Below are 48,578 nucleotides of genomic sequence, written 5' to 3'. Positions count from 1 at the left end.
CGCCGCCGGGGCGGCGGGCCCGGACCCGGCCGTCTCGGCGGAGCTGGAACGCACCGCGGGCCGGGCCCGCCGGCGCGGCGGCCACGCGGCGGCGGCCGAGGCCCTGCGCCACGCCGCCGAACTGGCGCCACGGCGTGCGGACAGCGCCCGGCTCCTGGTCGAGGCCGCCGGCGCGGCCGTGTTCACCGGGGATCTGCCCTGGGTCGAGGAACTGACCGCGGCGGCACGCGCGCGTACCGACGACAGCGCGCTGCTGGCCCGTGCCACCGCGCAGGCCGGCCGGCTGGCGGCGCTGACCGTACGGCACTCCGCGGTCTTCCCCCGGCTGGCCGACGCGGCCGAGGCGATGGCCGCCGCCCGGCCCGGCGCCGCGCTGGACCTGCTGGCCGACGCCGCGGTGGTCCGCTACTACTCCGGCCGGGACGACCACCGCCGACGTGTCCAGGACATCCTGCGGCGCCTGTCGGAAGCACCCGGAAACGACGGGAACGCGGGACCGCCCGCCTGGATACGCACCGTGGCGGACCCCTTCGACGGCCGGGACGCGCTGGTCGCCCTGCTGCCCGCGCTGACGACGTGGGCGGCGGCCGCGCCGGAGCGGCTCACCATGGTCGGGATCATGGCCTGGCTGCTGGACGAGACCCCGCGGGCGGTGCGCGCCTTCGACGAGGCATTCGACCGCTGGGAGGCGCAGGGCGCGCTGCCGGAGGGGCTGGGCGGCGCGATCGCCTGGGCCTACGTGGAGCGCGGGAGGTGGGACCAGGCGCTCGCGGCCTGCGCCCGTACCACCGCGGTCGGCCGGGCGGCCGGTCTGGACCACGCTGTGGCCTGTGCGGCGGCCGTGTCGGCCACCGTGCTGGCCTTCCAAGGGCAGGTCGCGGCGGCCCGCGCCCGGGCCGGTGCGGCGCTCGCCGCGATCGATCCGCTGGAGAGCCGCTCGGTCGCCGTCTTCGCGCGCCGCGCGCTCGGTGCGGCGGCGGCCGCGGAAGGGGCGTACGAGACGGCGTACGAGCAGTTCCGCATGGTGTTCGACGCGGACGGCGCGCCGGTGCACTACCACGCGTCCTACCCGGCTGTCGCGGAGCTGGCCGCCGCCGCGGTGCGCTGCGGTCGGCGCGCGGAAGCTGTCCAGGTCGTGCAGCGGACCGCGCGCGCCCTCGGCGACGACGCCTCGCCCCGGCTGCGGGCGCTGCTCGGCCGGGCCCGTGGCCTGCTGGCCGACCCCGGGGACCCGGCGGGCGCCGAGCCGCACTTCCGGGCCGCCCTGGCGGACCCGGTGCTGGCGCACTGGCCCTTCGAGCGGGCGCAGACGCTGCTCGAACTGGCCGAGTGGCTGCGGCGGCGCCGACGGATCGCCGAGGCGCGCGGGCCGCTCGCCGAGGCCCTGGAGGTCTTCCGCCGGCTCGGCGCCGAGCCGTGGGCAGCGCGGGCCCGGGCCGAGGCGCGCGCCGCCGGTCTCGACACCACGGACGCGACCTCGGGCACGGGCGCGGGCGGGGACCCGGCCACGGGCACCGCCGCCGACGCGCTCGCCGGGCTCTCCCCGCAGCAGCGGGAGATCGTCGAGCTGGCCGCGCGCGGGCTGACCAACCGCGAGATCGGCGAGAAACTGTTCCTCTCCCCGCGTACGGTCGGCTCGCACCTCTACCGCAGCTTTCCCAAGCTGGGCGTCACCGCCCGGTCCCAGCTGCGCGACCTCCTGGAGGGCCCGCTCCGGGACCGGGGCTAGCGCCGCCGCAGCTCGTGGCGGAGATCGTCCAGTTCGTTGCCGCCGGCCATCTGCCGGGTCAGCTCGTCCAGGGTGATCTCGTCGCGGGTGTGGTTGCCGACCATGGTGCCGCGCTTCAGGAGCACGAAACGGTCGCCCACCAGGTACGCGTGGTGCGGGTTGTGGGTGATGAAGACGACGGCCAGGCCCTCGTCCCGGGCGGCGGCCACGTACTTCAGTACGACCCCGGACTGCTTGACGCCCAGCGCCGCGGTCGGCTCGTCCAGGACCAGCACCTTGGCGCCGAAGTACACCGCGCGGGCGATCGCCACGCACTGGCGCTCGCCGCCGGAGAGGGTGCCGATGGGCTGGTCTACGTCGCGCAGGTCGATGCCCATGCGGAGCAGCTCCGCGCGGGTGGTGCGGCGCATGAGGTCGACGTCCATCCGCTTGAAGGGGGCGACGCCCTTGCGCGGTTCGGAGCCGAGGAAGAAGTTGCGCCACACCGGCATCAGCGGGACGACGGCCAGGTCCTGGTAGACGGTGGCGATGCCGCGGTCCAGGGCGTCGCGCGGCGAGGAGAGCCGGGTCTCCTCGCCGTCCAGGGTCAGGGTGCCGCCGTCGTGCTGGTGAAGGCCCGCGATGATCTTGATGAGGGTGGACTTGCCGGCCCCGTTGTCGCCGAGCACACAGGTGATCTCACCGGCGTGCGCCGCCAGGGACACCCCTTCCAGGGCCCGGACATTGCCGTACTGCTTGCTGACGCCGGACAGCTCCACCAGCGCGGTACGGGTATCGGTGGGCTGAGTCGTCACTTGGTGGCCTCCGCGCGCTTGCGGACCCAGGCGTTGAGCAGGGTCGCGAGGAGCAGCATCGCTCCGAGGAAGAACTTGAACCAGTCGGGGTTCCACTCGGCGAAGACGATGCCCTTGCTGGTCATGCCGAAGATCAGGGCGCCGACCGCCGAGCCGACCGCGCTGCCGTAGCCGCCGGTGATCAGACAGCCGCCGATGACGGCCGCGATGATGTAGATCAGCTCGTTGCCGACGCCCTCGCCGGACTGCACGACGTCGTACGAGAAGAGCAGGTGCTGGCCGGAGATCCAGGCGCCGAGGGCGACCCCCATGTAGAGGCCGATCTTGGTCTTCGTCACCGGGACGCCCACCGCGCGGGCGGCGTCCTGGTTGCCGCCGACCGCGAAGATCCAGTTGCCGGCGCGGGTGCGCAGCAGGATCCAGCTCGCCAACGCGACCAGCGCGAGCCACCACAGGATGGTCACCTTGAAGCCGACACCGCCGATGGTGATCGTCGAGGCGAAGACGTCCTTGGCGGAGGCGAAGCCGTCCATGTCGGCGATGGACTTGGTGGAGACGGTCTCGTCGATCAGCTTGGTGAAGCCGAGGTTCATGCCGATCAGCATCAGATAGGTGCCCAGCGTGATGATGAAGCTGGGCAGCCTGGTGCGGCTGAGCATGAAGCCGTTGAAGGCGCCGATGGCGAGGGTGACCAGCAGGGACACGCCGACGCCGACCCAGACGTTGGCGGTCATCTGGTAGCTGAACATCGACGACAGCAGGGCGGAGGAGGTCACCATGACGCCCGCCGACAGGTCGAACTCGCCGCCGATCATCAGCAGCGCGACCGGTACGGCCATGATGCCGATGGTGGAGGAGGCGTACAGGACCGTGCTGAGGCTGGCGGCGTGCAGGAAGCTGTCGGCGACCAGGGCGAAGAAGACGAAGACGGCGATCGCGCCGACGACCGAGCCCAGCTCGGGACGGCCGAGGAGGTTCCGCAGCGGAGAGGTCCGCAGAATCCTTTCGTCGGCGACCGGGGCGTCGGCGGCGCTCATCGGGTGCCCCGCTCCGTGTAGTCGGCCAGCGCGTCGGCGTCGTCCTTGGTGATGATCTGCGGGCCGGTGAGCACCGGCTGCCCGCCGCCGAGGACGTCGGCGTTGTACCGGTAGAGCCACAGCAGGTCGACCGCCTCGTAGCCCTGGAGGTAGGGCTGCTGATCGACGGCGAAGCCGAGGGTGCCGTCCTTCAGGCCGGCCGCCACCTTGGCGTTCAGGTCGAAGGTGTCGATCTCGGCCTTGCTGTCCGCGCCCTGCTTGGCCTTGACGGCGGTGTCCGCGTACGGGGCGCCGAGGGTGACCACGGTGTCCACGCTCTTGTCGGTCTGGAGCTTGGCCTCGAGGGCGGACTGCACGTCCGGCATGCTGGTGCCGGTGACGTAGAGCCGCTGGAGCTTGCCGTCGAAGGTCTTCGCCACGCCGTCGCAGCGCTGCTCGTGGCCGACGTTGCCCTGCTCGTGCAGGACGCAGACGGCGCTCTTGCGGCCCCGCTCGTTCAGTTCCTCGCCGACCGCCTCGCCGGCGATCGTCTCGTCCTGCCCGATGTGGGTGAGCGCGCCGAACTCCTTGGACTCGGCCGAGCCCGAGTTCACGGTGACCACCGGGATGCCGGCCTGCACCGCGCGGGCGACGGCGGCCTTCATCGCGTCCGGCTTGGCCAGCGTGACGATGATCCCGTCGACCTTCTTGTCCACGGCGGCGTCCACCAGCTGCGCCTGCTGCTGGGCCTCGTCGTCGTGGGAGTACAGGAAGTTGATGTTGTCCTTGACGGCGGCCTGCTTCGCGCCGCTCTGGACGATGTCCCAGAAGGTGTCGCCGTCGCCCGAGTGAGTGATCATCGCGACGGTCCAGCGGGGGGTGTTCACCGCCGCCTTCCCCTGGGCCGCGGCGGCCTTGCGGGCGTCCTCGGCGCGCTTGCCGCCGGTGCTGCTGCATGCGACGAGGGAGAGTGACAATGCCCCTGCCAGCGCGATGCCTGTCCAGGTCCGAAACCGTGCCACGAGGCGGTGCCCTTCTTGCTCTGTGCTGTCTTGCGGTGTGCGGTGTTGCTGCGTGCGTGCGGTCTTGCCGCGTGCGGTCGTGGTTCTGTCGTGGTTCTGTCCTACGCGAGGGCCGGTGCGCCCACCAACCCAAACGCCCTATTGTCGGGCATGGGTGTCGGGCGCGACACGCCGGGGGCATATGCCCGACCCCAGGACCGACCCCAGGACCGACCTCAGGACCGCACCAGGAGCTGGAACTCGAACGAGTAGCGGGACGGCCGGTAGGTGTGGGTGCCGTACTCGACCGCGCGGCCGGTGTCGTCGTACGTGGCGCGCCGCATGGTGAGCAGCGGGGCGCCCTCGGTCTCGTCGAGCCGCGCGGCCTCGGCGGCGGTGGCGGCGCGGGCGCCGATGGACTGGCGGGCGCTGTGCAGGGTGATGCCGGCGCCGCGCATCAGGCGGTACAGGCCGGTGCTCTCCAGGTGGCCGGTGTCCAGGTCGAGGAGGCCGGGCGGGAGGTAGTTGCACAGGTACGCCATCGGTTCGCCGTGGGTCAGGCGCAGCCGCTCGATGTGGTGCACGTCGCCGCCCTCGGCCACCCCGAGCGCGGCGGCGACCTCGGCGGTCGCCGGGACGACGTCGTTGACCAGGACCTGCGTGCCGGGGCGCTGTCCCGCCGCCGCCAGATCGTCGTAGAGGCTGCTCAGCTCCAGGGGGCGCTTGACCTGGCTGTGGACGACCTGGGTGCCGACGCCTCGGCGGCGCACCAGGAGGCCCTTGTCGACCAGTGACTGGATGGCCTGGCGGACCGTGGGCCGGGACAGGCCGAGCCGGGCGGCCAGTTCGATCTCGTTGCCCAGCAGACTGCCCGGCGTGAGGACGCCTTGCTCGATGGCCGCCTCCAGCTGCTGCGACAGCTGGAAGTACAGCGGCACCGGACTGGTCCGGTCCACGCCGAGGTCTGGCGTCGCGGGCGGGTCGACTTCTGGTTTCGGCACGTGGCGAGCGTAGCTCCGCGCGTTGTTGACGGGAAGTTGCGCAGTCCGGTTGTCCGGACATGGCGGCGGGTTGTCCGGACATGGCGGCGGCCCAAAGGTCTCGCCCCGCGGCCGGTGTGGGTGGGGGGTCCGCGGGGCGAGGGTCTGTGGGCGTGCGGCAGTCGCCGGAACTACTGGGTTTCAGCAGGCGTAGTCGACCAGGTCGAAGGAGACGTAGTGGTCGGCGGTGTAGTAGTCCTCCTGGTAGTCCTCACCGGTGACGATGCGGCGGGCGCCGCGGGTGGAGGAGCCGGGGGTGATCACCGTGTACTCGTGGTAGTAACCGCTGGACTGGCTGGGCAGGATGCCCTCGCGGTTCTGGAAGACGGTCCCGTCCTGGTCGTACGGGTAGGGGCCGCCCTGCTCGATCAGGTCGAGGGTGTCGTGCGCCTGGGAGGGCAGGTCGCTGTAGCAGATGCTGCCGACCGCCGCGGGGGCGGCGGTGGCGGTGGTCGCGGAGACGGTGCCGCCCACGAGCAGGGCGGTCAGGGCTGCGGCGGCCGCGCCGATGCGGGCGGCGTGTGGGGGGAATCGCATGTCCCTATGATGACGCGCGTAGATGATGGCATGTCAATGACAAGGGGGAAGATTTCTCCCGTCCCGTCCGATGAGTTTTCACGCGGTTAACCCACGGCTCTCCGACCCGCCCGGTGTGTCGGCGGCGTAGCCCGGCTCCCCGAACGACACCGGTGTCAGCCGTTCTCCGGCAGTTCGTACGTGCCGTACTCGGGGCGTCCGGCCGGCTCGTACGACTGGATGCTCACGCCCTTCGCGGTGACCCGGCCGCCGGTGTGCCGGAAGGCGGTCGGCACGGAGCCCTCCGCGAACAGCCGGCGGCCGGCGCCCAGGACCACCGGGTAGGTCAGCAGGTGGACGGTGTCGACGAGGCCGAGCGCGAGCAGGGAGCGGGCCAGGACGCCGCTGCCGTGCGTCAGGAGCTCACCGTCGGTGCGTTCCTTGGCGGCGGTGACCTCCTTGGCGAGGTCGGCGCCGAGCACGGTGGTGCCGGTCCAGCCGGGGTCGGTGAGGGTGGTGGAGGCGACGTACCTCGGCAGGGTGTTCAGCTTCGAGGCGACCGGGTCGGCGGGGTCGGTGACCTTCGGCCAGTACCCGGCGAAGATGTCGTACGTACGGCGGCCCAGCAGGAAGGCGCCGACTCGGTCGTAGAGGCCGAGGATGAAGCGGCCGGAGTCCTCGTCGTCGTAGGGGACGGTCCAGCCGCCGTGGGTGAAGCCGTCGCGGGTGTCCTCCCCGGGGCCGCCAGGCCCCTGGTAGACGCCGTCGAGGGTGACGAAGGTGGTGAGGACGAGCTTGCCCATGGCGGGTGCCTGCCTTTCGTGCGCGTCCCGCGCGTGCGGCGCGGAGAGTCCGCTGTCATCAGGGCAGACCCCACCGGCACCCGGAACTCATCGCGGCACGGCCGGCGACTGGAGACGATGACCCGGCCGTCGCCCTCCAGGGACAGGGTGACGGCTGTCCGCCGAACCGGCCGGACAGCCGGGTCGCCTCCCGGGTCAGCCGCCCAGTTCCTGGTGGCGGGCGGCCAGCCGGGCCGCGCCGTCCCCGGTGAGGGCGCCGAACAGGCGCAGCCGGGAGATGCCGCCGTCCGGATAGATGTCCACGCGCGCGTGCGTGCCTACGGACTCCTCGGGGAGGACGAAGCGGTGGTTGGTGTCGGGCTGGAGGCGGGTGCGGGGCAGGATCTCGCGCCACTCGCCGGCCTCGCCGTCCTTGACCGACACCGAGGCCCAGCCGGCCGAGTTGCCCTTCAGGTACGCCGTGTCGATCTCCACCGCGCGGACGCCGGAGCGTTCGGCCAGCCGGTACGAGATCCAGTCGTGGCCCCGGTCGCGGCGGCGCCGGGTCTCCCAGCCGTCGTCCATCTTGCGGGAGCGGCCCGGCTGGATGGTGTTGGTGGCCGGCGAGTAGAAGAGGTCCGAGGCGTCCTCGACCCGGCCGCCGTTCTCCAGGGCGACCACGTCGAAGGTGCCGAGCGCGGCGAGCCACGCCGGGTCCGGGACCACCTCGCCGTGCACCCGCAGCCGGGCGATGCCCCCGTCGGGGTGCTGCTTGACCCGCAGGTGGGTGAAGCACTGCTCGACGTCGACCGCGAAGCCGTTGGCCGCATGGCCGCCGACCTCGGTACGGGGGACGAGGGTCGTCCACTTCACGTCGTCGGCGAGGAGTTCCTCGGGGGACGGGGAGCCGGGCAGCGAGGTGCCCTCCACCGACACCGCCTGCGGGTAGTTGCCGCGGAAGTGCGCGGTGTCGACGACGATGCCGCGGATCACGCCGGGGGCGCCGAGCCGGACCAGCGCCCAGTCGTGGTCGTCGGCGGTCGGCCAGGGGTGGTCCGCGGCGGCACCGCGGCGGCGGCGGGTCTCCCAGCCGTCCATGATCTTGCCCTTGTGGCCGAAGCGCTCGGGGTCGAACTCGGCCCGCTCGGGCACCAGCAGGTTCTCCCGCTGGGCGAAGAACTCGTCGTTGGCGGCGACGACACCGGCGCCGAGCCGCCGGTCGGCGAGGTTGGCGTGCTGGGTGAAGGGGAAGTCGGCGGTGCGGTAGTCCGCGTACGGGTCACCGCCTCCGTAGGGGTTCGCGTCGCCGGTGAACATCGAGGTCGCCGTCACGGTGATCAGTTCTGCCTTTCGGTCGTCGGGCACGGTCGGGAGAGGGTCATGGGGGCCGGGTGCGGAGACGGCCAGAGGGCCCGGACACGGAGCCGGTCAGTCGGTCCGGGTGAGGAGCCGCCCCTTCGGTTCGCTGAACGCGCCCTCGTGCAGCACGCGCCGGCCGCGCAGCCAGGTGGACTGCACGACGCCGTACAGGGTCCGGCCGGCGTACGCGGTGACGCGGTTGCGGTGCTGGAGGGCGGCCGGGTCGACGGTGAACGTCCGGTCGGGGGCGAGGACCGCGAAGTCGGCGTCCCGGCCCGCCGCGATGGCACCCTTCCGGGTCAGCCCGGCCAGCGCGGCGGTACGCGCGGACATCCAGCGGACCACGTCCTCGATCGAGTGGCCGCGGGCGCGGGCGGCGGTCCACATGGCCGGCAGGCTGAGCTGGAGGCCGGAGATGCCGCCCCAGGCGGTGGCGAAGTCGGCGGTCTTGAGGTCGGCGGTGGACGGTGAGTGGTCGGTGACCACGCAGTCGATGGTGCCGTCGGCCAGCGCCTGCCACAGCAGATCCTGGTTGGCGGCCTCGCGGATGGGCGGGCAGCACTTGAACTCGCTGGCGCCGTCCGGGACCTCCTCGGCGGTGAGGGTCAGGTAGTGCGGGCAGGTCTCGACGGTGAGGCGGACGCTCTCGGCGCGGGCCGCGGCGATCAGCGGCAGGGCGTCGGCGGAGGACAGGTGCAGGACGTGCACGCGGGCGTCGAACCGTTTCGCCTGCGCGATGAGGGCCGCGATGGCGGTGTTCTCGGCGTCGCGCGGGCGGCTGGCGAGGAAGTGCCGGTAGTGCGGGCCGCCCCGCTGCGGGGCGGCGGCTAGCTGGTGCGGGTCCTCGGCGTGCACGATCAGCAGGCCGTCGAAGGAGGCGATCTCGGCCAGCGAGCGGGCGAGTCGGTCCTGGTCGAGGTGCGGGAACTCGTCCACGCCGGACGGGGACAGGAACGCCTTGAAGCCGAAGACACCGGCCTCGTGCAGCGGGCGCAGGTCCTTCACGTTGTCGGGCAGCGCGCCGCCCCAGAAGCCGACGTCGATGTGCGCCTTGTCGGCGGCCACCCGCCGCTTCACGTCGAGGTGCTCGACGGTGGTGGTGGGCGGCAGGGAGTTGAGCGGCATGTCGACGAGGGTGGTGATGCCGCCGGCCGCGGCGGCCCGGGTGGCGGTCCAGAAGCCCTCCCACTCGGTGCGGCCGGGGTCGTTGACGTGCACGTGGGTGTCGACCAGGCCGGGCAGCACGACGTGGTCGCCGACGTCCTCCAGCCGGGCGCCCGGCGGGACGGGGGTGTCGTACGGCCGGACGGCCGTGATCGTCTCCCCGGTCACCTCGATCGACGCGGGGCGCGTGCCCTCGGGAGTGACCACCCGCGTGGAGCGCAGCACCAGCTCAGCTTCGGACACCCGAACCCCTCTCGGCGTATACGTTTACCGCCACGTAACGGACTTCAACGTTCTGTTGAAGGAGCTTCTCCCCGGCGTCCGTCCGCCGTCAAGAGGCACCCGGTACCCCCCGGCCGATCCCGGCCGATCCCGGCCGTCCCCTAGACGTTTCCACAAAGTGGAATTACTATTTCGGCAGACAGAACGTAGCTATGCACAAGCAGGGGGTCAACCGGCCGCCGGGTAGGCTTCTGCCCTCCCGTCCGCCCCGAAAGGAACGCGCCGTGCCGACGTCCAGCGCCAGCACCACCGACTCCGCCAAATCCTCCGCGAGCGGCGGCGTCCAGTCCCTGGAGCGCGCCTTCGACCTGCTCGAACGGATGGCGGACGCGGGCGGCGAGGTCGGCCTGAGCGAGCTGTCCGCGAGCAGCGGCCTGCCACTGCCCACCATCCACCGCCTGATGCGCACGCTGGTCGCCTGCGGCTACGTCCGGCAGCAGCCCAACCGCCGCTACGCGCTCGGCCCCCGGCTGATCCGCCTCGGCGAGTCGGCGTCCCGGCTGCTGGGCACCTGGGCGCGGCCGCATCTGGCCCGGCTGGTCGAGGAGACCGGCGAGACGGCCAACATGGCGCTGCTCGACGGGGACGAGATCGTCTACGTGGCGCAGGTGCCGTCCAAGCACTCGATGCGGATGTTCACCGAGGTGGGCCGCCGGGTGCTGCCGCACTCCACCGGCGTGGGCAAGGCGCTGCTCGCCTCGTTCCCGCCGCAGGAGGTGCGGGCGCTGCTGGCCCGCACCGGGATGCCCGCCGCCACCGACAAGACGATCACCACGCCGGACGGCTTCCTGGCGGCGCTGGAGGAGGTGCGGCGGCAGGGGTACGCGATCGACGACAACGAGCAGGAGATCGGCGTGCGCTGCCTGGCCGTCCCGGTGCCCGACTCCCCCACCGCCGCGGCCATCTCGATCTCCGGCCCGGCCGGCCGCGTCACCGAGGCCGCGACCGCCACGATCGTGCCGGTGCTGCGGCAGGTGGCGGCGGAGCTGTCCGAGACCCTGCTCGCCTCGGGCGGCGGCTCGGCGGCCTGAGCGGACCCCGGGAGCGCGGGGATCTCAGGAGCGCGGGGATCTCAGGAGCGCGGCGGCTCCCCGAAGAGCTCCACCGCGTGCCGGACCTCCCTCAGGCCCGCCGACAGGGCGCTGACCGAGCCGATCGCGCCGGCCAGCAGCAGGAGGGAGTGGCGCAGCCGCGGCACCTCCGGCACACCGGCGCCCGCCATCGCGGCGAGCGTGGCCAACTCGTCCTCGGCGACGCCCCGGTCGGGGAACTCCGCGGGCAGCGCGGCGAGCCGTCGGCGCAGCCCGGCCACCGCGGTCCGCAGTTCCTTGACCCGCACGTCCTCGTCACCGTCGGCCATTCGTTTCTGCCCCACGCCACGCAACACAGCCCCTCCCCCTCGCACCCCGTCGTGCGCCCTCACTCGTTCCGTTCCCCTGGCCCCCGGTGGCGCTGGTCGGGCGCACAGGGACGCGGGTCAGTAAACGCCACCCGGTACGCCCGCGCCACAGCGGGGGCCGAAATTAAGCGCCCCGAAACCCCCCGCTCCCCGGGGCGTCGTTCGCGAACTCCGGTATGCAGGACCCATGACGGAGTACGGAGACCAGGTCACCGGCCTGCTGCTGGCGGCAGGCGGCGGGCGACGGCTGGGCGGACGCCCCAAGGCACTGCTGGAACACCGCGGCCGCACGCTGGCCGAGCACGCCGTGCACGCCCTGCGTGCGAGCGGCTGCGCCCGCGTGCACGTGGTTCTGGGGGCGCGGGCGGACACCGTACGCGCCCGCGCGGCCCTGGACGGGTGGGACGGACGGGACGGGCGAGACAGGTGGGACGGACAGGACAGCCAGGACAGGTGTGTCCTGGTGGAGAACCCGGACTGGGAGCGCGGCATGGGCACTTCACTGCGCGCCGGGCTGGACTCCCTAGCCGGTACGGGTGCGCGGGCCGCGCTCGTCTGCCTGGTGGACCAGCCCGGTATCGGCGCCGCCGCGCTGGCCCGGGTCCGCGCCGCCTTCCGGGACGAGACGTCCCTGGCCTCGGCCGCCTACGACGGCGTACGCGGGCATCCCGTGCTGCTCGGCGCGGCGCACTGGGCGGGCGTCACCGCGACTGCCACCGGGGACCGGGGGGCACGCGCCTATCTGAAGGAGCACGCGGAGTCGCTCACGCTCGTCGAGTGCGCGGACGTGGCCCAGCCCTACGACATCGACACCGAGGCCGACCTCGGCCACCTTGAGTGAGGCGACCGCCCTGGGTGAACCAGCCGGTATCTCGACATCAACAAAACATTGAACTTCCACCATGAGGAAACTACTATCCATTCACGCCACCCCAAGCTCAGAAGTGCCTGTGAAGGAAGTGACAGCTCATGTCCGCACCAGCGCCGTCCCCGCTGGCCATCGTCGACGCCGAGCCCTTGCCCCGGCAGGAGGAGGTGCTCACCGACGCGGCGCTCGCCTTCGTGGCCGAGCTGCACCGGCGGTTCACGCCCCGGCGTGACGAGCTCCTCGCCCGCCGCGCGGAGCGCCGCGCCGAGATCGCCCGCACCGCCACGCTCGACTTCCTGCCCGAGACGGCCGCGATCCGCGCGGACGACTCCTGGCAGGTGGCCCCGGCGCCGGCCGCGCTGAACGACCGTCGGGTCGAGATCACCGGCCCCACCGACCGCAAGATGACCATCAACGCGCTGAACTCCGGCGCCAAGGTCTGGCTCGCCGACTTCGAGGACGCCTCCGCACCCACCTGGGAGAACGTCGTCCTCGGCCAGCTCAACCTGATCGACGCCTACACCCGGAACATCGACTTCACGGACGCGAAGTCGGGCAAGTCCTACGGCCTGAAGGCCGACGCGGAACTCGCCACGGTCGTCATGCGCCCGCGCGGCTGGCACCTGGACGAGCGCCACCTCCGGCTCGACGGCACCCCGGTGCCCGGCGCCCTGGTCGACTTCGGCCTGTACTTCTTCCACAACGCCCAGCGCCTGCTGGACCAGGGCAAGGGCCCGTACTTCTACCTCCCCAAGACGGAGTCGCACCTGGAGGCCCGGCTCTGGAACGAGGTCTTCGTCTTCGCCCAGGACTACGTCGGCGTCCCGCAGGGCTCCGTCCGCGCCACCGTCCTGATCGAGACGATCACCGCCGCGTACGAGATGGAGGAGATCCTCTACGAACTGCGCGACCACGCCGCCGGCCTGAACGCGGGCCGCTGGGACTACCTGTTCTCGATCGTGAAGAACTTCCGTGACGGCGGCGCGAAGTTCGTGCTGCCGGACCGCAACGCGGTGACGATGACGGCCCCGTTCATGCGGGCGTACACCGAACTCCTCGTCCGCACCTGCCACAAGCGCGGCGCGCACGCGATCGGCGGCATGGCGGCGTTCATCCCGTCCCGCCGGGACGCCGAGGTCAACAAGGTGGCGTTCGAGAAGGTCCGCGCCGACAAGGACCGCGAGGCCGGCGACGGCTTCGACGGCTCCTGGGTGGCCCACCCGGACCTGGTGCCGATCGCCATGGAGTCCTTCGACAAGGTCCTCGGCGACAGGCCGAACCAGAAGGACCGGCTCCGCGAGGACGTCCACGTCGAGGCCGCCGACCTCATCGCGATCGACTCCCTGGACGCCAAGCCCACCTACGCGGGCCTGGTCAACGCGGTGCAGGTCGGCATCCGTTACATCGAGGCGTGGCTGCGTGGTCTCGGCGCGGTCGCCATCTTCAACCTGATGGAGGACGCGGCCACCGCCGAGATCTCCCGCTCCCAGATCTGGCAGTGGATCAACGCCGGGGTGGTGCTCGACAACGGGGAACCGGTCACCGCCGAGCTGGCCCGCAAGGTCGCCGCCGAGGAACTGGCCGCCATCCGCGTGGAGATGGGCGAGGAGGCGTTCACGGCCGGCAACTGGCAGCAGGCGCATGACCTGCTGCTGACGGTCTCGCTGGATGCGGACTACGCCGACTTCCTGACCCTGCCGGCGTACGAGCAGCTCAAGGGCTGAGCGCTAGCCGGGATTCTTCTCCGAGTGGCCCAGGGTCTTGCCCGGGGCCACTCGGTCGCGTACGGCCCGTTTGACGGCCGTCGGCTCCGGAAAGCCGTGCTCCCGGCGGTCCCACACGACCTCGTCGTCGGCCCGGACCACGAAGACCCCGCCGGTGCCGGGCTTGAGGGCCAGCTCGTCCAGCTCGGCCTCGAAGGTCGTCAGCAGTTCCTGCGCCAGCCAGGCCGCGCGCGGCAGCCAGCGGCACTGGGTGCAGTACTCGATCTCGACCCGACCGCTCATTCCAGATGCACCGACCCATCCTGTTGTACCGCTGGTTCGCCGTGCAGGTCGGGGACCCGCTTCAGCCAGTCCGGGCGGCCCCGTTGGGTGCGCGCCGCCCGGAGCGCCTCCTCGGCGGCGCGTTCCTCCGGCGAGGGGAAATCAGTGGGCAGCCACCGCTCCGCGGCCCGCACGCGCGCGTGCAGATGCGTCACGTACCGCTCGCGGGCCTGGTCCGGGGTGGGGAAGTCGGCCAGCCACGCGTCGGGGACCTCCTGGAGGACCCGGCGCAGCAGGGCCTCGGTCACCTTGGGCGCCAGCTCGGCGTCGGCGGCCCGCACGTCGGGCGCGTAGTGGCCGAGCGCGTGGTGGCGCAGGTCGTACGCCTTCCCCGGGTCGGCGCCGTCCCAGCGGTGGTGGAAGACGAGGGCGGCGCCGTGGTCGATCAGCCACAGGTGCGGCCGGGCCGTGCCGGACGTCGGCCAGACCATCAGGTTGGAGCTGTGCACGGTGCGGTCGACGTTGGCGGTGAGCGCGTCGAGCCAGACGATCCGGCCCGCCTCCAGCGCATCGACCGGGAAACTCTTCGCCACCTCGGGGGTGAAGTCGGCGGCGCCCGGCAGGAAGTCCATGCCCAGGTTGACACCGGCGCTGGCGAGGTGCAGCTCCCGTACCTCCTGGTGCGGCTCGCCCTCCGCGATCGCCGGATCGAAGTCGACCAGCACCAGCTCGGGAAAGCGCAGCCCGAGCGCCCGCGCCAGCTCCCCGACGATCACCTCGGCGACCAGCGCCTTGCGGCCCTGCGCGGAGCCGGTGAACTTCACGACGTACATGCCGAGGTCATCGGCCTCGACGACGGCGGGGACGGAGCCGCCGGAGGTGAGGGGTTCGACGTAGCGGGTGGCGGTGACGTGTCTCAGCATGTTCGCAGCCAACTTGCCCTCCCGGCTTCACAGGTCACGGCTGCCTCCCGAACCACTCATCGAGCGAGATCGCCCATCGTCAAGTGTGCATAGTAACCGAGAGTGATCGTCAGTGCGGTCTGGCAATTGTTGCTTCCGGCAGCCACCGAGAGAAGCGAACGCGTCGGCGGTTTCGTTGAGGTCATGTCCGATGTGACCCTTCAGCCAGCGGACCTGGACGCGATGGCGGTAGCGGTAGCGGTGACGCGCCATGCGGTCCATCAGCTGTCGGATCTCCGGCGAGAGGAGGTTACGGCGGGCTGTTGTCGGGTCGGTGGAGCGCAGGGCCGTGTCAACCGCGTCGACTGCCTCGGTGCTGTCGCAACGGTCGGCGCTTCGAGCAGAGAAGCGCCGACCATCCGAGCTGCCACCTACCGGCTCGCCCATCTACAGGGCCGCCCCGCACGAGTCACACCGCCGGCCAGCTCACATCACGTCAAGCAACGCCAGCCATGCCACCGAACTGGTGGTCAGTACCGGACCGTCCTGCATCAAATGCTTTGAATCCCGTATATGAACGACGTGGGCACCAATGGCGACTTCGACGCACTCGCCGCCCTCCTCACTGCTGTAACTGCTCTTGAACCAGCGCAGGAGGGCGCCCACATCTGCTATGGGCTTCTCAGTGTTCACAGCTCTCCCAACAACTTCTCGACATAGCCGCGTGATTCGCAGGGCGTCAGCGCCTGAGCACGAAGCGTCCCGTACTTGGCTTCCAGAGCCCGGACGGGCTCACGCTCACTGTGCACCCGGCTGACGCTCTGCACCTCCATATACGCGATCCTGCGCTCTTCCTTCGTCTCGATCAAGGTGAACGGACCGGCCATCCCCGCGTTCTCTTCGCGGCCCAGGGGCATGACCTGCACTTCCACATGCCGCATGTGCCCGACCAGCAGTACTTTCTCCAACTGCCCGCGCGATACGTCACGACCACCCAAGGGACGGCGCAGCACCGACTCATCGATGACGAAGCTCATCAGTGGAGGCGGCTTGCGGTGGAAGATCTCCTGTCGCGCCAACCTCGCGGCAACTCGTTCATCGATAACTGCCCCATCCAGCGGAGGCCGCAGCACCCCGAACACCGCCCGCGCATACGCCTCCGTCTGCAACAACCCCGGCACGGCCTGGTTGGCGTACACGTGCAGCTCAACTGCCTCCGCCTCCAACTGTGCCGCATCCCGGAAGAACGCCGGATACCGAGCTCGAGCCATCTCCTTCTTCGCGGCCTTCAGGACGCCGCCGGCCTCCAGGACCACGTCGACCACGTCGATGAACTCCGGCCTCGGGATGCGTCGGCCCAGTTCCACCGACTCGATCAGAGCCTCGCCGTACCCGAGCTTCGCGGCCAGTTCGGCCCGCGTCATCCCCCGAGCCTCCCGCAGCAGCCGCATCTGCTGCCCGAAGCAACGCAGGACGCCCAGATCGTTGTCGCCGTTCGCTGTCAACGGTGCCTTCTTTCCTTGGCCTACCCAACTGGACGCCTCCGTACAGACACTCGGCGTACGGCCCGCGATCCTCACCTCGCGCCCACGCTAGAGACACACAACGTGACTGTCCGCCGACTCGGGCCCAATTCCCCCACACCGGTTACCGACAGCTCTGCTCGCCGTACAGCGAGCCGCCGTACAGCCCTACGCACTGGTGGCAGGCTCAGCCCAGCCGCAACGCTGATTCCATGCACACCTCGCCCGCAGACACCGAACTGGTGCTGACCTTTACCTCAACTCCGAGAGGCGCTCGCCTGGCCCGCCTCTTCGTCGCGTACTGCCTGAACACCTGGGGCCACCCCTACGACAGCCACGTCAACAAGACGATGGCCCTGATCGCAGGCGAGCTGTCCGCCAACGCCGTGCAGCACGGACGCGTGCCAGGACGGGACTTCCACGTACGGCTGGCCGCCGAGGCGGACGGTACGCGACTGCGCCTGGAGGTCTCCGACACCCTCGGCGAACACCGGCCCGCCGTCGCCACCGCCGCCGATCCCGACGCCGAGTCCGGCCGCGGCCTCCTCCTCGTCGCCGCCCTGGCCGACGACTGGGGCGTCACAGACCGGCGAGGCGGCCCCGGCAAGACCGTGTGGGCGGTCCTGGACACCGCACCGGGCCACCAGGCCGGTGACCTTCAGGTTCTTCCGGCATCGCCGCTGGTGGGCAGCGACACCGGCGATCACAAGGAGTCGCAGAGACGCGGTACTACAGGCGACCCGCGACTGACTCCGTGAACCGGACCATCGCCCGGTGGTACGTGGCCCTCTCCGGGTTCGGGAACCGGATGTTGTGACGGTAGTAGCGGTGAAAGGCGATGATCAGTGCCGCGTGCTCGATCTCCAGAGGAAGCAGCGCGCGGTCCGTCGCGGTGAAGGGGCGTCTCTTCTCGTAGCCGTCGAGCAGGGTGTGGAGGCGGTCGGTGGCCAGGAGTCCTGCCTCGTCCTGGGCAAGGCCCACGGCTGCCATGCCCAGGTCCAGCAGTGGGTCGTCGATGGAGATCGTCTCCCAGTCCAGAACGGAGAGTCCGCCGTCGTCTCGGACGATGACGTTGTCGTCGAAGAGATCCCCGTGGATCAGGCAGGGCGCCCTGAGGATGTCAGCCTCGGCGGCTCGAACGCGGTCGAGTCGGGACATGAGCCACTGTGCGAATTTTCGGTCACCGAACTGGGAGATCTGGGCGACATGTCCGGAGGAGAGACGGCGAGAACCCACGGGGACGTCGTCGAGGCCATCGGCCTGGGGAGCCAGGTCGTGGATATGGGCGAGGAACTCGCCCGCCTCGGTGCTCCTGCAACGCAACGTCATCAAGATCGGCATCCCCCTGGTCGGCGTCCCCCTCTCCGTCCTGCTGAACCGCTACACCACGCTCGTCGCCGGCCGGCACGCCCGGGCCGTCTTCCGCAACGAGGCTCGGGTGATCGAACTCGCCGAAGGGATCAGCGAGCGCAGTCGGCACCCGCAACTGATGCTGTGAGTCGCGTGGCTCGTCATCAGGGCGGACCCTCACGCCGTGATCGCCGACGACGAGGCGCTGCTGATGCGGCATCTGGTGAGGCTGGTCCGGGAGCGGCACCAGGTGGTCGACGAGCAGCTCGCGCAGGTCGTCGACATCGACCCGGCCGAGGTGTGGAAGCGTGTGGACGCCGAGCCGGGTGATGTCGGTGACGTTCTCGACGCGGCGGAACGGGTGGCCACCGTGGACGGTGACGTCAACGACCGTGAGCAGGGGATCCTCACGGAGCTTCAGGAGCGGTGCCGCAGGGACTGACCCCGTGGCAGGACAGCACCCGCGCACCGCTCCTGCGCCACGGCCCGGCGGCCGCGCACTTCGGGGACGCTGCCTTCACGATTGACGCCCTCACGCACCGCGTCGTCTCCCGAGTCCGTTGGCCGTGTGCGTCGACCGCTGAATCTTCACTGGAAGGTCACTCATCACCTCCAGTGCCTGTGGTTCACTTCCGAGGCGCGACAGTACGTGACGATTCGTCAACCGAGAGGTACGGAAACCGTGCACGTACGCCGCACTCGCAGCGCTGCCACCGCCTTATTGCTCGCCGTGGCACTGATCCCCGCCACTCTCACCACCGCATCGGCGGCCGACGGGCAAGCACCCGCCGTACCCGGTGTGACGTCGGGCGAACAGACCACCGATCCGCAGAAGGTCCGTGACTTCTGGACACCCGAGAGAGTCGCCCGCGCGCTGGCGAACGAGAGGAACGACCGGGTCGACATCGCCCGCGAGGCCGCGGCCGCCGAGGCAGCGGCCGGAGCCGACGGGAGGCGGCCAGGGACGCTGCCCCGCAGCTGAAGGCCGAGGCTCCACGGGTCCTCCCCGCTGACGAGACGGGTGTCTCGGCGGCCGCGGCGGCCGACGTGCCCGAGATGCCGGTCGCACAGGAGGTCCCGTTCTCGCAGGTCTCGCCCGCGATCATCGTCGGCAAGATCCTGTTCGTCGACGACGCGGGCGAGGAGCACGGTTGCAGCGGCGCCTCGATCTCGGCCGACGGCAACAACACCGTCTGGACCGCGGGACACTGCGTGCACCCGGGCGACGGGCGCGGCGCCGACGGCTTCTACGACCTGGTGCTCTTCATCCCCGGCTACAAGGAAAGCCTCGACACCCCCGGTGACTACGACGCCCCGTGGGGCGAGTGGGTCGCCCAGTCGTTCGTGGCCCCGGAGGCGTGGACCCAGGACCAGGACTACAACGAGGGCGACATGGCCGCCTTCACCGTCGAGGCCCCGGCCGGCTACACGAACCTCACCGACACCGTGGGCGCGCTCGGCTACAAGTTCGGGTACGGCTCGGACTGGCCGGACATCATCGACTCCGGGTTCCCCGGTGAGGGCTACAACCGCACCGACATGGACGGGTACACGCAGTTCTACTGCACCGGTGACGTCGTGGACGCGGTCGACTGGTACCCGTTGGACAACCGGCTCGAAATGAACTGCGACATGGGGGCGGGCGCGAGCGGCGGTCCCATGGCCACCCCCGAGGGTCAGATCGTCGGGGCGAACTCGCACGTCGATGTCGACGACCAGGACCAGCGGATCAACGATCACCTGTACTCGTCCGACCACGGCGACCAGGCCGTCGCGGTGATCAACGCGATCAACGACGCGAACTGATCCATCCGGCACGCGGCGAGGCCTCGGCCTGTCCTTGGGCCGGGGTCTTTCCCCTACTCGTCCACACGGCGGCCCATGCCCGGGTCGATGTCCTCGGCGGTCGGAGCGTTGCGCATCCGCTGATGCAGGTAGCGGCCCCGGATCTCGTCGGTGGTCAGCATCTCCCACCCCTCCGGCAGTCCCTTGCCCGCCTGCTCCAGCTCGGCCGTCCACGCTTTGACGAGTTCTGCCCGGGATGTCGGCACCTGCGACGCCGCCGACTGCGGCGCGCCGACCGTCACTTGAGGCGTCTTGTCCTCCTGGACGGCCGCCACCGCGTATCCAAGGGCGCCACCTGCCACGAGGGCCGCCACGGCTATGCCCCATACCTGCTTGCGCGTCATCCTGCTCCCCTCCCGAGTCGCACTCACCAGTACCGTGCCACAGCCCGGCGAGAAGCGGGCGGCTGTGTCTCCGCCGTCCTCACGGAGCCCGACGCGGATCCGGACCGCGGCCTCCTCCTCGTCGCCGCCCCGGCCGATGACGGGAGTGTGTCCGACCGCCGCTCCGAGCCCGGCAGGCCGTGCGGACGGTCCTGGACACGGGTCGCTCCTCGGCGAGTGACCACGCCGCACACGCGAACCGATGTCGGTCGGCCCGGATACGCTGAGCCACGACGTTCCGCTCTCGATCGATACATATCGATGGCGAGCGGAAGCCGCATTCGCACCCACCCGATAGGTTCCCCATGCCCGGTCGTCTCCTCGAACTGCACGTCGAGAACTTCCGCAGTCTGCGCGATGTGACCGTGCCGCTCGGCCCGCTCACGGTGTTGGTGGGGCCGAACGGCGCCGGCAAGTCCAATGTGCTGAAGGTGTTCGACTTCCTGGCCGACATCATCCGCACGGACCTTCAGCCGGCACTCGACGCGCGCGGCGGGTTCGACGAGGTCGCCTTCTGGGGCGGGCACAAGCCGCCGACCTCCATGCGCATCCACTTGAAGGCGACCTGGACCAGCAACTCGACCCTCAACGCTCCCGACGAGTACGACCTGACCATTCGGCGACGGTCCCTGCCCGCCAACCGGGACGGCAAGCGACTGACGCACACCCTCTCCCGCGTGGAGAGCTTCGCGTTCAAGCGCAGGCAGGGACGGGGCCGGCGTATCACCATCTCGGGTGAGGAGGCCCGCATCCTCGACGAGCGGGCCGGTCAGACGAAGGACAGCGGCAGCTTCGGCATCCGCAGGCTCAGCAGCGGTCTGTCCACGCTCCCCCGGCTCGGTCCTTCCGACGGCGGGGACGAGGTGACGCGTGTCGCCGACCGGCTGTCGTCGTTCCGGGTCTTCGACGTCGACGTGACCGCGGCCCGGCAGCCGACCCGGCTGCGCGGTGCGGACTTCGCCGCCCTCTCCCCGCACGCCGAGAACCTGGCCGGGTTCCTGATCCACCTCAGTGGCCGCGAGGAAATCTGGGACGACCTGGTCGCCGATGCCCGCACGGTCCTGCCGCAGTTGGAGAACATCGAGTTCGAGGAGGTCGGCGGGTCGACCGACCAACTGACCGTCGTACTGCGTGAGCGCGGCCTGCGCCGCCTGACCCCGCTCGCCGACGCCTCTTACGGAACGGTACGGCTGCTGGGACTGCTCGCCCTGCTTTACGATCCCCACCCTCCGGCGTTCACCTGCATCGAGGAGATCGACCACGGGCTGCACCCGCAGGCCCTGGCACTCGTCGTGCAGCGGCTGCGCGAGGCCGCCGAACGCACGCAGTTCATCGTCGCCACCCACTCCCCCGCCCTCGTCAACCGGCTGTTTCCGGAGGAATTCGTGGTGTGCGACCGCGACGAGAACGGCGCGTCGATCATCCCGGCCCTCACCGTCGACGAGGTGAAGGACATCGTCGAGGAGTCCGGCGAACAACCGCTCGGGGAGCTGTGGTTCTCCGGGGTGCTGGGCGGCGATCTCACCGGAGGTGAGCTGTGACCCCCAGTGGGCGGCAGGGCGGCGGGCGCGCGTCCCGGGCGCGGCAGCGGGGCGTCATCGTGCTGGCCGGCGAGGACCAGAACGACTGCGAGATCCTGGCCGCTCTCATACGTGCCCACCAGCCCGACGTCGACGTCGCGGCCAAACTGGTCCGCATCAACGACCCGGTGCGGCTGCGCAAGAAGACCGGCCCGGACCTCGCCGCCGCGGTGAAGGCCCTGGCCGGCAAAGCGCGGGCCAAGGCGCGCCAGCAGCGCGCCGAACTGGTCGGCTTCGTCGTCCACGAGGACCTGGACGGATACACCGGTGCCCACTACGAGCGGGTCCGCAAGACAGTGACCGCCGAGCTCACGCGCCAGTGCCAGGAGTTCAGTACCGCGCTCGCGCTCGCCGCCTGGGAGAGCGAGGGCTGGCTGTTGCTCTTCCCGGATGCCTTCCCGTACGTGCGTCCGGGATGGAAGGTCCCCGACCGTCTGCTCGACCGGGACACCGGTCGCCTCAAGGACGCCAAGGAGGAGCTCAAGCGGGGGCTCGGCTCGCCGGTCTTCCGGGAGAGCGACGGTCCGGCAGTCGCGCGCGAGGCGCTGGAGCACCGGTTGATTTCCTCTCCGCGCGGCGCCAACCAGTCGTACGACGACTTCGTGGCAGACCTCGTCGGCTGGGCGGGCTGACGGCCGGGCCCGTCGCCACCCGTGGCGGTATGCCGCGTTCGCACCGTTTCCGCTCTCTCGACCCGGACCAGGATGGGGAACAGGCAGGTTCGTTGTCAGGGGTGGGCGCTATTTTTGATGCTGATCGTCACGATGCCTTCGCCGCCTGTCACGGCGAGGCGCGGCCGACGGCCGCCGCAACGCCGACGAGGACACCCGGCTTGCGTTGGAGCGGTTCCTCGGCGATCCCCGGTCCAGGATCCGGTCCAGCCGGCGCACGGACCGCCCGACCGGAGGTCGGCGTCGACCGCCCGCGCGCAAGAAGTCAACCAGCTTCCGCACGGGGCCGGAGAACTCCCGAGAACCCGCTTCCGGCATCCGGCCCGCGGCGTGAAGCGCGCGCCGCACGAGCGGCTGGTGCGCAGGGGGCTGAACCACCGGCCAGGCCCTGACATCGCGGCCGTAGAGCCCGGTGGGCACACGGTCCGGGCCCGCTGGGCCGCCCGAAGGACAGGTGAGTGCCGGTGTCCGACGGTCCGGTTCACCGGCGCGGAGGCGGCCTTCGCATCGCCGGAAACCGGTCACGTATCGTGACGCCCATGCAGTCCTACACGATCGGTCAGGCGGCGCGGCTGCTCGGCGTCAGTTCCGACACCGCGCGCCGCTGGGCGGACGCGGGCCGGGTGGCCACACACCGGGACGAGGCCGGGCGGCGGCTCGTGGACGGGCGGGACCTGGCCGCGTTCTCCGTCGAACTGGCCAAGGCCGGCGGCGGCGAGGAGGGCGCCTCGTACACCTCGGTGCGCAACGCGTTCCCCGGCATCGTCACCGCCGTGAAGCTCGGCGACGTCGCCGCCCAGGTCGAGATCCAGGCCGGACCGCACCGGCTGGTGTCGCTGCTGACCCGGGAGGCCGTGGAGGAACTGGGCCTGGAGGTCGGCATGGAGGCCACCGCCCGCGTGAAGTCGACCAATGTGCATATCGACCGTGCGTGAGAGCGCCGGTGCTCCTGTAGCAACGCACATGCCAACTTCATGGACCGTAGATCACGCTGATGCGAACCCACCGCTGACTTTGACCTTGCATCTGCGGCATTATCATCGGGACAGCCTCGTCCGTCAGGACCTTTCAGGACCTCTAGGGAGCGCACCCGTGATGACCCGTACCCTGCTCACCGCCGGAGTGGGCGTCGCCGCTCTGCTCGCCCTGAGCGCCTGTTCGTCGTCGTCCGACGACGACGGCTCGGCGGCCTCCGGCGGTTCGGAGAAGCTGTCCGGCACGGTGACCGTCTTCGCCGCGGCCTCGCTCAAGGAGAGCTTCACGACGCTGGGCGAGACGTTCGAGAAGGAGCACCCCGGTACCAAGGTGACGTTCAGCTTCGGCGGCAGTGACTCGCTGGCGGCAAGCATCACCGGGGGCGCCCCGGCCGACGTGTTCGCCTCGGCCAGCCCCAAGACCATGAAGATCGTCACGGATGCCGGGGACGCGGCGGGGACGCCGGTCACCTTCGTCCGCAACCAGCTGGAGATCGCCACCCTGCCGGGCAACCCCGACAAGATCGCCTCGCTGAAGGACCTCACCGACGCGAAGCTGAAGGTGGTGCTGTGCGCCGAGGAGGTGCCGTGCGGGGCCGCCGCCAAGACGGCTCTCGACGCCAGTGACCTCAAGCTCACGCCGGTGTCGTACGAGCAGGACGTCAAGGCGGCGCTGACCAAGGTGGAGTTGAAGGAGGCCGACGCGGCCGTCGTCTACAAGACCGATGTGCACGCGGCCGGTGACAAGGTCGAGGGGGTCGACTTCCCCGAGTCCGCCGAGGCCGTCAACGACTATCCCATCGCCCGGCTGAAGGACTCCCAGAACACCGCCGGCGCCGACGCGTTCATCGACCTGGTGCGGTCCGACGCCGGGCAGAAGGTGCTGACCGAAGCCGGGTTCCTGAAGTCGTGACCGAGGCCCGCGAAGCCGTCCGCGCCCGGCGCCCCCGGGTGCGGGCCCAGCTGGGCGGCGTACCGCTGCCGCTACTGGTGCCGGCGGTGCTCGGGCTGGCGTTCCTGATCGTGCCGCTGATCGCCCTGCTGGTACGGACCCCCTGGTCGAGCCTGCCCGAGCTGCTGACCAGCGCCGAGGTGTGGCAGGCGCTGCGGCTGTCGCTGCTGTGCGCCACCGCGGCGACGGCGGTGAGCATGGTGATCGGGGTACCGCTGGCCTGGCTGCTGGCCCGGGTGGAGTTCCCCGGGCGCGGTCTGGTGCGGGCCCTGGTGACGCTGCCGCTGGTGCTGCCGCCGGTGGTCGGCGGGGTGGCCCTGCTGATGGCGCTCGGCCGCAACGGCATCGTCGGGGCGTGGCTGGACGACTGGTTCGGGCTCACGCTGCCGTTCACCACCACCGGTGTGGTGATCGCGGAGGCGTTCGTCGCGATGCCGTTCCTCGTCATCAGCGTCGAGGGCACACTGCGCGCCGCCGACCCGCGCTACGAGGAGGCGGCGACCACGCTGGGCGCCTCCCGGTTCACCGCGTTCCGCCGGGTCACGCTGCCGCTGATCGCACCGGGTGTCGCGGCCGGCGCGGTGCTGGCCTGGGCGCGGGCGCTGGGCGAGTTCGGGGCGACGATCACCTTCGCGGGCAACTTTCCCGGCCGCACCCAGACCATGCCGCTCGCCGTCTACCTGGCCCTCCAGAGCGACCCCGAGGCGGCCACCGCCCTCAGTCTGGTGCTGCTGGCCGTGTCGGTCGCGGTCCTCGCCGGGCTGCGCGACCGTTGGATGACCGCCGGATGACCGGGACGACGACCGGGACGACGAGCGACGACTTGGGCCTCGACGCCCGTCTCGTCGTCGACCGGGGCGCGTTCCGGCTGGACATCGCGCTGACCGTCGCGCCGGGCGAGGTGGTCGCCCTGCTCGGCCCGAACGGCGCCGGGAAGACCACCGCCCTGCGTGCCCTGGCCGGGCTGGCCCCGCTGACCGCCGGGCATCTGCGGCTGGACGGCGCGGCGCTGGAGCGCACCCCGCCGGAACTGCGTCCGGTCGGCGTCGTCTTCCAGGACTACCTGCTCTTCCCGCATCTGACCGCGCTGGACAACGTGGCCTTCGGGCCGCGCTGCCAGGGCGTGCGCAAGGCGGACGCGCGGGCTCGGGCGGCCGAGTGGCTGGCGCGGCTCGGGCTCGCGGAACACGCCGGGGTCAAGCCGCGCCGGCTGTCCGGCGGGCAGGCGCAGCGGGTCGCGGTCGCCCGCGCGCTGGCCACCCGGCCCCGGCTGCTGCTGCTCGACGAGCCGCTCGCCGCGCTGGACGCCCGGACCCGGCTGGAGGTCCGGGCCCAGCTGCGGCGCCATCTGGCCGAGTTCGAGGCCGTCGCCGTACTGGTCACCCACGACCCGCTGGACGCGATGGTGCTGGCCGACCGGCTGGTCGTCGTCGAGGACGGGCGGGTGGTCCAGGAGGGCAGCCCGGCCGACATCGCCCGCCGGCCGCGGACCGACTACATCGCCCAGCTGGTCGGCCTCAACCTGTACCGGGGGGCGGCCGACGGGCACACCGTCCGGCTCGGCTCCGGGCCGTCCGTCGTCACCACCGAGGACCTCACCGGGCCGGTCTTCGTGGCGTTTCCGCCGAGCGCGGTCACCCTGCACCGGGACCGTCCCACCGGTTCCAGCGCCCGCAACCGGTGGCGCTGCGAGGTCACCGGCCTGGAGACGCACGGGGACCGGATCCGGGCCGCGCTCGGCGGCGAACTGGCGCTCGCGGCGGACCTCAGCGCGGTCGCCGCGGCCGAACTCGACCTCCAGCCGGGCGCGGAGGTGTGGGCGACGGTGAAGGCGGCGCAGACCCACGCGTATCCCGACTGAACGCCGCTACTCCGCCAGCGGGTTGGGCAGCGGCAGATAGCGGGCCGCGGCACCGTCCGCGCCGGTCCAGCGCAGCAGGAGGTTGGTCTTGCCGGGCAGGGTGGGCGCGGTGAGCAGCGCGGGGATCTCGGGGAGCGGGTGCCGGGCGAGTTCGCGGCGGACGGCGGGCCACGGGTCGAACCCCGGGTGCCGTTCGGCCAGCGCCCCGGCGATCTCGATGAGGTGGTTGACGACCAGGCAGTACACCAGCCGCTCCCAGCCGGCCGCCCGGGACACCTCCGGCAGCAGCTTCACGCCCTCGGCGTCCCGGAACAGGGCCTGTACGGGCGTGCCGTGGGCGTCGACCGCGACCAGGGTGTTCTGGAGGTGGGCCTCCAGGACCACGCCGTGGGAGTGGAAGGCGGTGAGGGCCGGGGGGACGACTTGCGCGAGGTACGCCGTCCACCAGGCGTCGGGTTCGGCGGTGGCGGCGAGCGGGCTGTCCGCGAAGCCCTCGGCCAGCCCGGCGGCGAGCAGCGGGGTGGCGCCGGGCAGCAGATGGCCGCCGAGTCCGTCGCGGACCAGGACGGCGAGTTCCTCGAAGGCGAAGGCGGCGGTGCGGTAGCCGGTGTCGCCGAGCCAGGCGGCGGGGCCGCCGGACGCCGCGAACGCCGCGCGGGCCGCCGTGTCGGTGCGGCGCAGCCGCAGCAGGTCGTGGCGCCACAGCCGGCGGATGTCGTTGGTGATCCGCACGTCCAGGCTGAACTTGAGGAACAGGTCGGGCTCGGGCGCGTACAGGGTACGGATCGCGGCGGTGGGCCAGACCGGGGCGGCGCTCTCCCCGAGCCGGATCAGCCGGCCGTCGGCGAAGGCCGGGGCGAGCGCGTCGGCGGTCAGGGCGAGTTGCCAGGGGTGGGCGGGCAGCAGCCGGTAGCCGGGCGGGGCCTCGCCGAGGGCGTCGAGGGCGGTGGTGTCGCCCTCCTCGACGACCGTGTCCGCGCGCACCGCGAGGAGCGTCAGCGGGAAGCGGGCGTGCGCCTCGGGGGCGTAGGGCAGCCAGGCCGCGGCCGGGCCGCCGCCGCGGGCCTTGGGCGCGGGGTGGTGGGGGTGGCCGGTGAGCAGGGCCTGTTCGGAGCGGAGGTAGGGGTCGGCGGGCGGGACGGCGCGGGCTCGGGCGGTGAGCAGGGCGGCCACCGCGTCCCGGCTGTCGGTCATCTCGGTGGGCAGTTCGTGGTTGGGCAGGCCGGTGTGCCGGCGCAGTTCCTCGGCGACGAGTTTGACCAGCTCGGTGTGGTCGACCCGGTGCCAGCCGGCCGCCGTGCGCACCTCCGGCTCGGCGGGGCGCCGGCCGCCGCGCACCCGCAGCAGCCGGCCGGTGCCGGGCAGCCGGTACACCGGGCGGTCGCCCTCCCGGTGACCGCCGTCGCCGTCGCCGTCGCGGTCGCCGGGTCCGGAACCGGGCAGCGGCTCGGCCACCTCGCGCAGCAGGCAGTTGAGCAGCGGCACCGCCGCGTGGGCGTCGGCGAGCGCCGCGACGTCGTCACGGGTCACGGCGTCGTCGCCGGCGGGCGGGGGCAGGACATCCACGCGTTCCACTCGTTCCCTACGGTCTGTCATGGGCGGAGACGATCAGTATGTCTGCCCTCGTCACTCCCCCGTGACGCCCTGTCCGTACCCCAGCCCGTACCCAGGCCCGTACCCGAGTTCGTACCCGAGGAGACCGACCGTGCACCGACCCCCCACCGCCGAGGCCGAGGTCGCCGAGGAACTGGCCGCCGTCCGTCCCGGCCTCCTCCCCCGGTTCACGGCCGCGCTCCCGGGCGCCCGCGCGGCCGTGCTGTCCCGGCTCTGGCGTGCGCTGGCCCATGAGCCACTGCCGTGGATCACCGGCCGTGAGCCCGCCGCCGGGGGGCTGGTCCTGCGGCTGCGGGACGGGCGCCGGCTGGCCGGCCCGGACGCCGACCCGTATCGCACCGACGCCTATGTCACCGCCGTACGATGCGAGGAGTCGGAGTACGCCGATCCGGCGCGGCTGATGACCGATCTCGCCGTACCCGGTGCCGAGGGGTTCGCCGCCGAACTCGGCCACAGCGTCGCCTCGTTGGCGCTGTCCCGGGCGGGCCGGACGAGCGAGCGGGACGGGTGGCCGGAGCGCGGCTGGGAGTGGGAGCAGCGGGTGGTCGACGGGCACCCGTTCCACCCCAACTGCCGGTCCCGGCCCGGCTTCTCGGTGGCCGAGCAGCTCGCCTACGGGCCCGAGCACGGGCCGGTGGTGCCGCTGGCGCGGGTACCGGTGCCGGCGGCGGAGTGTCTGGTGGCGGGCCGCTGGCCGGCCCAGCTGCGGGACGGGGGGCGGCTGCTGCTGCCGGTGCATCCGTGGCAGGCGGCGCATGTGCTGAAGGGGGCGGGCGAGAGCGCCGGCGGGCGGCTCGACGCGCACCCGCTGATGTCCCTGCGTACCCTCGCCGTGCCCGGCGGGCCGCACGTCAAGACCGCGTTGAGTGCCCGGCTGACCTCCTCGGTGCGGGACATCTCGGTCGCCTCGATCGCCGCGTCGGCGACCCTGTCGGAGTTCGGGGAGGTCCTCGTGGCGCGCGGCGAGGGGCTGTTGCACATCACCCGGACGCTGGGCGCGGCCACCGCGCACTCCCCCGATCTGGCCGCCGTGCTGCGGGAGTCGCCGGACCAGTACGCGGCGCCCGGTGAGCGGGTGGTGCCGGTGGCGGCGCTGGCGACCACCGCGCTGCCCGGGTCGCCCGGCTGGACCGGACGGCTCGCCCGGCTCGCGCTGCGGGTGGGGCTGGGCGCCCTGGAGCTGGGCGTGGCGCTGGAGGCGCACGGCCAGAACCTGCTGGTGGTGCTCTCCCCGGCGGGCGAACCGCTGCGGCTGGTCTACCGGGACCTGGCCGACCTGCGGGTCAGCCCGGCCCGGCTGGCCCGGCACGGCGTCCCGGTGCCCGAACTGCCCGCCCGGATGGTCACCGACGACGTCACGGTGCTGCGCCGCAAGCTGTTCGGCTCGCTGGTGGCCGGCGCGCTGGCCCAGGTCGCGGGCAGCGGCCCGGCGCTGCGGGACGCGTTGGAGACGGCGGTACGGGACCTGCCGGACACGCCGGATCTGGCGGCGCTGTGCGCCGAGCCGCTGCCCGCGAAGGCGCTGACGCTGATGCGGCTGTCACCGCGGCGGCCCGGGGACCAGTGGGCGGCACTGCCCAATCCGCTGCGTACCTGAACCCGCCCGCCAACGGCCGTTTTGGAGCAGGGCACCACGGGTCAATAGGATCCGCCGATGATCACAAGTAAACGGCTGGCGGCGGGTGTCTGCGCCCTGCTCGCCGCGCTGACGGCCGGGCTCGCCCTGCCGGCCCCGGCGTCCGCCGGCGAACCCACCGGCGAGGACGCCCCCCAGGTCGACCTGGTGCTCGACGTCAGCGGCTCCATGCGGGCCAAGGACATCGACGGCGGGAGCCGGATGGCGGCGGCGAAGCAGGCGTTCAACGAGGTGCTCGACGCGACGCCCGAGGAGGTGCGCCTCGGCATCCGCACGCTCGGTGCCAACTACCCGGGCGACGACCAGAAGACGGGCTGCAAGGACACCGCGCAGCTCTATCCGGTCGGCCCGCTGGACCGCACCGAGGCGAAGGCGGCGGTGGCGACGCTGACGCCGACCGGGTGGACGCCGATCGGTCCCGCGCTGCTGAAGGCGGCCGACGACTTCGGCGCGGGCACCGGGTCCAAGCGGATCGTGCTGATCAGTGACGGCGAGGACACCTGCGCGCCGCTCGATCCGTGCGAGGTGGCCCGCGAGATAGCGGCCAAGGGCATCGGGCTGACCATCGACACCCTCGGTCTGGTGCCGAGCACCAAGCTGCGGCAGCAGCTCAGCTGCATCGCGGAGGCGACCGGCGGGACCTACACGTCGGTGGAGCACACCGACGAACTCACCGACAAGGTCAACCAGTTGGTGGACCGGGCGGCCGATCCGGTGGTGACGCCGGTCGCCACCGAGGGCGCGGACCGCTGTGCGGCGGCGCCGGAGCTGAAGTCCGGTCTGTACACCGACCGCGAGGAGTTCGGGCAGCAGCGCTGGTACCGGGTGGACCTGGCGCCGGGGCAGGAGCTGCGCTCCTCGGTGAGCGTGTCGGCCGACCGGGCCGTGGACCCGTCGTACGGGGTGCTGCTGCGGGCGGTCACCACGCACGGCCGGGAGATCGTGCGCGGTGAGGCCGCCGGTGACGGACGTACCGACGTGATCTCGACCGGGCTGCGCTACCCCAAGGCCGAGGTGGACGACGACGAGGAGGGGGACACCACCGAGACCGTGTGTCTCGAGGTGACCCACTCCTTCTCGGCCGCCTCGGGCGTGAAGACCACGCCCGGTCTGCCGCTGGAGCTGACCGTCGACGTGGTGGACGGTCCCAGCGAGGCGTCGGACGTGGCCGCCTTCGGGCTCGGCCGCGGCTGGTGGCTGCTGGGCACGCTGATCGTGGTGGGCTTCCTCGCCGGACTGGTGTGGGGCTGGGTGTCGCGCTGGCGGGTCGCCGTCTGGAGGACCAACTGATGCGGATCGAGCTGATGCGGATCAAGCTGATGCGGGTGACAGGACTGGCGGGCGCGGCGCTGCTGGCGCTCGGAGTGGCGGCGGGGCCCGCGGTGGCGGACTCCTCGCCGAGTCCGTCCTCCTCGGCCGGGGACGACGCGCCGACCCGGGCGGGTACGTCGTTCCGGACCGCGACCGAGATCGAACAGGGGCAGCGGGCCACCGCGGACGGCTCCGCCGGTGACTATCTGTACTGGTCGTTCCCCGCGGACGCCGGACAGCGCCCGACCGTGCAGGCGACGGTGAAACTGCCGGACACGCACGCGGCCCAGACCTGGCAGGTCGACGTGTACGACGGGCTGCGGCGCCGACAGTCCTGCCAGTACGGCGCGCAGACCCGGACCGCCGCGGCGGGGACCTCCTCGGTGGAACTGGCCTGTGTGCTGCGCACGGTGCGGGCCTGGTCCGAGCCGTGGGCGAACGACCCGCTGCCGGGCACCTACTACGTGCGGCTGACGGTCCTGAACCTGCCGACCGCCGACCTCGGGCTGCCGGTCGGCACCGAGGTCCGGGTCGACTCCAAGGACATGGGCGGCGCGGCGGCGGTGGACGGCTCGCTGTCCGAACCGCTGGTGCCGGGCATCGCGGTGACGTCCCAGTCCTCGGACGAGGACGAGGCCGAGGCCGAGGGCGGGGACGAGGACGGGGAGTCGTCGGACTCCGCCGTGCTGTCCGCGATCGAGCCCGAGGACGGCTGGTCCTCCGGCTGGTGGTCCGACCGGTGGGTGTGGACGGGCGTCGGCGCGGTGCTGGCCGCGCTGGCGGGCATCGGCGGCTACGCCCTGACCCGCGGCTCGGGCCGGCCCCGCGGCGTGCCGCCGGGGGCCTGACCCGGCGACCGCGCGCGTGGAGGGCCCGCCGGCCGGGCCTGGGTGCGCTGTACGGGGTCGATGCCGGCGACCGCATGTGTGAAGGCCCGCCCACCCGGCGGGCCTTCCCGCGTCCGGGGCCCTATCCGGCCGCCGCCCGCAGTGCCTTCGCCAGTACGCCGTCCCCGGTGACCTCGACACGGCCGGTGCGGACCGCCTCCGTCAGGCTCGTCTCGCCCCGGCCCACGGCGGCGCAGGTGCCGGCGTCCAGAGCCAGCCGGGCGTCGGGTTCGCGGGGGGCCGGGCCCTCGCCGTAGGCCGGACCGTCGGTGGCGCCGGCGTAGAGGTGGAAGACCCCGTCGTGGAAATCGCCTTCCCGCAGCCGGACCTCGACGACGCCCTCGCCGTCCAGGGCGCTCAGCAGCGGCAGCGCGAACCAGTGGGCGCGCAGCGCGTCGGTGGGCCGCCGCTCGGCCATCTCGCCGGCGCCCCAGCCGCCCAGGGCCTGGAGCACCGGCAGCAACTCACGGCCGCGGCCGGTGAGTTCATAGACGTAGGCCGCCGCGGGCGGGGGCAGCCGGCGGCGGGTGGTCAGGCCGTCGCGTTCCATGTCCTTCAGCCGGGAGGCGAGGACGTCCGTGCTCACCCCCGGCAGATCCGCGTGCAGGTCGGTGTAGCGGCGCGGTCCGGCCAGCAGCTCCCGGACGATCAGCAGGGTCCAGCGGTCGCCGACGACGTCGAGCGCGCGGGCGGCGGAACAGTACTGGTCGTAGCTTCGGCGAGGTGACATGCGACGCAGTCTAGACAATGTGTTGGACTTTCCAAGCGTGTACTTGGTAAAACCAAGCAACACCAGATAGCGGAGGGGACGCGGCGCATGGAGTTCCGGCAGTCGAACAAACTCAGCGAGGTCTGCTACGAGATCCGCGGCCCGGTGATCGAGCACGCCAACGCGCTGGAGGAGGCGGGCCACAGCGTGCTGCGCCTGAACACCGGCAACCCGGCGCTGTTCGGCTTCGAGGCGCCGGAGGAGATCCTCCAGGACATGATCCGGATGCTGCCGCAGGCGCACGGCTACACGGACTCGCGCGGCGTCCTGACCGCCCGCCGGGCCGTCGCCCAGCGCTACCAGACCCTCGGCCTGGAGGTCGGTGTCGACGACGTATGGCTCGGCAACGGCGTCTCCGAGCTGGTGTCGATGGCCGTCCAGGCGCTGGTCGAGGACGGCGACGAGGTGCTGATCCCGGCCCCCGACTTCCCCCTGTGGACGGCGGTGACCACCCTCGCCGGCGGCAAGGCGGTGCACTACCTGTGCGACGAGCAGGCCGACTGGTACCCGGACCTCGCCGACATGGAGTCGAAGATCACCGACCGCACCAAGGCGGTCGTCATCATCAACCCCAACAACCCCACCGGTGCCGTCTATCCCAAGGAGGTCCTGGAGGGCATCCTCGACCTGGCCCGCCGGCACGGCCTGCTGGTCCTCGCCGACGAGGTCTACGACCGCATCCTGTACGACGACGCCGTGCACCACTCGACCGCCGCGCTCGCCCCCGACCTGGTGGTGCTCACCTTCTGCGGGCTGTCGAAGACGTACCGGGTGGCCGGGTTCCGCTCCGGCTGGCTGGTGGTGACCGGGCCCAAGCAGCACGCCCGCGACTACCTGGAGGGCCTCACCATGCTGGCCTCCATGCGGCTGTGCGCCAACGCGCCCGCCCAGTACGCCATCCAGGCCGCGCTCGGCGGCCGGCAGTCCATCCACGAGCTGACCGCGCCGGGCGGCCGGCTGTGCGAGCAGCGGGACACGGCCTGGGAGAAGCTCAACGAGATCCCCGGGGTGTCGTGCGTGAAGCCCAAGGGCGCGCTGTACGCCTTCCCGCGCATCGATCCCAAGGTGCACCGCATCCACGACGACGAGAAGTTCGTCCTCGACCTGCTGCTGCGGGAGAAGATCCAGGTCGTCCAGGGCACCGGATTCAACTGGCCGGACCCGGACCACTTCCGCATCCTGACCCTGCCGCACGCTCAGGACCTGGAGGCGGCCATCGGGCGGATCGGGCGGTTCCTGGACGGGTACCGGCAGTAGACCGGCCGTAGCCTTGCGGTATGGGTGATCTCTTCCTCGTCCGGCACGGCGAGACCGAGTGGTCGCGGTCCGGGCGGCACACCGGGCTGACGGACGTGCCGCTGACCGAGCACGGCCGGGAGCAGGCCCGGAGTCTGGTGCCGCTGATCCGCTCGCACCGGATCGGGGCCGCGTTCGTGAGCCCGTTCCAGCGGGCCCGGGAGACGGCCGAGCTGATCGGGCTGCACGGCCTACGGATCGACCCCGACCTGCACGAGTGGGACTACGGCGGCTACGAGGGGATCACCACCCCGGAGATCCAGCGGGACCGGCCGGGCTGGTTCCTGTTCACCGACGGGGTCGCGCCCGGACCGCCGGACCACCCCGGGGAGACGCCGGAGCAGGTCGGGCAGCGGGCCGACCGGGTGCTGGGCAAGGTGGACGCCGCGTTCGCGGACACCGAGGGGTGCGTGGTGCTGGTGGCGCACGGTCACTTCCTGCGCGTGCTCACCGCCCGCCACCTGGGCCTGTCCGCCGCCGACGGCGCCCTGTTCCAGCTCGCCACGGGCACGCTGTGCCGGCTGGGCACCGAGCACGGGCGGCCGGTGATCGCCGCCTGGAACGTCCGGCCCGGACCCCCGAGCACGCCCTAGCCGGAAGTTACCCGTGCGTTCCGCATGTCGGAGTGGTGACAGCGGCAACTGTTCGGGCCCGTGTGCCCCGTGGCACCGTCATGAGCGGTCGACGGACGGTGGGAGGGAGCGGGCACATGAACAAGGGCTACGCCGTGTACTGCGACGCGGACCCGTGCTTCTACGACGCGCCGCACCGCGTCGCGCCCCGGCCGGGCAGCGGACGCACCCGGTACACGCTGGCCGCGGCGCCCGTCCCGGCGGGCTGGCAGCGCCACGAGAGCGGCGACTGGCTGGCGCTGCGCCCGGTCGACACCGACCTGCCCGACCAGGGCTGGAAGATTCATGTCTCCGCCTGTCTGGACAACGCCGAATCGGTGCTGGAGCGGGTGTGGCGGCACTGCGTCGAGGGGGGCACGGCGTTCAAGTTCGTGCCCAGCCGCTATCTGCTGCACCAGCGCAACGCCAAGTACGCGGACCGGGCCGGCAGCGGCAAGTTCATCACCGTGTACCCGGCCGACGAGCAGCGGTTCGAGCGGCTCGCGGGCGAGCTGACCGAGCTGCTGGCCGCCGAACCCGGGCCGCACATCCTCAGTGACCTGCGGCTCGGCGAGGGCCCGGTGCACGTGCGGTACGGCGGCTTCACCCGGCGCGACTGCTACGACGCCGAGGGCGAGCTGCGGCCGGCCGTGGCCGGTCCGGACGGGGTGCTGGTGCCCGATCTGCGCGGGCCCGTGTTCCGGGTACCGGAGTGGGTGACCGTGCCCGCCTTCCTGCGGCCGCACCTGGCCGCCCGCTCCGCGCTGACCGTGGCCGACCTGCCCTACACCATCGAGTCGGCGCTGCACTTCTCCAACGGCGGCGGGGTCTACCTCGGCCGGGACTCCCGCAGCGGCGAGCGGGTCGTCCTCAAGGAGGCCCGTCCGCACGCCGGACTGGCGGCCGACGGGGCCGACGCGGTGACCCGGCTGCACCGCGAACGGCGGGCGCTGGAGCGGCTGTCGGGGCTCGGCTGCACCCCCGAGGTGCTCGATCACCTGACCGTCGGCGAGCACCACTTCCTGGTCCTGGAGTACCTGGACGGCAAGCCGCTCAACACGTTCTTCGCGCGCCGCCACCCGCTCATCGAGGCCGACCCGGGCGAGCGGCGGCTGGCCGAGTACACCGACTGGGCGCTGGACATCCACGCCCGGGTGGCACGGGCCGTCGCCGACGTGCACGCACGCGGCGTGGTCTTCAACGACCTGCACCTGTTCAACATCATGGTCCGGGACGACGACAGCGTCGCCCTGCTGGACTTCGAGGCCGCGCACCACGTCGACGAACCCGGCCGGCAGACCGTCGCCAACCCGGCCTTCGTGGCGCCCGCCGACCGGCGCGGCGTGGCGGTGGACCGGTACGCGCTGGCCTGTCTGCGGCTCGCCCTCTTCCTGCCGCTGACCAGCCTGTTCGCCCTGGACCGGCACAAGGCGGCGCACCTCGCCGACCTGGTGGCCGAGCACTTCCCGGTGGACCGGGGCTGGCTGGACGCGGCGGTCGCGGAGATCACGGCCGGTGCGGACGCCGTCCCGGCGGTACGGGAAACGGCCGGGGCGGACGCCGTCCCGGCGGCAGGGGAGTCGGCCGGTGCGGGCGGCGCGGCCGTGCTGCGCAGACCCGGCGAGCCGTTCGTTCCGGTCGCGCCGGGTGACTGGCCGCGCAGCCGGGAGTCGATGGCCGCGGCGATCCACGCGTCGGCGACCCCGTCCCGTACCGACCGGCTGTTCCCCGGCGACATCGCGCAGTTCGCGACGGCGGGCGGCGGGCTGGCCTTCGGCCACGGCGCGGCCGGGGTGCTGTACGCCCTCTCCGTCAGCGGCGCGGACCGGGTCGAGGACGAGGAGCAGTGGCTGCTGGACCGCACCAAGCAGCCGCCCTCGGGCACCCCGCTCGGTTTCCACGACGGGCTCGCCGGGATCGCCTGGACCCTTAACCACCTCGGACACCGCGACCGCGCCCTGGACCTGACCGAACTCCTCCTCGACCAGTCCCTCGACCACCTCGCCCCGGACCTGCACAGCGGCACCGCCGGTATCGGCCTCGCGCTGGACGCGCTGGCCGCCGCCACCGGGGACGCCGCGGCGCGGTCCGCCGCCCTGCGCTGCGCCGACCTGACGGCCCGCGGGCCGCGCGCCGGTTCCGCCGGCCGGCCCCGCGCGGGACTGCTGCACGGCGCCACCGGCCCGGCCCTGCTCTACCTGCGGCTCTACGAACGCACCGGGGACTCCGGACTCCTCGACCTGGCGCGGGACGCCCTGCGCCAGGACCTGGCCCGCTGTGTCCGGGGCGCGGGCGGCGCGCTCCAGGTCGACGAGGGGTGGCGCACCATGCCCTACCTCGGCGCGGGCAGCGTGGGCATCGGCATGGTGCTCGACGACTACCTGGCGCACCGCGCCGACGAGGAGTTCGCGCGGGCGCGGGGCGAGATCGTGGCCGCGGCGCAGGCCATGTTCTACGCCCAGCCCGGCCTGTACCGGGGCGTGGCCGGGATGGTGCTGTACCTCGCCCGGACCACGGCCCCGGCGCCCGGCACCGGTCCCGGCGCCGTGCGGCGCCAGCTCGACGCGCTGTCCTGGCACGCCATGTCGTATCGCGGCCGGCTCGCCTTCCCCGGCGAGCAGATGATGCGGCTGTCCATGGACCTGTCCACCGGCACGGCCGGCTGTCTGCTGGCCGTCGCCGCCGTGCACGGCGACCCGCCCGCCGGGCTGCCGTTCCTGCCGCCGCTTTCGGGCGGCACCCCCGGACTCGGCCCCACCAGGGGTCGTGATGAAACAACGGAACCCGTTGCCGTACGAGAGGAACTGTCATGAACCTGTTCGAACTGCAGTCGCTGGAGACCCCGAAGGACGAGGCCATGGGCGACGTCGAGAGCGGCAGCCGCGCGAGCCTGCTGCTGTGCGGCGACAGCAGCCTCAGCGTCACGACCTGTAACTGACCGAGGTCGCTCGGCACCGGCGCCCCGGGCACTCGCCCGGGGCGCCGGGTTCGCTCCGGTGCCGGGCGGAAGGGGGCCCGCGGTGACGACGAACTGGCGCCGGGCACAACTGCTGGTGCTGCTGTGCTCGGTGGGGGCGGCGGTGGCCGAGGTGGCCCAGCCGTTCGTGCTCGGCCGCACCCTCGACCTGCTGCTGCGCGGCGGTGACCCGGGCCCCTGGCTCGCGCTCAGCGCCGGGCTGCTGCTCGGCGAACTGCTGCTGGACAGCCTCACCGCGCTGTGCACCGGCCGCTGCACGGCCGGCTGGACGGCCGCCGTCCGCTCCCGTGCCCTCACCGGACTGCTGCACTGCGTACCCGACCGGGCGCGGCACCTCACCGCCGGGGACGTCGGGACCCGGCTGACCCTAAACGCCGCCGACGCGGGCGCCGCCCCGGCGGCCCGCGCCGCCCTGGCGGCCTCGCTGATCACCCCGGTGGGCGCGCTGGCGGCGCTGGCCCTCGTCGACGTATGGGTGGCGGCCTGCGTACTGGCGGGACTGCCCGCCCTGGCCCTGGTGCTGCGCACGTTCGCCCGGGACACCGGGGCGTCGGTCGCCGCGTACCAGCGGGTCCAGTCGGAGATCGCCACCCGGCTGCTGGAGTCGCTGGACGGCGCGGCGACCATCGCCGCGGCCGGGACCGCGGCCCGCGAACGCGCGCGTATCCTCGCCCCGTTGCCGGAACTGGCCGCCCTGGGCCGGCGCATGTGGGCGCTGCACGGACGGGCGCTGGGCCGCAGCGGGGTGCTGGTGCCGGCGCTGGTCCTGGCCGCCACCGCGGTGGGCGGGCTGCGGCTGGCCTCGGGCGCGCTGAGCGTGGGCGGGCTGCTCGCGGCCTGCCGGTACGCGCAGCTGACGGCCGGGGTCGGCGGGGCGGCGTCGCTGCTGGGCGCGGTGGTCCGGGGCCGGGCGGCACGGGCCCGGACCCTGGAGCTGGAACGGCTGCCCGCGTTGGCCTACGGCACGCAGGACCTTCCGGCGGACGGGCCGGGCACGCTGGAGCTGCGCGGGGTAAGGGTGGCACGGGACGGCCGGGAGGTGCTGCGCGCCGACGCCCTGCGGGTGCCGGGCGGCGCGACCGTCGCGGTGGTCGGCCGCGGCGGGGCGGGCAAGTCGGTGCTGGTGTCCGTGGCGGGGCGGCTGACCGACCCCGACCAGGGCCGGGTACTGCTGGACGGCGTCCCGTTGGACCGGTTGAGCCGCGCGGCGTTGCGCACCGAGGTGGCGTTCGCCTTCGAGCGGCCGGTGCTGGGCGAGGGCACGGTCGCGGAGGCGGTCGCCGCGGGGGCCCGGCGGGTCCCGCCCGAGGGGGTGCGGGCCGCCCTGGCCGCCGCGGGCGCCGACGGCTTCGTACGCCGGTTGCCGCGCGGGGCCGGTACGCCGTTGCCGGCGGCTCCGCTGTCCGGCGGCGAGCACCAGCGGCTCGGGCTGGCACGGGCGTTCGCGCACGCGGGACGGTTGCTGATCATGGACGACGCGACGTCCAGTCTGGACACCGCGACGGAGCACGAGGTGGACCGGGCGCTGCGCCGCTCCCCGCGGCCGGGCACCCGGCTGGTGGTGGCCCACCGGCCGTCCGTCGCCGACCGGGCGGACCTGGTGATCTGGCTGGAGGACGGCCGGGTACGGGCCGTCGCACCACACCGCGAGCTGTGGCACACGGCCGACTACCGGGCGGTCTTCGGCGCCGGGACGGCCACCGGGGAGCGCGGACGCCGTGCGGAGGGCACGGGCCGGTCCGCGCCCGAGGAGGTGCGGCCGTGAGTGCTCGCGTCGGGGAGAGTGGGGGTAGGGGCGAAGTGCCGGTCGGGGAAGAGGTGGCGCCCGGCGCCAGCCAGCAGGCACCCGGCCCGGAGGGCCACGAGCCCGACGGACGGGGCGCGTTGCGCCGGATCGCTCCGGCCGCCCGGCGTTTCCTCGCGCGTCGCAAAGGCGTGCTGGTCCGGCTCATGGCGTGGTCGCTGGTGGAGGCGGCGCAGGCGTTCCTGGTCGGGTACGGGGTCGCGCACTCCGTCGACCAGGGGTTTCTGGCCGGGGACACCCGCCGGGGGCTGCTGTGGCTGGCCGCCGCCCTGGTCGGCGTACTGTTCGGCGCGCCGGTGATTTGGGGCGTGTTCGCCGAGTTGGCCGGGCTGACCGAGCCGCTGCGCGACGGGCTGGTCCGGCGGGCCGTCGACCGGTCGCTGGCCGGCGCGCCGGCCGGGCCGGGCGGGACGGACCGGGCGACCGTCTCCCGGCTGACCAACCAGGTCGAGATCGCCCGGGACAGTTTCGCCGGTCTGGTCCTCACCCTGCGCTCGTTCGTCTTCACCGCCGCCGGGGCGCTGCTCGGCCTGCTGTCCCTGCACCCGGCCCTGCTCGTGGTGGTCCTCCCTCCGCTGCTGGCCGGCCTCGCGCTGTTCCTGGCGACGCTGCGGCCGATGGCGGCGGCGCAGCGGCGCGCCCTGGCGGCCGACGAGGCGCTGGGCGACCACGCGGCGCGCACCCGGACCGCGTTGCGCGACCTCACCGCCTGCGGGACCGGCCCGGTGACCGCCCGGCACGGTGCCCGGTTGGTCGCCGACGCCGCCGCGGCATCCCGCGCGCTGGCCGGCTGGGCGGCGGTGCGGACGGCGGCACTGGGCGTCGCGGGCCATCTGCCGGTGCTGACGCTGCTGGTCGCCGTACCCTGGCTGCGCGGCCGGGGGGTGACCGCGGGCGCGCTGCTGGGCGCGTTCACCTATCTCGTCCAGTCCCTGCTGCCCGCCCTGCACACCCTGATGACCGCGCTCGGCGCGGCGGGTGCCCGGCTGCTGGTCGTCCTGGACCGCATCACCGGGCCCGGGGAGCCGGACCGGACCGGGAACCGCGAACAGCCGCCGCCCACCGGGCCGACCGGCCCGGCGGCGCCCGCCGCCGTCCGGCGGGCCCGCCCGCCCGCGGTCGAACTGCGGTCCGTCACCCTCTCCTACGGCGTCCGGGCCGAACCGGTGCTCGACTCGCTGGACCTGTGCGTCGCCCCGGGCGAGCACCTGGCCGTCGTCGGACCGAGCGGCATCGGCAAGTCGACGCTGGTCCGGCTGATCGCGGGGACCCTCGCGCCGGACCACGGCGAGGTACGGGTGGCCGGGCGGACGGTGACCGGCCACCCGGCCACCGAACTGGCCGCCCTGCGGGCCGTGCTCCCGCAGGAGGCGTACGTCTTCTCCGGCACCGTCGGCGACAACCTCGCGTATCTGCGTCCGGCGGCGAACCGGAGCCGCGCGGACCTCGACGCGGCCGTCCGGCTGCTCGGACTGGAGTCCCTGGTGGAGCGTCTTGGCGGGCTCGACGGACCGGTGCGGCCGGCCGAACTGTCCGCCGGGGAACGGCAGTCGATCGCACTGGCGCGGGCGTACCTGTCGCCCGCGCCGCTGCTGCTGCTCGACGAGGCCACCTGCCATCTCGATCCGGCGGCCGAGGCGCGGGCCGAGGAGGCGCTCGCCCGGCGCCCGGGGACACTGCTGGTCGTGGCGCACCGGCTGTCGTCCGCCGTCCGGGCCGACCGGGTGCTGGTGCTGGACGGCGTGCGCGCGGTGTGCGGCAGCCACTCGGACGTGCTGTCCCGGTCACCGCTCTACCGTGACCTGACGGGGCACTGGAACTCGGTCCCGCACCAGGGGAGCTGACGCCGGCCCGTCACGTCCAGCCGGCGTTCTGGAGGATGCGTATCGCGTCGACCCGGTTGCGGGCGCCCACCTTCCGGATGGCCGTGGCCATGTAGTTGCGGATGGTCCCCCGAGACAGGTGCAGACAGGCCGCGATCTCGGCCATCGGCGCGCCCTGCGCGGCCAGCGACAGCACGCTCAGCTCCCGGCTGGTCAGCGGCATCTCCGCGCCTTCGAGCAGGGCCACGGTGAGCGTGGTGTCGAGGAAGCGTTCCCCCGCGGCCACCGTGTGCACCGCGGTGATCAGCCGCTGGGCGGGGGCGTTCTTGTCGACCAGCCCGAGCGCGCCGCCGTCGAACGCCCGGCGCAGCACGCCCGGCCGGCTGGGCGTCGCCAGGACGACGAGCCGCTCCCCGCAGCGCGCCCGGAACGACGCGCCCTCCGCTTCCCCCGGCCCGTGCAGACACTCGCCGTCCACCACACACACGTCCGTCGGCAGCACGTCGGGTTCCGGCAGGCCGGCGCGCGGGGACAGGGACGAGACCTCCAGCGTGCCGTCGGATCTGAGCAGTTGCACCAAGGCCGACCGCAGCAGTTCCTCGTCGTGCACCACCAGTACGCGGATCATCTCCCCCACCCCTTGTCAGCGCTGTCCAGCGGGGCAGCCGACCCGACTTCTCCCGCACCAGGGGCCATGTGCCCCGATTCGTTCCGAGGGAACACCGCACGGAAGGGCGTGAAGGCGGCACCGGAATCATCACGCCGCTCCGGCGCTCGGAAGGAGACAGCACGACGGCGCGCACGCGGGCGCGTTCGGCGCTGAGACACCCGTCGGCCGGGGGGCGGCACCGGCGGACTGCCGCACCGCGCCGGCGGACCGACTCCCTGGCCACGACTGCGTACGGTGTCCGCGACCGCCGTACGCCGCCGGGTGGACGGCCGGAGACGGGCGGGGACGGCGGGCCGCGGCCGGCCGGGCGGCGGCCGGAAACCGTCCGTGGCCGATCTGGCCCGAATCCGCCGCCGGGCCCCGCCGCGCGCTTCCGGCATTCCCGGCACTCCCGGCACCCCCGGCACTCGCGCGGAAGCCGGGCCGGAACCGGATTACCCTGCGGGGCAGGACCCGAGCGGCCGAAGAACTCGCCGGAGCCGAACGGAAGGTGCGTGCCGTGACCCGACCGCCGACCGCCGCGCAGCGGCGCCTCGTGGACACCGCCGACCCGGTCACGGGACGGCTCAAGGGGACCCCGGCCCAGCTCGCGGCGCTGGTACGGCGAGGGCTCGCCTTCCGGCACCCGCGGCCACCGCACGACCACTTCCTGACCCCGGCCGGTCACCGGCTGCGCGAGTCCGCGCCGGAGCGGACCGGTCCGGTTCCGGCCACCGCCGGGGCGGCGCCCGCCGCCGCCGACGGTGTCTTCGCCGCGCGGGTCGGCGGCGAGGACGCGGGACCCGCCGGACCGGGGCGGCTGCGGGAGGTGCGCGGCGCCTGGCAGGGCCTGCTGGAGCTGCGCCGGATGACCAACCCGGACGGCGCCGCGGACCGGCCCTGCGACTGGGAGCGGAGCCATCTGGTACGGGCCGCCGCGCTCGCCCTGGAGGCGGCCGGACACCGGCCAGCGGACCCGGAGACCGACGGCTACCGGGTGCGGGCCACCCCGCAGCCCGACGCGGTCGCGGTGCACGCGCCGGACGCCGGGGCGCTGCGGGCGGCGGCGGACACCCTGGAGCGGGCCGGCTGGCAGGCCGGCGAGTACACCGAGCCGCGGACCAGGGCCCGTTACCTGCTGGCGTCACCGCGCCGGGTGTGACGAGCATGCCAAGATCGGTGGGTCAGGCCGTCCACGACGAGAGGCAGCAGCCGTGAACCAACCGTTCTCCGTTCCGGTGACCGTCCGCGGGTACGAGACGGACGTGCAGGGGCATCTCAACCAGGCCGTCTATCTCAACTACGCGGAGCACGCCCGCTGGTCGCTGCTCCAGGCCGCCGGGATCGGCCAGGCCGCCCTGGTGGGCCAGGGTGTCGGTCCGGTCGCCCTGGAGACCACCATCCGCTACCGGCGGGAGCTGCTGGCGGGCGACGAGGTGGAGGTGACCTGCGACTTCGAGTGGGGCGAGGGCAAGACGTTCCGGATCCGGCAGACCGTGCGCAAGGCCGACGGCACGGTGGCCGCGGAGATCGACGCGGTCGGCGGGCTGATGGACCTCAAGGCGCGCCGGCTGGTCGCGGACCCGCGGGCGTACTTCGAGGCGCTGGCGTCGGATCCGGCACTGCTCGGGCGGTAGCCGCGCGCTCCGCCGCGTCGGGGCCGGGGCCCGCCGGCCAGTTTGGCGCGCGGGGCAGGGTGACCCGTACCGTCAGACCGCCCGACTCGCGCGGCCGGGCCGTCACCTCGCCGCCGTGGGCGTGCGCGACGGCCCGGACGATGGACAGGCCGAGCCCCGCGCCCCTGCCGGTGACCACCCGGTCGGTGCCCAGCCGGCGGAACGGTTCGAAGAGCACCGGCACCTCGAACGCCGGGACCCGGGGGCCGGTGTTGCTGACGACCAGTTCCACCCGGTCCGCGTCGGACGCCCGGCTGACCACCCGGACCCAGCCGGCCGCGCCGGGGTTGTGCCGGATGCCGTTCTCGACCAGGTTGTGCACCAGCCGCTCCAGCAGCAGCGCGTCGCCGAGGGCGACCGCCTCCTCGGTCCGGGCGGTCACCGTGATCCGGGCCCGGCCGGCCTCGGGCCCGGTCTGCGCCAGCACGTGGGCGGTCAGGTCGGCGAGGTCCACCGGCCGGCGTTCGGCGATCTCGTTCTCGGAGCCGGCCAGCAGCAGCAGACCGCTGATCAGCCGCTCGTGCCGGGCGTTGATCTCCAGCAGGTCCGCGCCGAGCCGCCGTACGTCCGCGGAGGCGGCCGGGCGGTGCATGGCCATCTCCACCAGGGCCCGGTTCAGGGTGAGCGGGGTGCGCAGCTCGTGCGAGGCGTTGGCGACGAAGCGGCGCTGTCCGTCGAAGGAGCGGTCCAGCCGCTCGACCATCGTGTCGAAGGTGTCGGCGAGGTCCTTCACGCTCCGCGGGGCGGGGGGCGCGCTGCTGGGGCTGACGGTCACCACCGGGTACGCCCTGTACCAGGGGTGGCCCGCGGTGACTCCGGTGTGGGCGCTGGCGGGGGGTGTGGCGGCGACGCTGTGCATCGGGGCGGTGGCCGGGTTGTATCCGGCGGTGCGGGCGTCTCGGCTGTCGCCCACGGAGGCGTTGGCCGCGTCGTGAGGTGGGGCCCGCCCGCACGCCGGGTTGCGGGTTGCTTGGCGTGCGGGCGGGTTTCGGTTGTTCCGCAGGTGCGGGCCGGTGCGGGTTCTCGCGCAGTTCCCCGCGCCCCTTACGGGGCGCTTCTGGCGGCGCCGGTCAGTTCTTGGCCCGCTTCCATGGGGTGGGTGACGTCCTGCGCGTCGTGGGTGCGGCCGATGTGGTTGAAGACCAGGTTGAGCAGGACCGCGGCGACGCAGCCCGTCGAGATGCCCGAGTCCAGGATGATGCGGGCGGTCTCCGGGAACGCGTGGTAGAAGTCCGGCTCCGTGATCGGGACGATGCCGACGGCCAGCGAGACGGCCACGATCAGGACGTTGTTGTCCTTGTCCAGCGCGGCCCGTACCAGGGTCTGCACGCCGCTGGCCGCGACCGAGCCGAACAGGACCACGCCCGCGCCGCCGAGCACCGGACGCGGGACGACCGCGATCAGCGAGGCGGCGACCGGGCACAGGCCCATCAGGACCAGGAAGCCGCCGCCCACCGCGACGACGAACCGGCTGCGCACCCGGGTCATCGCCACCAGGCCGATGTTCTGCGCGAAGGCGCTGCACATGAAGCCGTTGAAGACCGGGCTGAGCGCCGAGCCGAGGGTGTCGGCGCGCAGGCCGGCCGCGATGGTCTTCTCGTCGGCCGGGCGGCCCACGATCTCGCCGAGGGCGAGCATGTCGGCCGTGGACTCGGTCATCGACACCACCATCACCACGCACATCGACACGATCGCCGCCACCTGGAACTGCGGCGCCCCGAAGTGGAACGGGGTGGGGAAGCCGACCAGGTCCGCGTCGGCGACCGGGCCGAAGTCGGTGACCCCGAGCGGGATCGCGAGGAGGGTGCCGGCCACCAGGCCGAGCAGGACGGCGATCTGCTTGACGAAGCCGCGGGTGAAGCGGCGCAGGAGCAGGACGATGACCAGAGTGCCGGCGGCCAGGCCCAGGTTGGTGGGCGAGCCGTAGTCGTCCGCCGTGCTGTCGGGGCCCTGCGCCCAGCCGAAGGCGACCGGCAGCAGGGAGATGCCGATCAGAGTGATCACCGTGCCGGTGACGACCGGCGGGAAGAACCGGACCGCCTTGCAGAAGACCGGCGCGGCCAGGAAGCCGAGGAGTCCGGCGACGACGACCGCGCCGAATATCAGCGGCAGCGCGTCGGACTTGTCGTCGGTGGAGGCGACGATCGCGGTCATCGGGGCGACCCCGGCGAAGGTGACGCCGTTGACGAAGGGCAGCCGGGCGCCGATCTTCCAGACGCCGAGGGTCTGCAACAGGGTGGCGAGACCGGCGGTGAACAGGCAGGCACCGGTCAGGAAGGTCAGTTCGGTGCCGGACAGACCGACGGCGGCGCCGACGATCAGGGGCGGGGCGACGACGCCCGCGTACATCGCGGCCACGTGCTGCAGGCCGGTCGTCGCCATCTTCACGGGCGGGAGTTTCTCGTCGACCGGGTGAACAGCGACTGGGTGAACGTCAACAGGGTGGTCGGCCACGGCGGCTCGCCTCCGGTCGGTTGCACGTCGACTCCGACGTGGGTGTCAAGGAGGTGGTGCGGAGGTGCGGGCGGTCGTGCGGGACCGTCGACGGACGGGGAGGGGTGCCGAACCCGGGGCGCGCGTGTTCCCGTGCGCGCCCCGGATTCGGCCGCCGCGGCACCCTTACGGGTGCACGGCCACCGGCCGGGAGCCGTCCCTCCCGGCCGGAGTCTGTGGTACCGCGAAGGTGGTCAGCCGTGTGCCGCGATACGGGCCAGGCGGCGGGCCTCGGCCCGGGTGCTGCGGGCGACGGCGTCCTCGTCGACGGTCAGCAGCCGCCCGTTCTCGACGATCTGCCGGCCGCCCACGAACGAGGCGGTGACCGGGGCGGCGGCGCCGAACACCAGGGCGGTCACCGGGTCGGCGATGGAGGCGTGGGCGAGGGTGTCCATCCGCCACAGCACCAGGTCGGCCAGCTTGCCGGGCTCCAGCGAGCCGGTCTCGGCGGCCCGGCCGAGCACCCGGGCGCCGCCGAAGGTGCCCAGCCGCAGGGCCTGCCGGGCGTTCAGGGCCTTCTCGCGGTGGGCGCCGAGCCGGTTGACGAGCAGGGCGTTGCGCAGTTCGGTGTGGAGTTCGCCGGACTCGTTGGACGCGGTGCCGTCGACGCCGAGGCCGACCGGGACGCCGGCCGCGAGCAGGTCGGGGACGCGGGCGATGCCGGCCGCGAGGCGGGCGTTGGAGGACGGGCAGTGGGCGACGCCGGTGCCGGTGCGGGCGAAGGCGGCGATGTCGGAGTCGTTCATGTGGACGCAGTGCGCCATCCACACGTCCTCGCCGAGCCAGCCGGTGGACTCGAAGTAGTCGGTGGGGCCCATGCCGAACAGCTCGTGGCAGAACTTCTCCTCCTCCACCGTCTCCGAGCCGTGGGTGTGCAGCCGGACTCCGAGGCGGCGGGCCAACTTGGCGCCCTGGCGCATCAGTTCGGTGGAGACCGAGAAGGGCGAGCAGGGCGCCACGGCCACCTGGGTCATCGACTCGAAGGCCGGGTCGTGGTGCTGCCGTACCGTTTCCTCGGTGGCGGCCAGCGCGTCGTCCAGGGACTCCACGGCGAAGTCCGGCGGCAGCCCGCCGTCCGACTCGCCGCGGTCCATCGATCCCCGGGCCAGGGTGAAGCGGACGCCCGTCTCGCGGGCGGCGCGAATGATCGCGCCGGACAGGTCGCCGGTGCCGCGCGGGAAGACGTAGTGGTGGTCCATGGCGGTGGTGACACCGCCGCGGGCCATCATGGCGAGGGAGCCCTGGGCCGCCGCGTAGACCATGGGCTCGTCGATCCGCGCCCAGGTCGGGTACAGCGCGGTGAGCCAGTCGAAGAGGTTGTGGTCGGTGGCCAGGCCCCGGGTGATCCACTGGTAGAAGTGGTGGTGGGTGTTGACCAGTCCGGGGGTCACGAGGTGCCCGGCGGCGTCGATCCGGCGGACGACGTTCGCCAGGTCCGCGGGTGCCCGCCCCGCGCCGAGCGACTCGATACGGTCGTCCGCGACGACGACATACCCGGTGGCGTACTCGGTGTCCTGGGCGTCGACGGTCGCGATCGCGCCGTTCTCTATCACGATGCGCTGGGTTGCTGCCATGTTGCGTCCTTTTCTTGTCGCGAGCCGGGCACGGCAGGACCCTAGGAGGATTTGAGTGCCGGAGCGGTGCTGCTCCGGGTGCCGAGATGGTGGAAGAACAGGTTCAGCCCGACGGCGACGATCGCGCCGGCGCTGATGCCGGAGCCGAGCACGGTCTGCGCCCAGGCCGGGAAACCGGCGTAGAAGGCCGGCGCGGCCAGCGGGATGATGCCGGCGCCGAGCGCCACCGCCACCAGGACGATGTTGGAGCTGTCGTCGAGGCCGGCCGCGGAGAGGGTGCGGATGCCGCTGACCGCGATCGAGCCGAAGAGCACGATGCCCGCGCCGCCGAGGACCGGCATCGGGACCAGGGAGACCACCGCGCCGAGCACCGGGAAGGCGCCGAGCACCAGCAGGGTGGCGCCGGCCGCGGCGACGACGTAGCGGCTGCGTACCCGGGTGAGCGAGACGACGCCGACGTTCTGCGCGAAGGCGGAGGTGGGGAAACCGCCGAAGACCGGGCCGATCAGGGTGGCGAGGCCGTCGGTGCGCAGGCCCCGGGTGATGACCCCGGCGTCCGCGCGGCGGTCGCAGATCTCGCCGAGGGCCAGCATGCTCGCGCTGGACTCGGTCATCAGCACCAGCATCACGATGCACAGGGAGAGGATCGCGGCGGGCTGGAAGACGGGGGCGCCGAACGCGAACGGCGTGGGCAGCGCGGCGACCGGCGCCGAGCCGAGCGCGGAGAAGTCGGCCAGGCCGAACGGGATGGCGGCGAGGGTGCCGACCAACAGGCCGACGAGCAGGGCGACTTGCTTGAGGAAACCGCTGCCGAAACGTTGCGTCAGGAGGATGACGGCGAGCGTGAAGGCGGCCAGTCCCAGGTTGCTCATGGAGCCGAAGCCGGCCGCGTTCTCGTCGCCGCCCTGCGCCCAGCCCACCGGGACCGGCATCAGGGTGACGCCGATGAGGGTGATGACCACACCGGTGACCAGGGGCGGGAAGTAGCGCAGCAGCCGGCCGAAGAACGGGCCGATGGCGAGGCAGAAGACCCCGGCGACCAGCACCGCCCCGTAGATGGCGGGGAGTTGGCCGCCTTTGTCGTTGGTCTCGGCGATGGCGAGGATCGGCGCGATGCCGGCCGAGGAGGCGGCGTTGACGAACGGCAGCCGGTTGCCGACGAAGTGCCTGACGCCGAGGGTCTGGAGCAGTGTCGCCACGCCCGCGATGAGCAGCGACGCGGCGATCAGCCGGGTGCGGGCCGCGAGGTCGAGGCCGCAGGCCTGGCCGATGATGAGCGGCGGCGTGACGACACCCGCGTACATCGCGGCGATGTGCTGGAGCGCGGCGGGGACGAGCCGCGCGGGGCGGAGCTTCTCGTCCACCGGGTGCACGGAGATGCTGTGCGTCGGCGGGGTGGAACAGGGGGCTTTGGCCGGCCCCTTCGCTGGCTGTGCCATGGGGTTCCCTCCGGTGTGGCGCGCCCCCGGCCCGGCTCACGGG

Annotated in this window: 48 protein-coding genes and 1 pseudogene; 27 read left to right on the top strand and 22 right to left on the bottom strand. The window is 72.9% G+C overall.

Annotated features, from left to right (window positions below; translation table 11 throughout):
- The coding region (locus tag ACTT8P_RS23435; RefSeq protein ID WP_442833671.1) for a helix-turn-helix transcriptional regulator at nucleotides 1–1,729 on the top strand (1,729 nt) is incomplete at its 5' end.
- Here the strand turns inward: ACTT8P_RS23435 and ACTT8P_RS23430 are convergent.
- The 8 genes from ACTT8P_RS23430 to allB form a co-directional block, all read right to left on the bottom strand.
- Nucleotides 1,726–2,523: an ATP-binding cassette domain-containing protein gene (locus ACTT8P_RS23430; protein WP_442833670.1), complete on the bottom strand. Its 798-nt coding sequence runs from the start codon at nucleotides 2,521–2,523 to the stop codon at nucleotides 1,726–1,728. The genes ACTT8P_RS23435 and ACTT8P_RS23430 overlap by 4 nt on opposite strands.
- A complete protein-coding gene (locus ACTT8P_RS23425; protein WP_442833669.1) occupies nucleotides 2,520–3,560 on the bottom strand; it encodes an ABC transporter permease in 1,041 nt (346 codons plus the stop codon). Before ACTT8P_RS23425 ends, ACTT8P_RS23430 begins: the two co-directional genes overlap by 4 nt.
- Nucleotides 3,557–4,561: a sugar ABC transporter substrate-binding protein gene (locus tag ACTT8P_RS23420; RefSeq protein WP_442833668.1), complete on the bottom strand. Its 1,005-nt coding sequence runs from the start codon at nucleotides 4,559–4,561 to the stop codon at nucleotides 3,557–3,559. Before ACTT8P_RS23420 ends, ACTT8P_RS23425 begins: the two co-directional genes overlap by 4 nt.
- A gap of 215 nt (nucleotides 4,562–4,776) precedes the next feature.
- A complete protein-coding gene (locus tag ACTT8P_RS23415; RefSeq protein ID WP_442833667.1) occupies nucleotides 4,777–5,541 on the bottom strand; it encodes a GntR family transcriptional regulator in 765 nt (254 codons plus the stop codon).
- Nucleotides 5,542–5,721: 180 nt separating this feature from the next.
- Nucleotides 5,722–6,117, bottom strand: coding sequence for a ribonuclease domain-containing protein (locus tag ACTT8P_RS23410; protein WP_442833666.1), 396 nt, complete (start codon nucleotides 6,115–6,117; stop codon nucleotides 5,722–5,724).
- Nucleotides 6,118–6,272: 155 nt separating this feature from the next.
- On the bottom strand, nucleotides 6,273–6,899 hold the full coding sequence (locus tag ACTT8P_RS23405) for a dihydrofolate reductase family protein (protein WP_442833665.1): 627 nt from the start codon (nucleotides 6,897–6,899) through the stop codon (nucleotides 6,273–6,275).
- Between the two features lie 195 nt (nucleotides 6,900–7,094).
- On the bottom strand, nucleotides 7,095–8,210 hold the full coding sequence (alc, locus tag ACTT8P_RS23400; RefSeq protein ID WP_442833677.1) for an allantoicase: 1,116 nt from the start codon (nucleotides 8,208–8,210) through the stop codon (nucleotides 7,095–7,097).
- 96 nt (nucleotides 8,211–8,306) lie between these two features.
- Entirely contained in the window at nucleotides 8,307–9,644 is a 1,338-nt protein-coding gene (gene allB / locus ACTT8P_RS23395; protein WP_442833664.1) for an allantoinase AllB, read from the bottom strand.
- A 263-nt stretch (nucleotides 9,645–9,907) separates the two neighbouring features.
- Between allB and ACTT8P_RS23390 the strand changes: the two genes are divergently transcribed.
- Nucleotides 9,908–10,714 (top strand): IclR family transcriptional regulator, encoded by an 807-nt coding sequence (locus ACTT8P_RS23390; protein ID WP_442833663.1) that lies wholly within the window; start codon nucleotides 9,908–9,910, stop codon nucleotides 10,712–10,714.
- 41 nt (nucleotides 10,715–10,755) lie between these two features.
- Here the strand turns inward: ACTT8P_RS23390 and ACTT8P_RS23385 are convergent, their stop codons facing one another.
- Nucleotides 10,756–11,070: a DUF5955 family protein gene (locus ACTT8P_RS23385; protein ID WP_442833662.1), complete on the bottom strand. Its 315-nt coding sequence runs from the start codon at nucleotides 11,068–11,070 to the stop codon at nucleotides 10,756–10,758.
- Nucleotides 11,071–11,269: 199 nt separating this feature from the next.
- Here ACTT8P_RS23385 and ACTT8P_RS23380 point away from each other — a divergent pair, with 199 nt between their 5' ends.
- Both ACTT8P_RS23380 and aceB read left to right on the top strand, forming a co-directional pair.
- Complete coding sequence (locus tag ACTT8P_RS23380) at nucleotides 11,270–11,923, top strand: nucleotidyltransferase family protein (protein ID WP_442833661.1); 654 nt, start codon at nucleotides 11,270–11,272, stop codon at nucleotides 11,921–11,923.
- Between the two features lie 128 nt (nucleotides 11,924–12,051).
- Entirely contained in the window at nucleotides 12,052–13,674 is a 1,623-nt protein-coding gene (aceB, locus tag ACTT8P_RS23375; RefSeq protein WP_442833660.1) for a malate synthase A, read from the top strand.
- 3 nt (nucleotides 13,675–13,677) lie between these two features.
- On the opposite strand, the gene ACTT8P_RS23370 is transcribed toward aceB, so the two are convergent.
- The 4 genes from ACTT8P_RS23370 to ACTT8P_RS23355 form a co-directional block, all read right to left on the bottom strand.
- Nucleotides 13,678–13,956 carry a SelT/SelW/SelH family protein gene (locus tag ACTT8P_RS23370; RefSeq protein WP_442833659.1) on the bottom strand — a complete coding sequence of 93 codons (279 nt, stop codon included), beginning with the start codon at nucleotides 13,954–13,956 and terminating at the stop codon, nucleotides 13,678–13,680.
- Entirely contained in the window at nucleotides 13,953–14,858 is a 906-nt protein-coding gene (locus tag ACTT8P_RS23365; protein ID WP_442833658.1) for a HipA family kinase, read from the bottom strand. Before ACTT8P_RS23365 ends, ACTT8P_RS23370 begins: the two co-directional genes overlap by 4 nt.
- Before the next feature lie 465 nt (nucleotides 14,859–15,323).
- Nucleotides 15,324–15,530, bottom strand: coding sequence for a DUF397 domain-containing protein (locus ACTT8P_RS23360; protein ID WP_442833657.1), 207 nt, complete (start codon nucleotides 15,528–15,530; stop codon nucleotides 15,324–15,326).
- The gene (locus ACTT8P_RS23355) at nucleotides 15,527–16,288 is read right to left on the bottom strand and encodes a helix-turn-helix domain-containing protein (protein ID WP_442833676.1); all 762 of its coding nucleotides are present in this window, start codon (nucleotides 16,286–16,288) and stop codon (nucleotides 15,527–15,529) included. Before ACTT8P_RS23355 ends, ACTT8P_RS23360 begins: the two co-directional genes overlap by 4 nt.
- Nucleotides 16,289–16,572: 284 nt before the next feature.
- Here ACTT8P_RS23355 and ACTT8P_RS23350 point away from each other — a divergent pair, with 284 nt between their 5' ends.
- Nucleotides 16,573–17,118 carry an ATP-binding protein gene (locus ACTT8P_RS23350; RefSeq protein ID WP_442833656.1) on the top strand — a complete coding sequence of 182 codons (546 nt, stop codon included), beginning with the start codon at nucleotides 16,573–16,575 and terminating at the stop codon, nucleotides 17,116–17,118.
- Here the strand turns inward: ACTT8P_RS23350 and ACTT8P_RS23345 are convergent.
- Nucleotides 17,090–17,689, bottom strand: coding sequence for a phosphotransferase enzyme family protein (locus ACTT8P_RS23345; protein WP_442833655.1), 600 nt, complete (start codon nucleotides 17,687–17,689; stop codon nucleotides 17,090–17,092). The two genes, ACTT8P_RS23350 and ACTT8P_RS23345, sit on opposite strands and share 29 nt — an antisense overlap.
- Between ACTT8P_RS23345 and ACTT8P_RS23340 the strand changes: the two genes are divergently transcribed.
- The 4 genes from ACTT8P_RS23340 (at nucleotide 17,667) to ACTT8P_RS23325 (ending at nucleotide 19,516) form a co-directional block, all read left to right on the top strand.
- Complete coding sequence (locus tag ACTT8P_RS23340; RefSeq protein ID WP_442833654.1) at nucleotides 17,667–17,858, top strand: hypothetical protein; 192 nt, start codon at nucleotides 17,667–17,669, stop codon at nucleotides 17,856–17,858. The two genes, ACTT8P_RS23345 and ACTT8P_RS23340, sit on opposite strands and share 23 nt — an antisense overlap.
- A gap of 36 nt (nucleotides 17,859–17,894) precedes the next feature.
- A complete protein-coding gene (locus tag ACTT8P_RS23335) occupies nucleotides 17,895–18,152 on the top strand; it encodes a hypothetical protein (protein WP_442833653.1) in 258 nt (85 codons plus the stop codon).
- A gap of 288 nt (nucleotides 18,153–18,440) precedes the next feature.
- Nucleotides 18,441–18,692 (top strand): hypothetical protein, encoded by a 252-nt coding sequence (locus ACTT8P_RS23330; protein WP_442833652.1) that lies wholly within the window; start codon nucleotides 18,441–18,443, stop codon nucleotides 18,690–18,692.
- Nucleotides 18,693–18,766: 74 nt separating this feature from the next.
- On the top strand, nucleotides 18,767–19,516 hold the full coding sequence (locus tag ACTT8P_RS23325; RefSeq protein WP_442833651.1) for a trypsin-like serine peptidase: 750 nt from the start codon (nucleotides 18,767–18,769) through the stop codon (nucleotides 19,514–19,516).
- 53 nt (nucleotides 19,517–19,569) lie between these two features.
- On the opposite strand, the gene ACTT8P_RS23320 is transcribed toward ACTT8P_RS23325, so the two are convergent.
- Nucleotides 19,570–19,899, bottom strand: coding sequence for a hypothetical protein (locus ACTT8P_RS23320; protein ID WP_442833650.1), 330 nt, complete (start codon nucleotides 19,897–19,899; stop codon nucleotides 19,570–19,572).
- 344 nt (nucleotides 19,900–20,243) lie between these two features.
- Between ACTT8P_RS23320 and ACTT8P_RS23315 the strand changes: the two genes are divergently transcribed.
- The 6 genes from ACTT8P_RS23315 to ACTT8P_RS23290 all read left to right on the top strand — a co-directional run bounded on the left by ACTT8P_RS23315 (nucleotide 20,244) and on the right by ACTT8P_RS23290 (nucleotide 25,976).
- The gene (locus ACTT8P_RS23315) at nucleotides 20,244–21,479 is read left to right on the top strand and encodes an AAA family ATPase (RefSeq protein ID WP_442833649.1); all 1,236 of its coding nucleotides are present in this window, start codon (nucleotides 20,244–20,246) and stop codon (nucleotides 21,477–21,479) included.
- Nucleotides 21,476–22,150 (top strand): hypothetical protein, encoded by a 675-nt coding sequence (locus ACTT8P_RS23310; protein ID WP_442833648.1) that lies wholly within the window; start codon nucleotides 21,476–21,478, stop codon nucleotides 22,148–22,150. Before ACTT8P_RS23315 ends, ACTT8P_RS23310 begins: the two co-directional genes overlap by 4 nt.
- Before the next feature lie 578 nt (nucleotides 22,151–22,728).
- Nucleotides 22,729–23,124, top strand: a complete 396-nt coding sequence (locus ACTT8P_RS23305; RefSeq protein WP_442833647.1) for a TOBE domain-containing protein — start codon at nucleotides 22,729–22,731, stop codon at nucleotides 23,122–23,124.
- Between the two features lie 160 nt (nucleotides 23,125–23,284).
- Entirely contained in the window at nucleotides 23,285–24,076 is a 792-nt protein-coding gene (modA, locus tag ACTT8P_RS23300; protein WP_442833646.1) for a molybdate ABC transporter substrate-binding protein, read from the top strand.
- Complete coding sequence (gene modB, locus ACTT8P_RS23295) at nucleotides 24,073–24,906, top strand: molybdate ABC transporter permease subunit (RefSeq protein ID WP_442833645.1); 834 nt, start codon at nucleotides 24,073–24,075, stop codon at nucleotides 24,904–24,906. Before modA ends, modB begins: the two co-directional genes overlap by 4 nt.
- The gene (locus tag ACTT8P_RS23290; protein ID WP_442833644.1) at nucleotides 24,903–25,976 is read left to right on the top strand and encodes an ABC transporter ATP-binding protein; all 1,074 of its coding nucleotides are present in this window, start codon (nucleotides 24,903–24,905) and stop codon (nucleotides 25,974–25,976) included. The genes modB and ACTT8P_RS23290 overlap by 4 nt, the downstream gene beginning before the upstream one ends.
- Nucleotides 25,977–25,982: 6 nt before the next feature.
- On the opposite strand, the gene ACTT8P_RS23285 is transcribed toward ACTT8P_RS23290, so the two are convergent.
- Nucleotides 25,983–27,572, bottom strand: a complete 1,590-nt coding sequence (locus ACTT8P_RS23285; protein ID WP_442833643.1) for an IucA/IucC family protein — start codon at nucleotides 27,570–27,572, stop codon at nucleotides 25,983–25,985.
- 109 nt (nucleotides 27,573–27,681) lie between these two features.
- Between ACTT8P_RS23285 and ACTT8P_RS23280 the strand changes: the two genes are divergently transcribed.
- Genes ACTT8P_RS23280 through ACTT8P_RS23270 form a run of 3 tightly spaced genes read left to right on the top strand, consistent with a single transcriptional unit; the run spans nucleotide 27,682 to nucleotide 31,385 of the window.
- Entirely contained in the window at nucleotides 27,682–29,187 is a 1,506-nt protein-coding gene (locus tag ACTT8P_RS23280) for an IucA/IucC family protein (protein ID WP_442833642.1), read from the top strand.
- A 57-nt stretch (nucleotides 29,188–29,244) separates the two neighbouring features.
- A complete protein-coding gene (locus ACTT8P_RS23275) occupies nucleotides 29,245–30,516 on the top strand; it encodes a VWA domain-containing protein (protein ID WP_442833641.1) in 1,272 nt (423 codons plus the stop codon).
- Between the two features lie 29 nt (nucleotides 30,517–30,545).
- A complete protein-coding gene (locus ACTT8P_RS23270; RefSeq protein WP_442833675.1) occupies nucleotides 30,546–31,385 on the top strand; it encodes a hypothetical protein in 840 nt (279 codons plus the stop codon).
- Between the two features lie 121 nt (nucleotides 31,386–31,506).
- Here the strand turns inward: ACTT8P_RS23270 and ACTT8P_RS23265 are convergent, their stop codons facing one another.
- Nucleotides 31,507–32,154 carry a winged helix-turn-helix transcriptional regulator gene (locus tag ACTT8P_RS23265; RefSeq protein WP_442833640.1) on the bottom strand — a complete coding sequence of 216 codons (648 nt, stop codon included), beginning with the start codon at nucleotides 32,152–32,154 and terminating at the stop codon, nucleotides 31,507–31,509.
- A gap of 87 nt (nucleotides 32,155–32,241) precedes the next feature.
- Between ACTT8P_RS23265 and ACTT8P_RS23260 the strand changes: the two genes are divergently transcribed.
- The 6 genes from ACTT8P_RS23260 to ACTT8P_RS23235 all read left to right on the top strand — a co-directional run bounded on the left by ACTT8P_RS23260 (nucleotide 32,242) and on the right by ACTT8P_RS23235 (nucleotide 40,725).
- Entirely contained in the window at nucleotides 32,242–33,450 is a 1,209-nt protein-coding gene (locus tag ACTT8P_RS23260) for a pyridoxal phosphate-dependent aminotransferase (protein WP_442833639.1), read from the top strand.
- A 20-nt stretch (nucleotides 33,451–33,470) separates the two neighbouring features.
- Nucleotides 33,471–34,082 (top strand): histidine phosphatase family protein, encoded by a 612-nt coding sequence (locus ACTT8P_RS23255; protein ID WP_442833638.1) that lies wholly within the window; start codon nucleotides 33,471–33,473, stop codon nucleotides 34,080–34,082.
- Nucleotides 34,083–34,198: 116 nt separating this feature from the next.
- Complete coding sequence (gene lanKC, locus ACTT8P_RS23250) at nucleotides 34,199–36,913, top strand: class III lanthionine synthetase LanKC (RefSeq protein ID WP_442833637.1); 2,715 nt, start codon at nucleotides 34,199–34,201, stop codon at nucleotides 36,911–36,913.
- Nucleotides 36,910–37,038, top strand: coding sequence for a mycelium formation morphogenetic lantipeptide SapB (locus tag ACTT8P_RS23245; protein ID WP_184821471.1), 129 nt, complete (start codon nucleotides 36,910–36,912; stop codon nucleotides 37,036–37,038). Before lanKC ends, ACTT8P_RS23245 begins: the two co-directional genes overlap by 4 nt.
- Before the next feature lie 82 nt (nucleotides 37,039–37,120).
- Entirely contained in the window at nucleotides 37,121–38,842 is a 1,722-nt protein-coding gene (locus ACTT8P_RS23240) for an ATP-binding cassette domain-containing protein (protein WP_442833636.1), read from the top strand.
- A 185-nt stretch (nucleotides 38,843–39,027) separates the two neighbouring features.
- Nucleotides 39,028–40,725, top strand: coding sequence for an ATP-binding cassette domain-containing protein (locus tag ACTT8P_RS23235; RefSeq protein ID WP_442833674.1), 1,698 nt, complete (start codon nucleotides 39,028–39,030; stop codon nucleotides 40,723–40,725).
- 10 nt (nucleotides 40,726–40,735) lie between these two features.
- Here ACTT8P_RS23235 and ACTT8P_RS23230 read toward each other — a convergent pair whose 3' ends face one another.
- The gene (locus tag ACTT8P_RS23230; RefSeq protein WP_442833635.1) at nucleotides 40,736–41,332 is read right to left on the bottom strand and encodes a LuxR C-terminal-related transcriptional regulator; all 597 of its coding nucleotides are present in this window, start codon (nucleotides 41,330–41,332) and stop codon (nucleotides 40,736–40,738) included.
- A gap of 541 nt (nucleotides 41,333–41,873) precedes the next feature.
- Here ACTT8P_RS23230 and ACTT8P_RS23225 point away from each other — a divergent pair.
- Together ACTT8P_RS23225 and ACTT8P_RS23220 are read left to right on the top strand one after the other, a co-directional pair.
- Complete coding sequence (locus tag ACTT8P_RS23225) at nucleotides 41,874–42,515, top strand: hypothetical protein (RefSeq protein WP_442833634.1); 642 nt, start codon at nucleotides 41,874–41,876, stop codon at nucleotides 42,513–42,515.
- Between the two features lie 52 nt (nucleotides 42,516–42,567).
- Entirely contained in the window at nucleotides 42,568–42,990 is a 423-nt protein-coding gene (locus tag ACTT8P_RS23220; RefSeq protein WP_442833633.1) for an acyl-CoA thioesterase, read from the top strand.
- Here the strand turns inward: ACTT8P_RS23220 and ACTT8P_RS23215 are convergent.
- Nucleotides 42,911–43,732, bottom strand: a complete 822-nt coding sequence (locus ACTT8P_RS23215; RefSeq protein WP_442833673.1) for a sensor histidine kinase — start codon at nucleotides 43,730–43,732, stop codon at nucleotides 42,911–42,913. The genes ACTT8P_RS23220 and ACTT8P_RS23215 overlap by 80 nt on opposite strands.
- A gap of 31 nt (nucleotides 43,733–43,763) precedes the next feature.
- Between ACTT8P_RS23215 and ACTT8P_RS23210 the strand changes: the two are divergent.
- Nucleotides 43,764–43,964: pseudogene (locus ACTT8P_RS23210) on the top strand (ABC transporter permease); the annotation flags it as partial.
- A gap of 109 nt (nucleotides 43,965–44,073) precedes the next feature.
- Here ACTT8P_RS23210 and ACTT8P_RS23205 read toward each other — a convergent pair.
- The 3 genes from ACTT8P_RS23205 to ACTT8P_RS23195 form a co-directional block, all read right to left on the bottom strand.
- Entirely contained in the window at nucleotides 44,074–45,411 is a 1,338-nt protein-coding gene (locus ACTT8P_RS23205; protein ID WP_442833672.1) for a nucleobase:cation symporter-2 family protein, read from the bottom strand.
- Between the two features lie 305 nt (nucleotides 45,412–45,716).
- A complete protein-coding gene (locus ACTT8P_RS23200) occupies nucleotides 45,717–47,096 on the bottom strand; it encodes an 8-oxoguanine deaminase (RefSeq protein WP_442833632.1) in 1,380 nt (459 codons plus the stop codon).
- Nucleotides 47,097–47,137: 41 nt separating this feature from the next.
- Nucleotides 47,138–48,535, bottom strand: coding sequence for a nucleobase:cation symporter-2 family protein (locus tag ACTT8P_RS23195; protein ID WP_442833631.1), 1,398 nt, complete (start codon nucleotides 48,533–48,535; stop codon nucleotides 47,138–47,140).
- Nucleotides 48,536–48,578 lie beyond the last annotated feature (43 nt).

This window comes from Streptomyces sp. JW3 (genome assembly GCF_052216785.1).
Classification (GTDB): domain Bacteria; phylum Actinomycetota; class Actinomycetes; order Streptomycetales; family Streptomycetaceae; genus Streptomyces.
This window is presented reverse-complemented; position numbering and strand designations above follow the sequence as displayed.

Coding starts and splice junctions, on each gene's coding strand:
- ACTT8P_RS23425 (WP_442833669.1), bottom strand. CDS start 3,560: ATGAGCGCCGCCGACGCCCCGGTCGCCGACGAAAGGATTCTGCGGACC.
- ACTT8P_RS23410 (WP_442833666.1), bottom strand. CDS start 6,117: ATGCGATTCCCCCCACACGCCGCCCGCATCGGCGCGGCCGCCGCAGCC.
- ACTT8P_RS23405 (WP_442833665.1), bottom strand. CDS start 6,899: ATGGGCAAGCTCGTCCTCACCACCTTCGTCACCCTCGACGGCGTCTAC.
- ACTT8P_RS23380 (WP_442833661.1), top strand. CDS start 11,270: ATGACGGAGTACGGAGACCAGGTCACCGGCCTGCTGCTGGCGGCAGGC.
- aceB (WP_442833660.1), top strand. CDS start 12,052: ATGTCCGCACCAGCGCCGTCCCCGCTGGCCATCGTCGACGCCGAGCCC.
- ACTT8P_RS23370 (WP_442833659.1), bottom strand. CDS start 13,956: ATGAGCGGTCGGGTCGAGATCGAGTACTGCACCCAGTGCCGCTGGCTG.
- ACTT8P_RS23365 (WP_442833658.1), bottom strand. CDS start 14,858: ATGCTGAGACACGTCACCGCCACCCGCTACGTCGAACCCCTCACCTCC.
- ACTT8P_RS23355 (WP_442833676.1), bottom strand. CDS start 16,288: ATGCGGCTGCTGCGGGAGGCTCGGGGGATGACGCGGGCCGAACTGGCC.
- ACTT8P_RS23350 (WP_442833656.1), top strand. CDS start 16,573: ATGCACACCTCGCCCGCAGACACCGAACTGGTGCTGACCTTTACCTCA.
- ACTT8P_RS23345 (WP_442833655.1), bottom strand. CDS start 17,689: ATGACGTTGCGTTGCAGGAGCACCGAGGCGGGCGAGTTCCTCGCCCAT.
- ACTT8P_RS23325 (WP_442833651.1), top strand. CDS start 18,767: ATGCCGGTCGCACAGGAGGTCCCGTTCTCGCAGGTCTCGCCCGCGATC.
- ACTT8P_RS23320 (WP_442833650.1), bottom strand. CDS start 19,899: ATGACGCGCAAGCAGGTATGGGGCATAGCCGTGGCGGCCCTCGTGGCA.
- ACTT8P_RS23315 (WP_442833649.1), top strand. CDS start 20,244: ATGCCCGGTCGTCTCCTCGAACTGCACGTCGAGAACTTCCGCAGTCTG.
- ACTT8P_RS23305 (WP_442833647.1), top strand. CDS start 22,729: ATGCAGTCCTACACGATCGGTCAGGCGGCGCGGCTGCTCGGCGTCAGT.
- modA (WP_442833646.1), top strand. CDS start 23,285: ATGACCCGTACCCTGCTCACCGCCGGAGTGGGCGTCGCCGCTCTGCTC.
- ACTT8P_RS23290 (WP_442833644.1), top strand. CDS start 24,903: ATGACCGGGACGACGACCGGGACGACGAGCGACGACTTGGGCCTCGAC.
- ACTT8P_RS23285 (WP_442833643.1), bottom strand. CDS start 27,572: ATGACAGACCGTAGGGAACGAGTGGAACGCGTGGATGTCCTGCCCCCG.
- ACTT8P_RS23275 (WP_442833641.1), top strand. CDS start 29,245: ATGATCACAAGTAAACGGCTGGCGGCGGGTGTCTGCGCCCTGCTCGCC.
- ACTT8P_RS23270 (WP_442833675.1), top strand. CDS start 30,546: ATGCGGGTGACAGGACTGGCGGGCGCGGCGCTGCTGGCGCTCGGAGTG.
- ACTT8P_RS23265 (WP_442833640.1), bottom strand. CDS start 32,154: ATGTCACCTCGCCGAAGCTACGACCAGTACTGTTCCGCCGCCCGCGCG.
- ACTT8P_RS23260 (WP_442833639.1), top strand. CDS start 32,242: ATGGAGTTCCGGCAGTCGAACAAACTCAGCGAGGTCTGCTACGAGATC.
- ACTT8P_RS23255 (WP_442833638.1), top strand. CDS start 33,471: ATGGGTGATCTCTTCCTCGTCCGGCACGGCGAGACCGAGTGGTCGCGG.
- lanKC (WP_442833637.1), top strand. CDS start 34,199: ATGAACAAGGGCTACGCCGTGTACTGCGACGCGGACCCGTGCTTCTAC.
- ACTT8P_RS23245 (WP_184821471.1), top strand. CDS start 36,910: ATGAACCTGTTCGAACTGCAGTCGCTGGAGACCCCGAAGGACGAGGCC.
- ACTT8P_RS23235 (WP_442833674.1), top strand. CDS start 39,028: ATGGCGTGGTCGCTGGTGGAGGCGGCGCAGGCGTTCCTGGTCGGGTAC.
- ACTT8P_RS23230 (WP_442833635.1), bottom strand. CDS start 41,332: ATGATCCGCGTACTGGTGGTGCACGACGAGGAACTGCTGCGGTCGGCC.
- ACTT8P_RS23215 (WP_442833673.1), bottom strand. CDS start 43,732: ATGGTCGAGCGGCTGGACCGCTCCTTCGACGGACAGCGCCGCTTCGTC.
- ACTT8P_RS23205 (WP_442833672.1), bottom strand. CDS start 45,411: ATGGCGACGACCGGCCTGCAGCACGTGGCCGCGATGTACGCGGGCGTC.
- ACTT8P_RS23200 (WP_442833632.1), bottom strand. CDS start 47,096: ATGGCAGCAACCCAGCGCATCGTGATAGAGAACGGCGCGATCGCGACC.
- ACTT8P_RS23195 (WP_442833631.1), bottom strand. CDS start 48,535: ATGGCACAGCCAGCGAAGGGGCCGGCCAAAGCCCCCTGTTCCACCCCG.